General features: G+C 60.9%; 30 protein-coding genes and 2 pseudogenes. 20 read left to right on the plus strand and 12 right to left on the minus strand.

The genetic code is table 11. The features are described from left to right. From ACMLHZ_RS10275 to ACMLHZ_RS10305, 7 genes and pseudogenes are all read left to right on the plus strand, one after another. Nucleotides 1-259 (plus strand): dihydroxy-acid dehydratase (locus ACMLHZ_RS10275; RefSeq protein ID WP_418667633.1); only part of this gene is annotated, 259 nt, incomplete at its 5' end. Nucleotides 260-307: 48 nt separating this feature from the next. Then, nucleotides 308-1,351 carry a tripartite tricarboxylate transporter substrate binding protein gene (locus ACMLHZ_RS10280; protein WP_418667634.1) on the plus strand — a complete coding sequence of 348 codons (1,044 nt, stop codon included), beginning with the start codon at nt 308-310 and terminating at the stop codon, nt 1,349-1,351. 78 nt (nt 1,352-1,429) lie between these two features. Beyond that, the gene (locus ACMLHZ_RS10285) at nt 1,430-1,873 is read left to right on the plus strand and encodes a tripartite tricarboxylate transporter TctB family protein (RefSeq protein ID WP_177562775.1); all 444 of its coding nucleotides are present in this window, start codon (nt 1,430-1,432) and stop codon (nt 1,871-1,873) included. Nucleotides 1,874-1,886: 13 nt separating this feature from the next. Further along, nucleotides 1,887-2,948, plus strand: a pseudogene (locus ACMLHZ_RS10290) (tripartite tricarboxylate transporter permease); the annotation flags it as partial. Nucleotides 2,949-3,003: 55 nt separating this feature from the next. Further along, complete coding sequence (locus tag ACMLHZ_RS10295) at nt 3,004-3,396, plus strand: tripartite tricarboxylate transporter permease (protein WP_418667635.1); 393 nt, start codon at nt 3,004-3,006, stop codon at nt 3,394-3,396. A gap of 83 nt (nt 3,397-3,479) precedes the next feature. Next, nucleotides 3,480-4,268: an HpcH/HpaI aldolase family protein gene (locus ACMLHZ_RS10300; protein WP_418667636.1), complete on the plus strand. Its 789-nt coding sequence runs from the start codon at nt 3,480-3,482 to the stop codon at nt 4,266-4,268. A gap of 175 nt (nt 4,269-4,443) precedes the next feature. Continuing rightward, nucleotides 4,444-5,202 (plus strand): FadR/GntR family transcriptional regulator, encoded by a 759-nt coding sequence (locus tag ACMLHZ_RS10305; RefSeq protein WP_418667637.1) that lies wholly within the window; start codon nt 4,444-4,446, stop codon nt 5,200-5,202. A 210-nt stretch (nt 5,203-5,412) separates the two neighbouring features. Here the strand turns inward: ACMLHZ_RS10305 and ACMLHZ_RS10310 are convergent, their stop codons facing one another. The 8 genes from ACMLHZ_RS10310 to ACMLHZ_RS10345 all read right to left on the minus strand — a co-directional run bounded on the left by ACMLHZ_RS10310 (nt 5,413) and on the right by ACMLHZ_RS10345 (nt 19,322). Continuing rightward, entirely contained in the window at nt 5,413-6,486 is a 1,074-nt protein-coding gene (locus ACMLHZ_RS10310; RefSeq protein ID WP_418667638.1) for a hypothetical protein, read from the minus strand. A 126-nt stretch (nt 6,487-6,612) separates the two neighbouring features. Continuing rightward, nucleotides 6,613-9,510 (minus strand): exo-alpha-sialidase, encoded by a 2,898-nt coding sequence (locus ACMLHZ_RS10315; RefSeq protein ID WP_418667639.1) that lies wholly within the window; start codon nt 9,508-9,510, stop codon nt 6,613-6,615. Nucleotides 9,511-9,603: 93 nt separating this feature from the next. Then, a complete protein-coding gene (locus ACMLHZ_RS10320; protein ID WP_418667640.1) occupies nt 9,604-11,283 on the minus strand; it encodes a hypothetical protein in 1,680 nt (559 codons plus the stop codon). Nucleotides 11,284-11,336: 53 nt separating this feature from the next. After that, entirely contained in the window at nt 11,337-13,865 is a 2,529-nt protein-coding gene (locus ACMLHZ_RS10325; RefSeq protein ID WP_418667641.1) for a hypothetical protein, read from the minus strand. Between the two features lie 5 nt (nt 13,866-13,870). Beyond that, on the minus strand, nt 13,871-15,715 hold the full coding sequence (locus ACMLHZ_RS10330) for a DUF5696 domain-containing protein (protein WP_418667642.1): 1,845 nt from the start codon (nt 15,713-15,715) through the stop codon (nt 13,871-13,873). A gap of 96 nt (nt 15,716-15,811) precedes the next feature. Then, nucleotides 15,812-17,389 (minus strand): ABC transporter substrate-binding protein, encoded by a 1,578-nt coding sequence (locus ACMLHZ_RS10335; RefSeq protein ID WP_418667643.1) that lies wholly within the window; start codon nt 17,387-17,389, stop codon nt 15,812-15,814. A gap of 58 nt (nt 17,390-17,447) precedes the next feature. Continuing rightward, entirely contained in the window at nt 17,448-18,362 is a 915-nt protein-coding gene (locus ACMLHZ_RS10340) for a carbohydrate ABC transporter permease (protein ID WP_177562763.1), read from the minus strand. A gap of 33 nt (nt 18,363-18,395) precedes the next feature. Continuing rightward, nucleotides 18,396-19,322 carry an ABC transporter permease gene (locus ACMLHZ_RS10345; protein WP_418667644.1) on the minus strand — a complete coding sequence of 309 codons (927 nt, stop codon included), beginning with the start codon at nt 19,320-19,322 and terminating at the stop codon, nt 18,396-18,398. Nucleotides 19,323-19,529: 207 nt separating this feature from the next. Here ACMLHZ_RS10345 and ACMLHZ_RS10350 point away from each other — a divergent pair, with 207 nt between their 5' ends. From ACMLHZ_RS10350 to ACMLHZ_RS10375, 6 genes and pseudogenes are all read left to right on the plus strand, one after another. Beyond that, on the plus strand, nt 19,530-20,633 hold the full coding sequence (locus tag ACMLHZ_RS10350) for a response regulator transcription factor (protein WP_418667645.1): 1,104 nt from the start codon (nt 19,530-19,532) through the stop codon (nt 20,631-20,633). Continuing rightward, nucleotides 20,623-22,440 (plus strand): cache domain-containing sensor histidine kinase, encoded by a 1,818-nt coding sequence (locus tag ACMLHZ_RS10355; protein ID WP_418667646.1) that lies wholly within the window; start codon nt 20,623-20,625, stop codon nt 22,438-22,440. Before ACMLHZ_RS10350 ends, ACMLHZ_RS10355 begins: the two co-directional genes overlap by 11 nt. Next, nucleotides 22,437-24,011, plus strand: coding sequence for a DUF4091 domain-containing protein (locus tag ACMLHZ_RS10360; RefSeq protein ID WP_418667647.1), 1,575 nt, complete (start codon nt 22,437-22,439; stop codon nt 24,009-24,011). The genes ACMLHZ_RS10355 and ACMLHZ_RS10360 overlap by 4 nt, the downstream gene beginning before the upstream one ends. Then, complete coding sequence (locus ACMLHZ_RS10365) at nt 24,004-25,299, plus strand: alpha-L-fucosidase (RefSeq protein WP_418667648.1); 1,296 nt, start codon at nt 24,004-24,006, stop codon at nt 25,297-25,299. Before ACMLHZ_RS10360 ends, ACMLHZ_RS10365 begins: the two co-directional genes overlap by 8 nt. Next, a pseudogene (locus ACMLHZ_RS10370) lies at nt 25,296-25,433 on the plus strand (helix-turn-helix domain-containing protein); the annotation flags it as partial. The gene ACMLHZ_RS10365 and the pseudogene ACMLHZ_RS10370, both read left to right, overlap by 4 nt. A 9-nt stretch (nt 25,434-25,442) precedes the next feature. Beyond that, nucleotides 25,443-25,922 carry an AAA family ATPase gene (locus ACMLHZ_RS10375; RefSeq protein WP_418667660.1) on the plus strand — a complete coding sequence of 160 codons (480 nt, stop codon included), beginning with the start codon at nt 25,443-25,445 and terminating at the stop codon, nt 25,920-25,922. Nucleotides 25,923-26,193: 271 nt separating this feature from the next. Here the strand turns inward: ACMLHZ_RS10375 and ACMLHZ_RS10380 are convergent, their stop codons facing one another. From ACMLHZ_RS10380 to ACMLHZ_RS10395, 4 genes are all read right to left on the minus strand, one after another. Next, nucleotides 26,194-27,456: a Gfo/Idh/MocA family protein gene (locus ACMLHZ_RS10380; RefSeq protein WP_418667649.1), complete on the minus strand. Its 1,263-nt coding sequence runs from the start codon at nt 27,454-27,456 to the stop codon at nt 26,194-26,196. Nucleotides 27,457-27,576: 120 nt separating this feature from the next. Beyond that, nucleotides 27,577-29,475 (minus strand): beta-N-acetylhexosaminidase, encoded by a 1,899-nt coding sequence (locus tag ACMLHZ_RS10385; protein WP_418667650.1) that lies wholly within the window; start codon nt 29,473-29,475, stop codon nt 27,577-27,579. Next, nucleotides 29,472-30,902: a response regulator transcription factor gene (locus ACMLHZ_RS10390; protein ID WP_418667651.1), complete on the minus strand. Its 1,431-nt coding sequence runs from the start codon at nt 30,900-30,902 to the stop codon at nt 29,472-29,474. Before ACMLHZ_RS10390 ends, ACMLHZ_RS10385 begins: the two co-directional genes overlap by 4 nt. After that, nucleotides 30,890-32,620, minus strand: a complete 1,731-nt coding sequence (locus ACMLHZ_RS10395) for a sensor histidine kinase (protein ID WP_418667652.1) — start codon at nt 32,618-32,620, stop codon at nt 30,890-30,892. The genes ACMLHZ_RS10390 and ACMLHZ_RS10395 overlap by 13 nt, the downstream gene beginning before the upstream one ends. Before the next feature lie 187 nt (nt 32,621-32,807). Here ACMLHZ_RS10395 and ACMLHZ_RS10400 point away from each other — a divergent pair, with 187 nt between their 5' ends. The 7 genes from ACMLHZ_RS10400 to ACMLHZ_RS10430 form a co-directional block, all read left to right on the plus strand. After that, complete coding sequence (locus ACMLHZ_RS10400) at nt 32,808-34,388, plus strand: extracellular solute-binding protein (protein WP_418667653.1); 1,581 nt, start codon at nt 32,808-32,810, stop codon at nt 34,386-34,388. 3 nt (nt 34,389-34,391) lie between these two features. Next, the gene (locus tag ACMLHZ_RS10405; protein WP_418667654.1) at nt 34,392-36,089 is read left to right on the plus strand and encodes a hypothetical protein; all 1,698 of its coding nucleotides are present in this window, start codon (nt 34,392-34,394) and stop codon (nt 36,087-36,089) included. 263 nt (nt 36,090-36,352) lie between these two features. Then, a complete protein-coding gene (locus ACMLHZ_RS10410) occupies nt 36,353-37,669 on the plus strand; it encodes an ABC transporter substrate-binding protein (protein WP_418667655.1) in 1,317 nt (438 codons plus the stop codon). A gap of 90 nt (nt 37,670-37,759) precedes the next feature. Continuing rightward, nucleotides 37,760-38,680, plus strand: a complete 921-nt coding sequence (locus ACMLHZ_RS10415; RefSeq protein ID WP_418667656.1) for a carbohydrate ABC transporter permease — start codon at nt 37,760-37,762, stop codon at nt 38,678-38,680. A 14-nt stretch (nt 38,681-38,694) separates the two neighbouring features. Continuing rightward, nucleotides 38,695-39,546: a carbohydrate ABC transporter permease gene (locus tag ACMLHZ_RS10420; protein WP_418667657.1), complete on the plus strand. Its 852-nt coding sequence runs from the start codon at nt 38,695-38,697 to the stop codon at nt 39,544-39,546. A gap of 31 nt (nt 39,547-39,577) precedes the next feature. Continuing rightward, nucleotides 39,578-41,908 carry a glycosyl hydrolase family 95 catalytic domain-containing protein gene (locus tag ACMLHZ_RS10425; protein ID WP_418667658.1) on the plus strand — a complete coding sequence of 777 codons (2,331 nt, stop codon included), beginning with the start codon at nt 39,578-39,580 and terminating at the stop codon, nt 41,906-41,908. Between the two features lie 48 nt (nt 41,909-41,956). Further along, a partial coding sequence (locus ACMLHZ_RS10430; protein WP_418667659.1) for a 1,3-beta-galactosyl-N-acetylhexosamine phosphorylase N-terminal domain-containing protein occupies nt 41,957-42,203 on the plus strand: 247 nt, incomplete at its 3' end.

Raw genomic sequence — 42,203 nt, forward strand, 5'->3', positions numbered from 1 at the left:
CTTTTCGGGGTATTCCAGCGGAGCGGTGTTCGGGCATGTGTCGCCCGAGGCGCAGGAGGGCGGACCGATCGCGGTGATCCGGGACGGGGACATGATCCGCTACAGCATCCCGGAGCGCAGCATTGAGCTGGAGGTGAGCGAGGAGGAGATCCGGGAGCGGCTCAAGGCCTGGAGGCCCAAGGAGATCCAGTTTAAGGGTTATTTGCGCCGCTACGCAAACCTTGTGAGCTCCGGCTGCGATGGCGCAGTGATGAAGTGACGGTTCGAGGTCTGCTCGATTGAACCATAAATGAAAAGGAGAATCAACATGAAAAAGTTTACAGCACTGGCCCTGGCACTGGTCATGGCACTGGGACTGCTGGCGGGCTGCGGCTCGCCGGCGCCCGCAGGCAGCACCCCCGCCGCAGGCGGCTCTGCACCCGCCTCGGCCCCTGAAGCACAGGGGACCGCGTTCCCGGAGAAGGGCAAGAACATCAACATGATCGTGGGCTACAGCGCCGGCGGCTCCACCGATATCTTTGCGCGGCTGGTCGCGAAATATGTGGAGCAGAAATGGGGCTGCACTGTGGTGGTGCAGAACGTGACCGGCGGCTCCGGCGCGGTGGGCTTCCAGCAGTGCCTGGACTCGGCCGCCGACGGCTACACCGTGACCATCAGCAACGGCGCTTCGCTCACCCTGAGCGAGTCCGGCAACTACGACTGGACCTACAAGGACTTTGACAATCTGGCCAAGATCATCGACGAAGACGAGCTGCTGTGCGTAAAGGCGGACGCCCCGTACAACGACCTGAACGAGTTTGTGGAATACGCCAAAGCCAACCCCGGCAAAATGACGGTGGGCTTTGCGGGCCTGGGCGGCTTTACCCACCTGGCGGCCGCCAAGTTCATCCACGACATGGGCGTGGAGGTGAACAACATCGGATATGACAGCGGCTCTGAAGCGGTGACCGCGGTGCTGGGAGGCTTTGTGGACTTTTGCCAGCAGCAGCCCGCTGAGACCGCATCCACCCTGGAGAGCGGCGATCTGAAGGCGTTGGCCATCATGTCCACCGAGCGGCACCCCAGCGAGCTGCTGGCGAACGTGCCCACCGCCAAGGAACAGGGCGTGGACTTTTTGGTGGCCCAGTGGCGCGGAATCTCCGCCCCCAAGGGCCTGCCCGCCGAGGCGCGCACCGCGTGGGAAACCTGCCTTGCCGAGATCGCGGCCGACCCCACCTTCCAGGCGGAGGTGGAGAGCACCCTGCTCTCGCGTGTGAACTGCGTGACCGGCCAGGAATTTGAGGACTGGATGGACAGCGAGGCTGCCTGGATCGGACCCCTGATGGACGAACTGGGACTGAAAGCGAGCTGACCGGACGCATGACAGCACCCCGGCGCCAAAGCCGGCGCCGGGGTGCTTTTTACCGGCATTTGAGAGGAGGGGTTCTTTTTGCGCAAAGCCAATATCATTGGTTCCTCGGCGCTGATCCTGCTTTGCTGCCTGCTTTTCACCCAGGTGGCTCAGATCAAGCAGACCGGCCGGGAGGCCGTGGGTCCCCGGGTGGTGCCTTACGTGTGCCTGGCCGGAATCATCGTGTTCTCGGTGGTGGTGCTGGTGCAGTCGCTGCGCTCGCGCGAGGGGGAAGGAACGGAGTTTACCACCCGCGCCAAGGCGTTCCGCAGCTTTATCACGCTGGCGATGTACGTGCTGTACATCATTGGGCTGAACACGCTGGGCTTTATCGTTTCCACCCTGCTGTTTTTGTTTTTGCTGTCGGCGTTTTATTACGCCAAACTGGACAAGGGGCTGATCCGGATTGCGGTGATGTCCGTGTGCGTGACGGGCCTGGTGTGGGCCCTGTTTACCTTCGTTTTTAAAATTGTTTTGCCATGAGGAGGGATGAACCTTGGCTGATCTGATTACAGGCGTTCAATCGGCGCTGGCGCCCAGCGCGCTGCTGTTCACCCTGCTGGGTACCATTTTGGGCATTGTGTTCGGCGCGCTGCCGGGCCTTACCTCGACTATGGCCATTGCGCTGATGATCCCGCTGACCTACGGGATGGACGCGGTCACCGGCATGGGCATGCTGGTGGGAGCGTTCTGCGGCGGCACGGCGGGCGGCTCGGTGTCCGCCACGCTGCTGGCCATTCCAGGCACGCCGTCCTCGATCTGCACCACCTTCGACGCCCACCCCATGGCCAAAAAGGGCAAGGCGGGGCTGGCGCTGGGGACCTCGGTGATCTGCTCGTTCATCGGCGGCGTGTTCAGCATGGTGATGCTGAGCATTCTGGCGCCCCAGCTGGCCAGCGTTGCGCTGCAGTTCGGGCCGCTGGAATATATGACCCTGGCGCTGCTGGGGCTTACCATCATTGCAAGTATTTCCGGCAAGTCGCTGGCAAAGGGGCTGATCGGCGGGCTGATCGGAATTTTTGCCTCCTGCGTGGGGGTGGATGTGGTCACGGGCATGCCCCGGCTGACCTTTGGCAACAGCCAGATGCTGGGCGGCCTGTCGCTTTTGCCGGTGCTGATCGGCCTGTTTGCCGTTTCCCAGGCGCTGCTGGAGGCGGAAAACCAGGTGCGCCGCGCCGCCGACGCCCAGCCGGAGATCGCAAACGGGGGCAAGATCCGGGCGGAATTTCCAAAGCTGCGCCTGCTGCTCAGCAAGTGGAAGATCCTGCTCTCGTCGTCCATTCTGGGGACCATCATCGGGATCCTGCCCGGCACGGGCGGCAGCATTGCCAGCTTTGTAGCGTATGACACCGCAAAGCATCTGTCCAAAACGCCGGAGGAGTTCGGCAAGGGCAACATTGAGGGCGTGATCGCCAGTGAGACCAGCAACAACGCCATGACCGGCGGCGCCATGGTGCCCATGATGGCGCTGGGCATCCCGGGGGACACCGCGACCGCCATTATGATGGGCGGGCTGCTGATCCACGGGCTGCGGTGCGGGCCCATGCTGTTTGTGAACAACATGCCCACCGTTGTACGGCATTTTTGCGGCGCTGCTGATCGCAAACTGCGCCATGGTGGTGTTCCAGACCTTCGGCATCCGGCTGTTCGTGCAGATCCTGCGCATCCCCCGCTATGTGCTGACCCCCATCGTGATCGTGCTGTGCACCATCGGCGCGTTCGGCGCCAGCAACAACATGTTTGACGTGTGGGTCATGCTGGCGTTCGGTGTGATCGGCTATTTTGCAAACAAGCTGGGCTACGGCGTGGCGCCCATTGTGCTGGGCTTCATCCTGGGCAGCGTGTTTGAGCAGAACCTGCGCCGCGGCGCGGAGATGTTCCACACGGTTGGCTCCTGGCTCAACAGGCCCATCGCGGACGGGCTGTTCATTGCCAGCATGGTCGCGCTGCTGCTGCCGATCATCCAGGCGCAGCTTGCAAAGCGCAAGGCGAACAAAAAGGGCTGAAACCGGCGGCGGATCCTAGAGGGCCCGCCGCCCTTTACAAACCTGTTGGACTGTGGCATGATAAACAAAAGGGGGGCCTTTGTGTGAAACAGCATCTTTTGAACGATTCTTTGGCCCGGCGGCTGCGGGCGGGCAAGCCTGTTTCGGCCGCGTGGGCGCAGCTGGGCAGCAACGTGAGCGCTGAGATCTTTGCCGAGGCGGGCTTTGACGCCCTGATCATCGACATGGAACATGGCCCCTGGGACATGCAGAACACCCTGGCCGCCATGCAGGCCTGCAAGGGTACCGGCTGCGTGCCCTTTGTGCGGGTGCCCTGGAACGACATGGTGTGGTGCAAGCGCGCGCTGGACTTGGGCGCGGGCGGTGTGCACGTGCCCTATATATCCACCCGCGAGGAGGCGGAATACGCGGTGCGCTGCTGCAAATACCCCACCGCCGGGGGCGTGCGGGGCATTGCGGGCAGCCAGCGGGCGGTGTGTTACGGCCTAGACAAGGCGGATTATTATGCCCGGGCCGACCGGGACATTGTGGTGATGCTGGCCATCGAGAGCCCGGAGGGGGTGGCGAACATCGACGCCATCGCCGCAGTGGAGGGAGTGGACGGGATCTTTATCGGGCCGTCGGATCTTTCGACCACCATGGGGCATCTGGCCGACCCCTCGCAGCCGGACGTGCAGGCGGCCATCCGTACCATCGAGGCCGCGGCAAAGGCCCACGGCCGGTTTTTGGGCACCATCGCCCCAGACTTTGAGGGGGCGAAAAAGCTTTATGACCGGGGGTATTCCCTGGTGTACTTTATGTCGGACACCACTTCCCTTTCCGTCCTGGCGCGGGGGGCGGTGCAAGCCTTTAAGGACAGCTACCCGGAATAAGGAACCCCTGCCCGCGCGGGCGGGAGGGCAGACGGGACCCCCCGTCTGCCCTTTTGCGCGTTTTAAAACAACGCCGCGGGCCCGGATGTGGCTTGAAAAGCGGCAAAACAATCCCTATAATAGAGGTGAGGGACAGGGCTCGGCAAAACCCGACCGGGCCGGAAAGGAACAAACGATGGCAAAGCCGAGAACCGTGCGCAAGACCAGCCGCAGCGAGGAGGTGGCCCAGCTTTTGATGGACGCCATTGCCGCGGGCGAATTTGAGGCGGGCGGCCGCCTGCCCTCGGAGAACGCCCTGGCCGAGGAATACGGCGTGAGCCGCAGCACCCTGCGGGAGGCGTTCAAAAAGCTGGAGCAGATGGGGGCCATTTACACCATGCACGGCAGCGGCTCGTACGTGCGGGCACGCAGCGGCGGCACGGCCGCCGCCGAGCCCCGGCTAGAGCGGGCGGGCCGGGTGGTGAGCGAGACCTTCAGCCTGGACCGCTTTTCGGTGACCGAGTACCTGGACGCGCGGCTTGCGATCGAGCGCACCGCCATCAGCCTTGCCATTGACCGGATGGACGACGCGGATTTTATCGCCCTGAAGCGGATCCTGGACCAGTCCGAGCGGGAGGGGTGCAGCGTGGACGAGTACATCGAGCTGGACTGCGAGTTCCACCGGGAGCTGGTGCGGGCCTCCAAAAACGAGTTTTTGTGCCTGTTTTGGTCGCACCTGGAGCCCTGCCTGCGGGAGCAGCAGCGGCGGGTGGTGGTGATCCCGGGACTGGTGGAGGGATCGAAAAACAAGCATCACCAGCTGTACGACGCGCTGCTGCAGCGCAACAAAAAAGAGGCGCTGGCGGCTTATGAGGCGCATACCAGCACCATTTTAGGGCGCTTTTTCACCCTGGCCAGCGAGTCATATTCCAGCGAGGGGCAGAAAACGGGATGAGCCCCGCGCAGAGTGGGCAGAAAAACAAAGCCACAAAAACCGTCCTGGAAGCCGGCTTCCAGGGCGGTTTTTGTGTGATTTTTACGGGGGGAATCCTGGGTTTGCGAGTGAAGGGCCCCGAAGCGACGCAAAGCGCCGGTTTGGGCACGAGCAATGCTGCTGCCCAAGAATGGGGCAGCAGCAACCGGGCGGGGTCGCCGGGATACGGGGTCACGCCCCGGCGGCCAGCTGGCGGTCGTAGGCGAGGATCGACTCCATCAGGCGGGCGTGGGCGTCGCCCGCGGTGCTGAGGGAATGGTCGGTCATGACAATGGGCATGGCGGCCAGCCAGGTGCTGTTCTGGCGGTCCGCCAGCTTTGCATTGAAGCCCTGGGCCCGGCGCGGCAGCGACCAGCTGCCCAGAGCGTTCAGGATGCCCGAAGGGCTGGCCTGCATGGTCAGCACCGCCTGCTGGACCCGGAATACGTCGCGGCTCACCTGCCCGCTTTGCACCTGGAGGGCCACGCCGTCCAGCCCGGCAAACACGGCCTCGGGAGAATCGGTGTTAAACCAGGGGCTGTGGATGCTGGAGGTGTAATTCAAAAGCTCTTTGCAACCGCCGGTGTATTTCATCAGAACAAGGCAGGCGGCGCGGGAACCGCCTGCGGTGACCTGGCCATAGGTGGCGGCGGCCAGATCGGGGGTCTGGGCGTAGCCCAACACGCCGCTTTGCTGCAGCAGCGCGTACAGCTCGCCGAAATGAGCCGGGCCCAACAGGGCATCCGGGGAGGTGGAGTCGTAGCAGTGCTGGAAATCCAGCACCAGAACCTCGCCGGGGTGCGCGGCCAAAAAGGCGGCGAAGGAGGCCAGTTCGTCAGCCAGCGGCGCGCTGTAATAATTGTGCACCGCGTAAAATACGCCGGTAGCGGCGTCCCGGGTGGCGCGGATGTCGAAATACCGCACGCCCCCGGCGAGCAGGGTGGGCAGATCGGCTATCTGCGCTTTGCTTTGGCGGTAGCCCAGGCCTTTGCAGATCCCCAGCTGGAAGGGCGAAGCCACCGAGGCTGCGTCTACGGGGCTGAAAAGCAGCATGCCGGAGGTAAGGGCATCGTGGGCGCCGGGCATGGCGATATCCACCAGGCGCTCGGGACCGGAGAGGGTTTCGCGCATCCAGGCGGAATAATCAGCGCCGCCGGTTGCTTTGCCTGCCGCTAAAAAGGGCAACCCCAAAAAGGCCGCGGCCAACAGCAGCAGCGCTAAAAAAAGCAGCAAGAGGAATTTTAAGGTGCGCTTGAAGATGTGCATAAAAATCGCCTCCTGCACCCATTATAGCAGGCCGGGGGCGAAAACAAAACCTCGGTGTGCGTTTTGGCGCGGCAGCGGGTTTGGAGAAGCTGCAAGCGGCGCTTTGCGGCAGGCAGCGCCGTTGGCTCAGCCCAGCAGGGTCTGCCGGTCGAGCTCGCGGTAATAGGTCATGCGCAGGCCGTCGTCCCACGAGCTGCTTGGGGATGATTCGTACAGCAGCGCGACCCTGCCGTCGCTGAGTTCCGCGAGACAGCTGTAGGCAAACAGGGTCCCCTGGGGGGTGACGTCGTACTGATACTCCCAGTCGACCGTGTACTTTTTCGCGCCGCCGGAGTAGGCACCGTTTTCCTTGAGAAGGCCCACAAAGATGCGGCCGTGGGTGCGGTCCTTCAGGTTCGCGCTGGAGAGCAGCATGGCAGGGTATTCCTGCCCGTCCTTTTGGGAGCGCACCGTTCCGCTGAGGCGGATCGCCGACAGCTGGCAATTGATGCCCGCGCTGTTGTTGCCGAAGGTGCATTTTACATCGCGCCAGCTCTGCCCGCCGTCGGTGCTGGTGGCCTCGACCACCGTGCCGCCCAGGATGGAGGTATTGCGCAAAAACAGCTTGAGGCTGCCGTCCGGCATTTCCACCGGCGCCGCTTCGCTCAGGCCGTAGATCGAGGATACGCTCTCGCCGTGGGCCCAGGTGCGGCCGTTGTCGTCGCTGTAGATCACCTCGGCTTTTGGGGAGCTTTGGTAGTACACCGGCACGATGAGCCGCCCCGCGTACTGCCCCTGCTGGAGCTGCAGCCCGCGGCCCGGGCCCAGGATGTAGTGCTGCGAGTTTTCGCGCTTGACCATGCCGGAGATGATTTTGTCGGTATGCCAGGTGCGGCCCGCGTCGTCGCTGTAAAACTGCATGATGTAGCTGGTATTGTACAGCTGGAGCTCGGAGTCCTCGTAAAAGAGCTTCATGGGCACCGAAACGGCGGGATGGGCTGGGTCGGCGGAGCGCTGGCGAACGGTCAGCGGCTGCCCGTTTTTGTACAGCTCATAGTCCTGGCTGACCCCGTATTCCGAGAGCGCGCCCAGGGAGAGGTTGCCGTCGTCCACCGGGCGGTTTGCCAGGGAGGAGTAGGCGCGGGGCGTGCCGTTGAGATGGTAGACCGGGTACAGCCCGGATGCGTCGGGCTGGCCGTAGACATCGGCTGCATAGTCGAAGCGGCTGCGGTCGGTGTTGTTGTTGATGTTGCCGGTCTGCCCATTGGCGCTGCCCTTCAGATTCTGGCTCGAGAGCAGAAGATACTTTTTTCCGCCGATGGTGCAGAAGCCGTCGCCCCGGGCCACGGTGCGCATTTTGGTGCCGCCGGATTCGTCCGCCAGGTGTTCAAACAGACCCCCGTTCCAGGCCCAGGCATCGGCCAGAAGGAAAACGCGGCCGGTGTTCAGCGTGTCCTGGAGGATCACGGCGTCGATGAAGGAGGCGGAGCCCTGCTTATAGCCGTTTTCGTCGGCATAATCCTGCATGTGCATGGCCGCGGGCACGCTGGGCTCCAGCCAGCCCTCCATTGCGGCGTGCTGCGCGGCGGCTGGCTTTACCCGCACCGCGATGTCGATGTTCTCGGCCGAGTCGCCCCCGCTTCCGAAATTGGCGTCCACACCTGCGATCAGGTCGCCCTGGGGCGTATTCCACAAAAAGGGGATGCGGAAATGCTGCGAGCCGGTGGCATCGCCGGCAAAGAAAACGAAATCGCCGGTGCGCCGGGTGCCGGCCGTGCGCAGCAGCAGCTCCTCGTCGCTCAGGGCGCCGGAATAGATCTGGATGCTTTCGATCAGGCCGGTGAAGGGATAGCTGTCCGGGTCGTTGGAGCGGGAGGTCTTGCCCAAAAAGCCCTGGGTCCAGGTGATGGTATCGCTGAGAAAGCGGTAGTCGCTGCCTGTTTTTTCCAGCGCCGCCCCCGGCGCCCCGTTGGCGAACAGCTTATACCCGGCCTGCCGGCTGGCCGAAAAGGCCACCGTGTTCCACTCCCGCGGGTAGACCGTGCAGGAGGCGGCATAAAAGGGGGCGTCGCGGTCGCGGTATTCGAACCCCAGCAGGTTCCCGTTTTGGTAGAGATGGAAGTGGGAATTCTCGCTGCCGGGGTCGCTCACGCTGAGGAGGGACCCCACCCCGGAATGGGTGTTTTTGAACTTTACGATCACCGACAGCTCCTCCAGCGCACCCAGCTGCCCCACCAGCCCGGGGCTGAGCGCCGGCGCGGCCTGGGGCGAAGCGATGGAGATGTTTTCGGCCGAGTAGAGGAGCTGCCCCGTGGTGGGCGCCCATTGCTCTGCGCTGAGGGCGGCCGCCTCGGCCTGGGAGAGCGCGCGCGGCACAAAGGCGGCCAGCGCAATGCGCCCCACAAAGCCCCCGGCGTTGCCCGAGCCGGTGAACCCCTCCGGCACGCCGCCGATGGTCAGGTACTGGATGTCGTTGATGGCGGCGTTCTGGTTGAACCAGGAGGCATAATCGGGATACTGGGTGGAGGTGCTGCCGTCAAAGCTGGTTACGGTTTTTGCGGTTTTGTCGGCGGGATCGGAGGCGTTTACACTGTAAACAAAGGTGTGCCAGCCGCCGGTGGCCTGCGTTCCGGCGAGGTTCGCTTTCATCCCATCCGGGAACTCGACCCGCTGCTGGTCCACCCCGGACACGGCATTCGCCAGGATTGCGCCGTAGCTTTCGGCGGAGGCGTTGCTGCCGGCGGCGAAGAGCACCTGGTTGCCGCCGCCCAGGGCCCTGTAGCGCACCAGGATCGTGCCCTGCACGCTTTGCCGCAGGCGGGTGACCTCCTGCGGGCTGCCCTGCACCGTGCGGCTGCCGTCAAAAATCTGTTCGGAACCGGAGAACACATAGGAAAAGCCGGTGTCCTGGGCTTCGCTCAAAAATGCGGCCAGACTGGCCGGCGCGGCAAGCGCAGCCTCCGCGGCGTGCGCACAGGGGGGAACGAACAGGGCTGCGCCCAGGAACAAAAGCGCGCAGCAAAGGGACAAAAGGCGGGTCTTCATTTTTTTCACTCCTTTATAATTTTTATGATTCAGCGATACAAAACCTGTTTGAGCGCGCCCTTGGCGGCCCTGCAGGGGTGGAAAAGGGCGGCGTTAAAGATGGTAGTCCTGGTAAAAAGCGCCGCAGCCGGCCACGTCGTACTGCTCGCCCGAGCGCGCCGGGTATGCCCGGGTGCGGGTGCAGCGGTTGTTGCAGAACCGCGTTTCGCCCACCTGCCGCAGCGACAAAACCCGCTGATCAAAACAAAAAAACTCGTTGTCGCGGATGGTGAGCTTTGCGTGGAAAAACCAGCCGCCGGAGGAGCGGACCTTGGGGCACGCGGTGATGGGGGCCGCCCCCCACGCGGGGATATACGCGCAGTTCACAAAGCGGTTGTTTTGCAGGCAGAGCGACCGGGTGGCCCCCGATTCGTACCAATAGCACGCCTCGCCCTCCAGATAGACGGCGGCGCCCGCCGTTTCGAACAGGCAGTTTTCCACCAGCGCCTCCCGGCAGGTGAGCAGAACGCCGCGCGCGCGGTTTTTGCGGAAGGTGCAGCCGCGGATCACAACCCGGGGCGAGAGCGAAAGATTTTCCAGCACCGGGCGCTCGGGCAGAAAATCGGGCAGAGGGGCATCGAACTCGGCCAGGATGCCCTCCCTGTGCGGGCAGAGGCGTTTCAGGCGGGCGGTCCAAACCGGGCGGAGCTGTGCCCCGCCCATGAGGGCGAACTCGTCCCCCGGGCGGCCCGGCAGCGTTCCCTGCTGGCCGGGGTGGCCCCAGCCCAGCAGCAGGCTTTGGCCAGCCGGCCTGCCGCGCACGGGCGCGTAGAAGCCGTGCACGTTCACACCGTCGTCCAGCTGGCTTTCAAACCGGCATTCCTCCAGGCGGAGCTCCCCGGCGCAGTTTACAAAATGCGTGGCGTCGGCCGCGGCTGTAAAGCAGCGGGGCGAGGCGGGGTCCGGCGCGAGATCGAACCGGGTGAGCGCGACCCCCGTGCATCGCTCGGCCAAAAAGGCCATGCCCGCGGCGTGGCGGACCGCGATGTTTTCCAGCGCCAGGTCGCTGCAGTCGGCAGCGTAAAACCCGGGATAGGTGCGGGGATGGTGACGGAAAACCAGCCGGTTGCCCGGGCGGCTCGCCGCAAAAAAGCGCTCAGGGCCGCTCAGGGTGAGGCGCACCAGGTCGGGGGCTATGGCCTCGGCGCAAAGATCCAGCCCCCGGGTTTGCCGCGCCGTGCGGAAGTAGAGGTCGTCGGTGCCCCAGGCGGGAGCTCCGGTCTCGGCGTCCAGCTCCAGCCAGAGGTGCAGCGGGTGGCAAAAATTTTCGCCCCAAAAGACCAGCCGACCCTGCCGCACCTGCCACGGGTATTTTGCGGGGTCGATGCGCACCATCATTTCCTGCGGCTGCACGCTCAGGATCTCGCCCTCGGAATAGGCGGGGCGCGCATAATCCAGCGAAAAGTTTTCAAGGCGCACGCCGCGGCTGGAGGCGATGTAAAACGGCAGGATCTCGGTGTGAAAGACAAAGCGGCTGCCGCCGCCGTTGACGCAGAGGCCGTGGAACCCTTCCAGCAAAAAGGCGATCGGCCGCCGGGGCTCCGGGTCGTGGTTTGAGATGCACAGCTCCCGGCAGGGGGCGTGCCGGGGATAAAAATGATATTCCCCCGGCTCAAGGCAGAGGGTCACGCCCCGCTTTGCCCGCAGGGCTTCCAGGGCGCTTTGCAGGGCTTCCACAAGAAGGGGGCTGTTGCCCGGCACAAGGCCGAGCGCCGCGCCGCAGATCCGTTCCATTGTTGATGGGCTCCTTTCCGGGGCGGCCCGCGCCGGGGCCGCCCCGCCTTGCTTTATTGCCAGACAACCCGGTCGAGCTCGATCCATTTCCCGCTGGACTGGGCGGATTTGCTGGCCGTGACAGTGAGACGCACGGTGTGCGCGCCCGGTTCCAGAGTGCCGGTGTCGTACAGCACCTGGCCCAGCTGCATTTCCGGCGCGTAGGCGTCCACGGTGGCCGCCCTGGCCCCGTCCACCGTGATGTCGGCCTTGCCGCACCAGGGGCCTTTGAGCCCGTACAGCACGGCGTTTGTGCCGGTAAAGCTGAACTCCACATGCGCTTTCCAGGTGTTGCTGGAGCTGTCGTCGCCGTGGTAGCTGCCCTCCACAGACTGGTGGTTCCACACCGAAAACTTTTTCAGATTGGGGTTGTCGTCGTTCCAGACCACCTTGTTTGCGAGCGGCTGGCCGTTCTGGCTGTCGAACAGCTCCACCTTGTCGTACTCGATCCAAACGCCGGTGGAGGCAGGATTCTTCTCCCCTGCCACCGTGAGGGTGACGGTGTGCTCGCCGTAGGGCAGCTCGCCCGTGTCGAACAGAAGCGCCTGAGCCTCGGGCGCGGGGGCGTAAGCGTCCACCCGCACGGGCGCGCCGAAATCGACCTGCACGTCGGCCAGGCCGCACCAGTCGCCCTTGATGCCGTACAGCTTTGCGCCGGTGCCGGTGAAGGTGAATTCTGCGTAGCCGCCCGCCTCGCTGCAGGACATGTCGTCGTTGCGGTAGCTGCCGCCCGAGGCCTGTTGGTTCCAGCCCGCGCTGCAGGAGATGTAAATGGAATCGTTGTTCAGGGTGAGAACGCCGCTTTCTTTGGCCTGGGTGGTAAAGCCGGACACGGCGCTGGAAGCGGCGCCCGCCCCGTTGCCGGCGGTTACCGCCCAGTAATAGGCTGTGCCGGGCAAAAGCTCTTCGGAGGACTGGTAGCGGACCGCCCGGCCCGTATAGGTGTCGATCACGGGGTCGGAGAGATCCGGATGCAGGGATACCACAAGCCGGTAATTCCGGGCGCCGGGCACCGGCTGCCAGGCAAACGCCTGCGCGGTGCTGGCCCGCGCTTCGCCGGCGGCGGGAAGGCTCAGCTCCGGGGCGGCCGGGGCGGCGGAATCCTGCCCGGCGGAGAAGGTGTAAACCACCACCGCTTCGCCCGGGATGTCGTTCACGAAAACGCCGCCGTTCACCGGCTGGTTCCCCGGGATGTGGTTTATGTATTGGGGAGCTGTATCCCACACGCTTTCGCCCCGCAGCACCATGGCGCTGACCGAACTGTATTGCTGGGGGACCTGAAGCGTGAGCTGGGTGGCGTCCCACTTGTTGAGCACGATTACCCGCAGGTCGGTCTGCTGCGCGTTTTCATAGGCAAAGACCCGGACCTTCTCGCCGGTGCTGGCGGCGTCCAGCTTGTTTTCCAGCACGTTTTGGTTGATGATGCGGTGGGCCAGCGCGGGACCGGTAAGCCGGACCGTATCCCCGTCCAGATACCAGCGGTCCAGATCGAACCAGCCGAAGGATTTGTTGGGGCAGCCGCTGATGGAAGCTTTGCTGGGATAATGGGAGGGCCAGCTTACAATGTAGCCGTACTGCCCGCCGTCAATGAGATCCAGCATGGCGTTGAGCAGGGCCATGCTGCCCCCCAGATCCCGCACATGGCCCTCGTCCCAATTGTCCTGCACCGGGGTCCAGCCGATGTTGCACTCGCCCAAAATGGCCTCTTTGCCCTCAATGGGAGAACCCGGCGACAGCAGGTCGTCGCCGTTTTTGTCGAAATATTTGTTCCAGCCGTAGAAGGAATAGCGATGGTCGTCGTAGGCGTCGAACGCGCCCTGTGCCGCGCTTACCAGCGTGTTGTTCCAGCCGTTCCACAGAACGTTCTGCGGCGCCCGCTGCAAAACCAGGCGGTAGTTGGGGTTGGCGCTTTTTACGATCTGCTGAAATTCGGGAAACAGGCTGCCCAGATACTGGGCGTTACCGCTGCCGCCCGCGCCGTTGTTCCAGGGCTCGTTGCCCATGTCGAAATAGCACAGCTCCACCCCCTGCGAGGCGATATACTGCGCCATGGAGGCTGTGAGCGCTTTTACCTTTTCCAGGGGGGCCTCGCCGCCGAAGGCGTCCAGCGATTCGATGGGGATCATGACGAAGGGCACGATCCCATTTTTTTTGCAGAAGGCGATAAACTCTTCCAGCCCGAACGTGCCGGCGGCATCGCGGCTGTTCAGCCCGCCCCAATAGCGGTTTTCAGACAGGGGGCGGCCGGTTTCCCAATCAAAGGCCCAGGCATCGTAGCCCCACCGCATCATGCTGAGCTCGCCGGCAAAAAAGCTTTGCTCCATCCAGTTTCCGTTGGCCTGCCACATCTCGTCGCTCACCATGGACATCTCGATGTTGGCGCCCACGCTGCGCGCACCGGCAAGCGGTGCGGCGCTTTGGCCGTTCACCGAAACCGTTACCTGCGCCGGGCCCGCCGCCCGGGCGGGAAGAGCCGGGACAGCGGCCGCAAGGGTTAGAAAACAGGCGGCAAGGGCAACGGCCTTTCGAAGGGTTCGATCCATACTTGTTACCTCACTTTCACATCATTTGTTTGTTCGATCCGCCAGGTGTCGTGCCGGAAATCCACCTCCACGGAAATTCCGTTTGCAAACAGGGTGCGCTGGCGCTCCGGGTCGCCGCCGATAAATTCATGCAGGGTCATTTCGCTCAGCGCCACCTTTTCGTGCAGGGCCGCCACGGCCGCTGCTTTTTCCAGCTCGCGGCCGGTGGGTTCGATGGGCAGGTACCCCATGCCGCCGTTCAGCAGCGCGTACAAAAAGCCGCTGCGGCCGTTTGGCATGACCGAGGCGGCCCCCTCGCCCAGATCCCAGGGAATGAAGATACAGTCGTGGTATACCAGGTTGAACAGCGGCACGGGTACCCCGCGCTCTGCGCCACCGTTCAGCCTGGGGGCTGTGGGGTAGGGCGCGTGATGGCACAGGGCAAGGTGATCCACCGTGCTGGCCAGCGGCTCCTCGGAGGAGGCGATGCCGTACCGCTGGGCGATAAAATCGAAGCAGCCGCAGCGGTAGGCGCTGCACTCCCTGCGTGTCATGGGGTGGCGCGGGTCCAGGCATTCGTCCAGCTCCACCACGCTGAATACATCCAGATAAGCCCCGTCCAGGGGGATGCCCAGGGCGTCGAGCCGGCGGTAGTTGCGCTCCACATAATCCCGCGCGAGGCTGGCGCATAAAAAGGTCTGGCGCCCCCCGTTCCAGATGCAGCCGGCCGGGCGCGAGCCGTGCCGGTCCAGTACCGTATTGGCCTCGTTATAGCTTGTGGCGTCGAGATAATAATCGCGGTATTGGTCGTGCAGCGCGAAGAGATAGCCCTGCGCCCGGCAGGCGGCGGCCAGCGCCCGCAGGCCGCCTGCCCCGCCTGCCCTGCCGTTGACCGGCAGAACGTCCGGGTGGCGCTGGTCGTAGCCCGCCGCGCCCCAGCCGTCCAGATGGACATACGCCTTTTGGACGCCGCGCGCCTTGAGCCGCTGCAGTTGCGCCTGCCGTTGGGCAAAGGTCACCAGGCGGTCGTTTTGCTGCGGGTTTTGCGGGTCGTACAGGGCGGACTCCGGCTTTACAGCGAACCGGCTCCAGGTGTGAATCACCGGGCAGCCGATCAGCCGGGCGAGCTTTGGCTGGCGCGCGAGTTTTTGCGCCAGCGGTACCGCGCCGCCCTGTGCCCGCACCGTTTGCCGATAGGCCTTGCAGAGCTCCACATACCCGCCGGCCAGCAGCTTCAGGCTGAACCGGCGCGGGTAGCCGACCCGGCCCATGCACTCGCGCCAGACAAGATGCAGCCGGGTGGGCCCCCCGGGGGGATGCAGCAGTTCGTAGCCCGCATCCCAGGCCTGCTCCACAATGGCCAGCCAGGCCGCGCCGCGCCGCACCTGGCCGATCCAGGGCATGTAGCCGCTGCGCTCGAAAAAGTAGGGGGGCTGCACCGCTTTGATTTCCCCGGGCCAGTTGCCGGGCACCAGGCACCCCTGCATCATGGGAAGCACCGTGCAGCTTTGGGACGTTTTTTCTTCCCAAACAAACGGCGCGGGCCAGTGCACCGCCTCCACCGGCGCGTCCCGGAGGGGGATCAGCTCAAAGCGCACCTCACCGGTGTGCGCCACCCATACGCGGGTTTCCAGGCACAGGCCGTTTGCAAAGCCGCTCCAGAGCCAGCAAAAGCCGGCCCCCACCCCTGTTTTGAGGGGGCTCATTTCCACCCGGGCCTGGCTGAAGAAGATCGGTTTTCCGTTTGGCAGCGCGATCCACGGCACAAAGGCTTCGCTCTGCACCCAGGCTTCGCCCCCGCGCTCCACCGCGACCCGGCCCTCCGGCCAGGCGCAGAGCCTTGTTCCGCCCAGTTGTATCTGCTGCATCATTGTTTGGCCCCCTTACAGATTAAAAGCCACGGCGGATACGGCAAAGGGGGCGGGGCCTGTCGCCCCGCCCCCTTTGCCGCTATGAAAAGGTGTGTGTCAGCTGTTCTGTATAAATTCCAGCGCCTGCTTTTGGAGCTCGGCGTAGACTTTGTCCGCGCCGGCGGCCTGCAGCTTGGTCTGGAGCTTTGCGATGTCCGCCGCCGGGTCGTCGGTAAAGCCCAGGCCCAGCAGCTTGTAATCGGTGTTGAAGATCTCGCCCATGGCGGCGATCTCGTTCTTCACATTGGCGTCGTTAAACACGAAAGTCTGGTAGCGGCCGCTGCGGGCGCTGGCCTGCCAGGCCTTGTTCATCTCGGTCAAATTGGGGATGCCGCCCTCCACCACGCGCCAGGTGGCGTCGTTGCGCACGCCCCAGTTGCAGTTGCCGTCGTAGGGGTAATTGGAGCTGTCGGCAAGGGAGACCAGGGCGCCGTCGCCGGAGGCCTGCCAATGCTTGCCCTCGATGCCGTAGCAGAACAGGCTGTTGATCTCGGGGTCGTTGCGCAGATAATCCAGAGCCATGAGCGCGCGCTCGGGGTGCTTGGACTTGGAGAAGATGCTCATGCCGTTGGCCAAAAAGGAGTTAAGCACGGGGGGAACATCCTCCTGCGCGTCGAACACCCGCACATCCCATTCGGGGTGCTCGGCGGTGATCTGAGCATAAACGCTTTTTGCAGTGTTCACGTTCATCAGCGCCAGCGCGGATTTGCCGGCCTGGAAGCTCTCGGTGTTGTTCTGGGTATTGACCACCGCATTTTTGCTCCAGAAGCCGCGGTCGCGCCAGTCCTTCAGGCGGGTGACCACATTCAGGAATTCGGGCTGGTCCGCGTTGCCCTTGACGGGGGCAGCGTCGTCGAGCTCGCTCACGCTGGACATGGCCTGCCAGGGGCCGATGCCCACCACCTTTTCAGGGCTCTCCCAGTTGGCCTTGTTCCACATGCGGTCGAAGATGAACAGCTTGTCGTAGTCGGAGCCCACATCCAGGGGGATCAGGGTGGGCTCGTTCTTTGCGATGGCGTCCATATACGCCTCGGCCTCGTCCAGGGAGGCCACGGACTGGATGCCGTATTTGTCCATCAGATCGCCCCGTGCCATGTAAACATAGGCGGTGATCTCCTTGTAGTTCATGGGCAGCATGTAGACCTTGCCGTCCACCTTGGCCTGCTCCCAGGCCTCGGGGTAGATGGTCTGCGCGGTCATGGGCGCATAGGTGTCGAGCGCCTGCTGGGTGATCTCCCAGAAGCCCTGCTTGGTGGCCTGGGCGTTGTAGAAGCACCAGTCGGCGGTGTAGATGATGTCCCAATCCTCGCCGGAGGCGAAGATCAGGGGGTACTTCTGCTCGTATTCGCCCCAGCTCATGAACTTCAGGTCGATGGTGGCGTTGATCTCGGCCTTGAGCTTTTCATTGATTTTGGCAAAGACCTCGTCGTTGTCCACAGGGCGGTCGCCGATCAGGTACATGGTCAGGGTTACCGGCTCCGAGGTGTCGGGTTTTTCCGGCCCCGCCGCGGTGGAGCCGGCGGAAGCCGGCACGCTGGCAGGGGCGCTGGAGGCGGGCTGGCCGCAGGCGCCCAGGGCGCCCAGCAGCAGAGCCAGGACCAGCAGCAGGGATAGCTTTTTGAAGTGTTTACGCATTGTTTTTCCTCCTTCGTATGTATATCAAACGGATCCGCAATGGATCTTGCCGCGTGGGTCAGCCCTTTACCGCGCCGATGGTAACGCCCTTTACAAAATACTTTTGCAGGAAGGGGTACAGCAGCACGATGGGCCCGGTGGCCACCACCGTCATGGCCAGTTTCATGGGCTCGGTGGGAACGTCGCTGGCGGGAATGCCGCTTCGGGCCGCCGCCGCGTTGATGGCCTGCGCTTTGGTGAGGATGTTGTTCAGGAAGTATTGCAGGGGGTAGAGATCGCGGCGGCCTTCGTCCAGAAACAGCATGGCGTTGTACCAGTCGTTCCAATAGTTCAGGGCGATGAACAGCCCCACCGTGGCGAGCCCGGCCTTGCACAGGGGCAGCGCGATGCGCAGATAAACGGTAAAGTCGCCCGCGCCGTCCAGCCGGGCCGACTCATACAGCGCCTCGGGAATGCTCATCATGTAGCTTTTCAGGATGAGCAGGTAGGTGACGTTGATGAGGATGGGCAGGATCATGGAGATGATGTTGTTGTGAAAATGCAGGTACTTTGTGTTGAAGATGTACCAGGGCACCAGGCCGCCCCCGAAGATCGAGGTGAAATAAAAGAAGAAGGACACCTGGTAGCGGTAGCGGAAGGTATGGCTTGCCAGCACATAGGCGGCCATGCTGGTGAACAGAAGCCCGAAAAAGGTGCCCATAAATGTGACCAGGATCGTGACCCCGTACGCGCGCAGCAGCTCTTCCGGAATGCGGAACAGCATTTTATATGCGTCCAGCGAGACGTTTTTGGGCAGCAGGCTGTAGCCGTTCAGCTGGATGGACTGCTGGTCTGAAAAAGAGCCGCTGAGCACCAGCAGAAAGGGCAGCAGGCAGGCCGCGGAGAGCAGGGTCAGAACCAGGTAGGAAATGAGGTTGAACACCACCCGGTCGCGGCCGATGCGCCTGCGGGAGCGCTGTTTTGCAATAATCATAAAGCCCGCCCCCTTTCCCGGCGTTTGTTTTGGTCAGAACAGCGCATAGTCAGGTTCCACCTTTTTCACGATCTTATTTGCAAGGACCACCAGCACAAAGGAGATGGAGGACTGGTACAGCCCCGCGGCGCTGGTCATGCCGAATTCCTGCAGGGTGAGCAGCGAGCGGGTCACGTAGGTGTCGATCACGTCGGTCACTTCCAGCACCATGGGGTTGTTGCCCGTGACCTGCCAGAACATTTGGAAATCGCCCTTCATGATGGTTCCGATGGCCAGCAGGAACAGGATCACGATGGTGGGACGGATGCAGGGCAGCGTGATGTGCCAGATCTTCTGCCACATGGTGGCGCCGTCCAGATCGGCCGCCTCGAACAGCTGTTCGTCGATGTTCACGATGCTGGCCAGGTACATCACCGTGCCATACCCCACGTTTTTGAAGGCGCTTGCCGCCACCAGGATGAGCGGCCAGGCCCCCTTGTTGGAGTAGACGTCCACAGGCATCATGCCGAGGCTTTTCAGCAGGGAATTCACGGCGCCGAATTCATAATTGAACAGGTTGTAAACAAACGCGCCCACAACCACCCAGGAGATGAAGTAGGGCAAAAACATGACCGATTGGCTGAAACGCTTGAATTTTTTGCCTGCCAGCTCGCTGAGCAGCACCGCGCAGACGATCTGCAAAAACGTGTTCACGCACAAAAACGCGATGTTGTAGAGGATGGTGTTGCGGGTGGTGGTCCACGCCTTGCCCGACTGGAAAAAGTATTGAAAGTTTTTGAACCCGACCCAGGGGCTGCCAAAAATACCATCGTGGTAGTTGTACTCTTTGAACGCGAGCACAATGCCGCTCATGGGGATATAGCACATTAGGATCACCACGACGGCCGCGGGCAGCAGCATGAGCCACTTGACCCTGTTCTGGCGCAGATCCCGCAAAAGTGGATGCCCTTTTTCCTTCATCTGTGTTGCCCCTTTCCGGATGCCGGTCTGTTTCTGGTTTCCATCCTAACAGAGTTGCCGGGCAAAAACAACGGGACTGGATTTTGAAAGGGGGTTAAAATTATGCTGTTTTGGGAATTTTTAGTTTTTTGCACCAATTGAGATTGAAGTGTTTGCTGTTTTTGTATATGATTGATACAGACAGAAAGCATGGGAGGGAGCGCACAGATGGGCTTTACGGTGTTGATCGTGGACGACGAACTGATGCCCCGTACGGTTTTGTGCCGGCGGCTGCCCTGGGCCGGGCTTGGCGTGAGCCGGGTGGAGCAGGCCTCGGACGGGGAGGAGGGGCTGGAACAGGCGCGGCAGTGCCGGCCGGACATCGTGATCAGCGACATAAAAATGCCGCGGAAAAATGGATTGGAAATGGCGGCCGCCGTGCGTGAATTTTTGCCGGCCTGCCAGTTTGTGTTTTTGAGCGGCTACTCGGATAAGGAGTATCTCAAGGGCGCCATTCGGGTGAAGGCGGCCAGCTATGTGGAAAAGCCCATTGACCTGGAGGAGATCGAAGGGGTGCTGCGCGGGGTTTTGCAGGAGCTGCAGGCCCAGGCGGGGCCGGACCCGCGCAGAGTGTTTTTTCGGGGGACCGGCGAGGCCGGACCCCCGCTGAACGACCGGTCGTTCAGCGGGGGCAAAAGCCGGATCAGCGAGCTGGACCGGCTGATCAAGCACCAGAAAAGGCCCGAGGCCGAGGCCGCGCTGCGCCGCCTGGAGGAGGAGATGTTCCGCTGCGAGGGCACTGACCCGGAATACCTGCGGCATGTTTACTGCCAGATCGTGTTTTTGTTTCTGGCCGCGGCTGAGAGCCACAACATCACCACGGTGACCGAAAAAACGGATTTCCTTTTGTATACCGCGGCCAAGCAGGAAACGCTGGAGCAGCTGTGGGAGGCCCTGTGGCAGACCGAGCGGGAATACTTTGCCGTGGCCGAGCCGCAGGATATGGACGTGCCCGCGCGGGTGGAGCGCTATCTGGAGCAGCGCTACCCGGACAGCAGCCTTACCATTCAGCAGATGGCCGCCGACCTGGGCTTTGCCCACACCTACCTGTGCGCGGCGTATAAAAAGAGCTGCGGCAAGACCATCAACCAGCGGCTCACCGAGCTGCGCCTGCAGCACGCCAAGGAGCTGCTGGTGCGCTCACGGCAAAAGCTGTACGAGGTGGCGAACGCAGTCGGCTATGGGGACGGCAAGTATTTTGTAAAGCTGTTTACCCGTGAGACCGGGCTTTCGCCCAGGCAATACCGGGCGAGGCACTGCCATGAGGAATAGGCTGGTCCGGTGGCTTTCGCCCTCCCGCGGGCGGCTGCGCACCAAGCTTTTGTGGGTCTACTTTTTGCTGGTGGCGCTGCCGCTGGGCCTGTTTACCCTGTACGCTTACCTGCGGATGCGCGGCGCGGTGGAGCAGCAGACCTTTGCCGCCGCGCAGAACGCGTTTGACGACACCCGCCTGTCGCTGCAGCAGACCTTCAGCGAGCTGGACGGGGTGCTGGGAATCCTGTCCAGCGACCCGCTGGTGTATGCCATGGCCTCCAACGACCCGGGCGATTTTACATACATCCGGCGGCTGGAGGACTCGGATCAGCTCTCGCTGACCTTCCGGCACCTGTGCGATCTGTCCGGCGTGGGGCGCATCCGGCTGTACGTGAACAACGATTACCCCTACGCCGCCGGCCAGAGCGGCATCGTGCAGATCAGCGAGGTGGAAAACAGCGGCTGGTTCGGCCTGCTCTCGGAGCAGGGCGGGCGGCGGTGGTTTTCGCCGCCGGATTTTGCCGACCAGCCGGCCGGCGAGCGGGAATGGTATTCGTCGATGCAGGTGATCTATAACCCGCGGGAGGTGAACACCCCGCTGGCGGTGCTGCGGGCGGACGTGGACGCCGGGCGCATTGCCAGGCTGGCGGGAGATACCTCGATCACCGAGAACGGAACGCTTTTTTTGCTGCGCGGCAGCGAGGTGCTGTACAGCACCTCCCCCGCCCCTGCCGGAGCGGACCTGGCGGAGCTGGTGGAGAACCTGCCGGCCTGCGGCAGCGGCCGGTGGGACCGCATCCGGGTGGGAGGAAAAAGCTATTACGCCCAGTGCAGCGCCCTGAGCGACCCCACCTGGCACATGGTGAGCGTGCTGCCCACAGACGATGTGCTGCGGCTGAGCCGGCAGCTGCGCACCGGCATGCTGCTGGTGGTGATCGTGCTGGCCGTGGCGGCCTACGCCCTGGCCTATACCATCAGCCGGTCGTCCCTGGAGCGGATCTCGCTGCTCACCCGCACCATGCAGGCGGTGGAAAAGGGGGATGTGACGGCCCGGCTGGAGCCCATCGGCGACGACGAGATCGCACAGCTGATGGGGAGCTTCAGCCAGATGATGGAGCGGATCGACACCCTGATGGAGGAAAAGGTGGAGCAGGGCCGCCAGATCAAGAACCTGGAGCTCAAAGCCCTTCAGGCGCAGATCAACCCCCATTTTCTGTACAACTCGCTGGACCTGATCAATTGCACGGCCATTGCCAACGACGTGCCCCAGATCAGCCATATGGTGCACGAGCTGAGCCAGTTTTACCGGCTCTCGCTCAGCCGCGGGCGGGAGGTAATCCCGCTGGCGGACGAGCTGCGGCACGCGCAGCTGTATGTGGACATCCAGAACATGCGCTTTGAGGGCCGGGTGCGCGCGGAGTGGCAGCTGGACCCGGCCGCCGGCCGCTGCCAGGTCATCAAGATCATTTTGCAGCCCCTGATCGAAAACGCCATCATCCACGGCATTTTTGAGACCCCCGCCAAGACCGGCCGCCTGCTGGTGCGCACCTGCCGGGAAGAGGGGCGGGTGGTGATTGTGATTCAGGACGACGGCGCCGGGATGGACGAGGCCACCCGGCTTGCCAATTTTGCGCCCCCGCCCCCCGGCGGCATTGCGGAGACGGTGGGAGGGTACGGCGTGCGCAATATCTACGACAGGCTGCGCATCGCCTACGGCGCGCCTTACGGCCTGTTCTGCGAGAGCGGGCCGGGCAAAGGCACCACCGTGACGGTGATCATTCCGGCCATTGAGCCGGAAGAGCCAGAGGAGGAAGACGCTTTATGAAATATTCGGTTTTTACAGACGCAGACTGGCTTTACCCCGACTCGCCCCATGGCGGCGGGGATGAGGTCCGGCTTTCCGCGGCGCGGGGCGGGCACGCCGGCGCCCAGATCCTGGGGGAGGCGCCCGCCGCACCGGTGCGGCTTCGCTTTGCCTGGCGGCAGAGCGGCGGCCCGCGGGTGCAGCTTTACCAGCTGGCCCCGGTGGGCGTGAACGAGAACACCTCCCCCACCCTGATGACCACCACCGATTACGAGAGCTGCAGGGCGTTCGTCACCCGCCGCGCGCCGTTTGAGGTGTACGACGCACTGCGCCCGGTGGAGGAGGGCCTGGCGGCGGGGCGTTTGGCCCTGTATCTCTGCGCCGAGGCGGCGCCCGAACAGGCGCCCGGCGTTTACACCGGGGAACTGGTGATTGCCGAGGGCACGGCCGAGACCCGCGTTCCCGTGCGGTGCACGGTTCACAGCGCGCAGGTGCCCCCCCTTGCCGCGGCGCGGTTTTCCATGCTGAACTTTTTTAATTACGAGGGGCTGGCCGCCCAGCACGGGGTGGAGCCGGGCGGTGAGGCGTACTGGCAGCTGTTCCGGCAATATGTGCGCGCGCAGCTTGAGATGCGCTGCACCCACATCCTGCTGCCCCCGGGCGAGGCGGTGTTCCAAAATGGGGCGCTGGCCGGCTTTGACTTTTCGGCGGCCGAGCGGGCGGGCCGCATTGCGCTGGAGGAGGGCGCGGTGAAGCTGTGCGGCGGCCACGTTGCCCACTGGCACGAGTGGGACGACAGCGAGTATTATCCCAATTGGGACGACAGCACCGGCGTGAGCACCCCGGAGGGCTACCTTCAAATGCGCCTGTATTTTACCCGGTGGGCGCAGGTCGTACGCAGGAACGGCTGGCAGGGCTGCATGACCCAGGCCCTGGCGGACGAGCCGCAGACCCACAACGACGGCACCTACCGCATTCTGGCGGGGATGTTCCGCAAGTTTTTGCCCGGCGTGCCCATCATCGATGCGGTGGAAACGACCAATCTGGGGGGCGGCATTGACGTGTGGGTGCCCAAGCAGGACACCTATGAAAAATGGCGCGGCGCCTATGAAGCGCTGAAGGCTGCCGGGGAGGAAATGTGGTTTTACACCTGCGCGTTTCCCGCAGGGCCTATTATGAACCGCAGCATGGACCTGCCCCTCACGGCGAGCCGCGCGGTGCTGTGGATGGGGGCGCTCTACCGCCTCACCGGCTTTCTGCACTGGGGGTTCAACTACTACATCGGCGATGACCTGCGGCACAGCGCCTGCTGCCCCCACAAGGGCGCGCTGCTGCCCGCGGGCGACGCGCACATCGTTTACCCGGGCCCGGCGGGGCCCTGGCGCAGTATGCGGTTTGAGGCCCAGCGGGCGGGAGCCGAGGAATGTGAACTGCTGATGCAGGCCGCGGCGGCGGCCCCGGCCGAAGCCGACGGCATCATTCGGAAGGTCTGCACCAGCTTCCGGGAATATACCCGCCGGGGCGGCGAGCTGCTGAGTGCGCGGGAAGAACTGTTCAGCCTGCTGGAAAGCGGGGTGAGCCGCCATGGCTGATACGCAATGGTTCCAGGAGGCGCGCTTTGGCATGTTCCTCCATTGGGGGCTGTATGCGGTGCACGCCAGGGGCGAGTGGTACGCAAGCATGGAACGGGTGCCCCCGGAGGAATACGACCGGGCGTTCGGCGCGTTTGATGCGGCCGATTACGACCCCCGGGCCTGGGCCCGCATGGCAAGGCAGGCGGGGATGAAGTACGCCGTGCTCACCGCAAAGCACCACGAGGGGTTTTGCCTGTTCGACTCGGCCTATACCGATTACAAAGCGACCAATACCCCCGCGGGGCGAGACCTGGTGCGGGAATATCTGGAGGCCTTCCGCGCCGAGGGCCTGCGGGTCGGCCTTTATTACTCGCTGGTGGACTGGCATCACCCCGATTACCCGGCCTATGCCGACCCCTTCCACCCCTTGCGGGGCAGCGAAGCGCGCCGGTGTGGGCAATGCGATTTTGAGCGCTATCTGGCCTATCTGCACGCACAGGTGCGGGAGCTGTGCACCGGTTATGGAAAGCTTGACCTCCTCTGGTTCGATTTCTCCTATGAGGGCCATACCGGGGAGGACTGGCACGCCCGGGAATTGGTGGAGATGGTGCGGGCGCTGCAGCCCGGCATTTTGCTGAACAGCCGGCTGGAAGCCAGCGGCGGCTCGCTGGGAAGCCTTCTCTCCGAGCGGCCCACCCCCTGGGCCGGCGATTTTGCGACCCCGGAGCAAATCGTTCCGCCGGCGCCCCTTGCGGGCCCGGATGGAGCGCCGGTGTGCTGGGAGGCCTGCCAGACCATGAACAACAGCTTTGGCTACACCGAGGCCGACCACGCCTACAAGAGCGCCGCGGTGTGCATCCGGCAGCTGGCGGACTGTGTTTCCAAAGGGGGGAACTATCTGCTGAACGTGGGGCCCAATGCCCGGGGCGCCCTGCCCGCCCCGGCGCAGGAGATCCTGCGGGAGATCGGGGCCTGGATGCGCTGCAACGGCGAGAGCATTTACGGGTGCGGCGCTGCGGACCAGGCTGTCTCGGCCTTTGGCTGCCGGGCGACTGCAAAAGGGAAAACGGTGTATCTGCATGTGATGCAGCAGCCGGTGGGCCCGCTGGCCCTTCGGGGAATCGCCCCGCAGCAGATCCGCCGCGCCAGCCTGCTGTATTCCGGCAGCCAGGTGGAGGTGCTGCAAGAGGGCTGGGCCGCAGCGAATTACCCGGGGTACACTTTTTTGAGCCTGGCGGCCCGGGCGAACGAAACGCAGCCGCTGCCCGACGCTGCGGATACGGTGGTAAAGCTGGAGCTGCGCTGAGAAAAAAGCAAAAAACACGCACAAGCTATCAAGTCGAGCGAAAGGAGGCAAAACTATCGCAGGAAGAAGCTGCGGAAAAGCTGGATATCTCGGCGCGCACGATCCAGAATTTCGAGTCTGGCAAGCGGATACCAAAGCTGCCCATGCCGTTTGCGATGGCAGATCTGGGAAGAGGTCAAGTCCTACTGGCTGCACCTGCCGGCCGCGCCAGCCGCCGTATGGCGGAAATCTGTCACCATGCGGCAAGCACGCTCCACAGCGCTTTGAGGATCGTCGCTGACGATGACACCGAGTACATGACTTCGGCAGCCCCCTTAACAGCAGATTTTGTAATCGTGGATGAAACGTCCATGCTGGATCAAAATCTCTCCAGTTCTCTTTTCAGCAGGCGTTCATCTTCCTCCAGCATCCTGTTTGTGGGCGGCGTGGACCAGCTTCCACCTGTTGGCCCCGGCATGGTTTTGCGGGATCTGATTGAGAGCGGCGCCGTGCCTGTTACCCGCCTTACTGCAATTTTCGGACAGGCAAGCGGCAGTCATATCCCGATCAATTGCGTCAGCAACGGCACCCCGGTACTTAGACCGGATATCCCGGAAAGAAGCCTTTATTCTTTTTCTTCGTAAAGTAACCGCTGTGCAGGACGCGTATTACACCTTGGAAATTGAGCCTGACAGTACAATTCGGCAGAAAAGAACATTTGGGGATGGCCAATTGGAAGACATCAATGACGACTTGCCGTTTTTGGCAGGATGGCAAGAAGTGATCGCAAAAAGATTGTCTGCGGAGGATCGGGCGCTATCTAAAAGCAAATAGGAGCAAGTTCATTTCTTGAACTTGCCCCTATTTATATTACCTCTCAGCGATATATCCTTTAGCCGGGTATCATAAGTTTCATCAGAAAATAGAGGGCACAATAGAGCACCCTCTCTGCCGTGCCCGCTCTGCCGCAAAGGCGATAGCGTGGGATTTCAGGGTGATATCGATGGTGGTGAAATAATCGGGGTCTACCTTTTTGCCCTCTAGGATATCCACCAAGGTGCGCACGATGCCAACATCGCCGCCCAAATGCCCCTGGTCGGCATGATCGTCCACCGTGACCATTTCGGTTCGGTCACCGAGGAAGGTATTGACTGTGATTTCGTGTCCGCTGTCAGCGGCAAAAAGCTCGCCCTGTGTGCCGGAGATGCTGATGCGGCGGTAACAGTCCTTGGTAAAGGGGGTGATCGTAAGGGACGAAGTAGCCCCGTTTGCCCACTCCATATTCACTACCTGATGATCGCACACATCGTTATCGCAGCGATACACACAGCGCCCATACGGGCCGCTTTTCAGGGCTTCGCGCAACTCCTGCGCGGTGCAGCCGGGCTTGCCCACTACCTGCAGCCCGGCGTCGCCCAGTACCGGCGCGGCGCCTGTGGCGCGCGGCAGCAAATAGATCTTCTCAGCGTCAAAGGGGCAGCTGCCTTTTACCTCGCAGCCCTGCAGGCAGTAAGCGGCGGAGCCTTGGGGGGCTGCGCCAGCACAGAAAACCGTGGTGGCCCCGAAACTGGTCACCCGGGTGCAGTCACAGCCGATGAGCCAATAAAGCAGGTCGAGATCGTGGCAACACTTGGCGAGTACCAACGGGCAGCTCTCGGTCTCGTTGCGCCAGGGTCCCCGCACGAAGCTGTGTGCGAAATGCCAGTAGCCCACGTTTTCGGTGTGGTTGATGTTGATGATACGGCCCAGCCGGCCAGAGTGGACGATGCCGGCCACCGTTTTATAAAAGTCGGTATAGCGCAGCACATGGCACACCAAAACCAGCGCCCCCACCTCGCGTGCTTTCCGGCCAATGGCAAAGCACTCCTCCTCCGAGGGGGAGAGGGGTTTTTCCAACAAGAGCTGATAGCCTTGTTCCAGGGCGCGCATCGCGTGACGGTAGTGGTCACGATCCTGCGTGGCGATCACCAGCACATCCGCCCGGCGGCCTTCGGCAAAAAACTCTTCCTCGGCGGTGAAAATTTCCGCGCTACCGCCGCTCAGCAGGCGGGCCTGCCGGGCTTTTTCCTCCACCGTGTCGCAGACCGCCGTCACCGAGATCTGCGGATATTTGCCCAGCTCACGCGCGTAGATCATACCGCGCGTTCCGCAGCCCAGGATCGCCACTGTTTTCATCATCAAAAAATCCTCCCGTCGGTATGTTTACCCTGCAAAGCTTATCACTGCGAAAGGTGCAAAACAAGAGCCGGGATTTATATTTTTCGTGCTGCCGTTTAGCAGCATACGACCGGGAATTCCTCAGATGGCGGAGACAGGGTTTGCGGAAACGATGCGATCCCATAGGGCGCAGTCCGGCAGATGCCCAGGGGTATCATCCCCATCAAAGGGCATCCTCTCCGCCTCCAGCTCCTCAACGCGGTCGATCGCTCCGCTCAGATATGCGTGCAGTTTTTCCCGTGCGCAGCGCAGCCGCGCGCACAGCGCCCCGAGGCGCATGTCGATCACCTCGAAGCCGAACACTTTGTTGGTGTCCAGCCAAAGGGAACTCCAAGATCCCCGCAGCTCCTCGACGAGAGCCGGAAGTGTCTCCAGCTCCGTGAGGCAGCGCCGCAGCGATTCCCGGTCACCACTGCGGTAGGCCGCCGTTAGTTCAGCGCCCAGCAATGCCTTGCCTTGCAAAGCACGGGCCAGCAGAAGATAATGCCGGAAAAGATGTTCGTCCTCTGCCTTTGCTGGAGGCTCCAGACCTTCCAGCCGGGCGGTCAGATCCCCATACCATTGCCGCAGCGAGAGCCCCTGCACATGCCAATCGAACAAACCCAGCAACGGGTCCTGATAAAAGAGATATTTCGACGGATTGCTCCAATGCGGATTGCCCACCTGGACGCCCGGTGTCTCATCAAATTGATTCAGCAGCAGGTAGCTTTGCCAATTGCCGCCGCAGCAGGCGGCAAAACGCGCGGGAAGCGCGGCCTGCTCTACTATGGAGCGATAGGCATGCTCTGCAAAGAGCTGCAGTACAGGCATGGCCGCAAGAGGGCTGGTCTCAGCGCCGTTGTCGCCCCAGCAGGTACAGAATACCTCCTCCACGCCAAGCTCTTTGCAGGCGGTCAGAGCGCAATCTGTACCGCGAAATGCCAGGCCGTAATTGGGTGCCAACCCGTTCCACGTCCAGGCGCCGCCGGCAAATACCGGCATACGCCCAAGCAGCCGGTGGCGGCGGATCAGGGCAGCATAGTCCGCTTGCTTTGTGTGATAATAATCCCAGTAAACAAGGTCCATCCCGGCCGGCACGATAGCCGACGCCTGCGCGGCCAAAGCGGCGGGCACAGGAGCCGTGTCGTAGTAGTCGTGCAGCGCCGACAACTGGCACAGGCATACGTCGCTCCATACCATGGGGCGCAGTCCACGCGCTGCACACAAGGCTGCGGTACGGGCCAGATGCCCGCGCAGAATCTCCAGAGCGGGCACCTCGCCGTGCAGTTGACGGTAACGGCCCGTCCCAAGCCCCTGCGCCTCGTCCATACCCAGATGGATACGCCGGGTGCGCAGATTTTCAGCCAGGGCGTCTAACATGCTTTCTACAAATTCTGTGCTGCTGTCATCTGCCAAAAGCACGCTGGGCGTATCCTGCAGCGGCTTGAGCATAGGCCAGCGCAGTGCTTTTTCCAGATGGCCCAGTGCCTGGATGCAAGGAATCAGTTCCAGCCCCAGACAGGCGGCAAAATCGTCCATCTCACGCAGTTCGCCATGCGAATATCGGCCACGGAAATAGCCAAAATAGGGCTGACTTTCCACGGTATAGACATCCTCCATGTACAGCAGCACGGCGTTCATCCCCATCAGGGCCATGGAAGAGACCAGTTTTTTGAACCCCTCCACCGATAAAACGCCGTTGCGCGAGCAGTCGAACATGGCTCCGCACAGCTTGAACTGCGGCACTTCCCTGACCTCGAAGGGCATGCCCCTTGGGACATGCTGGAGTAAGTAACCAACCATGCGGAAAAAGCCCGCTGCGTCGGGGCAAACAATACGGATGCGACAGCCGTCAAACGAAACATGCAGGTCTGTGCCCTGCACCGTTTCTAGCGGGACACCACCGTCACCCAAATACAGCCTACCATATTTCTCCAACGCGCGCAGGCCGGGCAGATAAATGCAGTCCGGCACGGGCCGCAGGCAGATCATTTGTGTCATAAAACACCTTCCTTCCGCTTTTGCTCGCGGTATTCACGGGGGGTAAAGCCGGTCTCTTTTTTGAAGATCTTTGTAAAGTTGTAATCGAAGCCATAGCCCACTTTTTCCGTGATCTCGTTGATGCGCATGGGGGTGGTCTCCAGCAATTCCTTGGCATATTGGATGCGCAGGCCCGTCAGATAACTGGTAAAGGTGACGCCGATCTCCTTTTTGAAAAGCTGAGACAGATAACTGGCATTGATGCAATATTTTTCGCACAACCCCTGAAAAGAGACGTCCACAAAATTATGATTTACCTCATCCAGGATCTTGCGGAAGGTCTCGTTGTGTATATTATCCGGGTCAAAACTGCCGGCGACGGGCGCCAGCAGGCGCTCCAGGGCCAAGAGCAAGCGCGGCATATCGCCGTACTGTGAGGCCAGCTCGTAAATATAGCGGATCGTTGGTTCCCACATCGTGTTTTGCAGTCGGCTGGTAAGGCCGAGGCACAGATTGTACAGCGTTACTGCCTGCGAGGGAAGTACGGGCGGGCAATGCTTCTGCGCGCCCCGCACAAGCTCCAGCAACTCGATCGTCTGGCGCTTGTTTGCCAGTGAGGCGGCCGTTTTTAAAAAATCCTCAGGGCGGGCCTCCGGCTCCGGCGCGGCCTCCCCCAGAGTCACCGGAGCGCCGGTGAAATAAGAGTAGGCAGCGTCAAACAGGGGCACCAGCCCCTCGGCAAGAAATTTTACGGGCTGCGCGGCGCGCCGCCAGGCAAACGCTTTGATCTGCCGCTGCGCCGCGGCGTTCAGCAGGGCGGTGCGGAAGGGGACGGAGGAGAGATACTCCGCGTTGGAGGTGATGAGATACAAATAGGTATCCCCGGATACGCACAGGGAAAAGTAGCTCACATTCCCGGCCAGCAGGCGGTTGGCGCGCCCCACGCTGACTGCGGCCACAAGCGAATCCGGCGGCACTTCATTGGGGAAGAGCCGGGCGAGGAAATCGGCGCCCGCCTGTGGGCCGGGCGCCCGCATCAGTCGTCCGAAGGACGACTGAATGACCTCCTGCTGGGCATCCAGTTTGCGGGTCACGCTCGCCAGCGCGGCCTCGATCTCCTCGTCCTCCAGCGGTTTTAGGCAATAGGCCAGAGCGCCCAGGGAGACCGCTTCCCGGGCGTAGGTAAAATCGGCGTGGCCGCTGATAAAAACAAACTGTATCTGCGGCAGCTTTTCCCGCGTGCGGCGCATCAGCTCGATGCCGGTCACCACCGGCATTTTGATATCCGCAAAAACCACGTCGGGCCGGATGAACTGGATCATGCCCAGCGCCTCACTGCTGTTTGTTGTGGTTGCTACGATCTCGTAGCCGTGGGCGTTCCAGTCAAAGCCCATTGCCAGGCTGTTGATCACCATCTGCTCATCGTCCACGATCATCACCTGATACATTGTTCTTCACCTCCGTGTTCCAAGATCGGGATCCTAAGCTGAACCGTTGTGCCCCGGCCCGGCGTGCTGGCAAGGGTAACTCCATAGACCTGCCCATACATCAGGCGGATGCGGTCGTTCACGTTGCGCAGGCCGATATGCCGCGAATTCGTGGTACCCTGTGACGGAGGGCCCGTATCCAAATCACGCCGCAGTGCGGCCAACACATCTTTGGGTATGCCGCCTCCGTCGTCCGTGACGGTCAGCGTCAGGACATGGGCCTCCTCCCGTGCCTGCAGGCAGATATGGCAGAGCTTTTCCTGATGCTCCACGCCGTGCACGATGGCATTTTCGATCAGGGGCTGCAGCACCATTTTAGGGATCATGCGCTCCATGCATATGTCAGGGAGCTCATACGTTACCTCGAACCGCCCTTTAAAACGGTACTGCTGGATGGACAGGTAATTTTGCGCCACCTTTATCTCGTCGCGCAGGGGTACGCGGTCCTTGCCCTTGACACTGTATTTGAAGATCACGCTGAGCGCGCGCGCGATGCGTGCCAGCTCCGGCTGGTTTTCACTGTAGGCAATGCCCACCATCGTCTCCAGTGTATTATAAAGAAAATGGGGGTTGATTTCGCTGCGCAGGTGCATCAGCTCGGCCTGGCGCGCCAAGAGCTCGCTTTCATACAGCCGGGAGTTGGAGGTGATGAGCTCCTCGGTGAGGTCGTGGATCTCCTGCAGCATGTTGTTTACGGCGTTGCCGACCAGTTGCGCCTCACGTGAGCCGGTAAGCGAGATGCTGCGGCGCAGGGTCTCCAGGCCGTCCTGTTTGCTCTCGTCAAAAAAGCGGATCAGCGCTTTATACGGCCGCACGGTGTTGTGGGCGAACAAAAACCAGATGCCCAGCAGAATCCCCGTCAGCGCAAGCAGCAACAGCAGCACGGGCCACTGCTCGCCATAGATCTGGGAAATATAAGAGAGCCGGCTGTTGTGATAAGCCAATACACGGAAATTTGTGGAGGGAATGCGTTCATCGACCGCAGCTTTATCCCGCTGCGTACGCACTACCTCATCCGCCGCCGAATTCTGCCAAAGAATATTTTCCGCGGCGTCCAGCAGAAAAATATCACTGTCACCCGCAAAAGCCCCAAATTCCTCGCCGCTGGTAAAAGCGGCCGGCGCAAGCACCAGATAGACCGAGCCGATCTGCTGGCTGGTCTGATTATAGCTGTCGATAGAGTTGATGGTTTTGCAGGCCACAAGATACGCGCCGTGCCCGCCTCTCCTTTGCAGTGTGGAGAGGTGCAGCAGACTGTCTGCACAGTCGATCTGCGGCAATGAATAGGTGGTATCGGAAAGGTTGATGCGCTGGTTTTCGCTGTTTACGATCACGATATCTAAAATTTGGCTGTTCAGGGTGGAGATATCTGTAAGATTGCGCACAAGTGTGGTATAAAGCACATAACGCTCTTTGGGATTGGCGGCCAGAAGATAATTCTGCACGTCCTCATTATAGGCGACCAGCCGCGCGATCTGGGAGAGCGAGTTGTAATTGGACTGGACCGTCATCTCAAGCTGCGAGGTCAGGTCGCTGAGATAAGCCCGCTGAGAGGCCTCGTAATTTTTGGCCGCGCGGTATGTGAAGACATTGAGCGCGGCAAACAGGCAGAAAAGGCTTGTGACAATGATGATGACCAGCTGCGTGGAGAGCGTTTTCTTTTGAAACCAGCTGCGCATTGCACTACCTCCCGATACCCTTTACTATTAATATAAAGGAATTTTTTTTCGTTTTCAATGCAGCCTTTCACAAAACTAAACCCGAGACTGTTTTAGCTAAATGTGAACCAATTTTTTGCAATGCCCAAAAGGGAGACCACATGTTATAATAAAACCGGTTATACAAAGTAAGAAAGGGGATCCTCTGATGCGGAAAATGCTCTGTGGCATTCTAACTGGCGCGCTTGTTTTATGCGCGGCAGCGGGCTGTAGCCAGGCACCGCTTTCCTCGACGACTTCAGGGCAGGAAAACCCGCAGCCGCCCACGGAGATATCCGTGGGCTTCTGGAATGTGGAGGAGTGCCTGGTGGGCGATGCAGTGCAGCAGTACATCGAGGCAAAATTCAACGTGCGCTTTGTGCCGGTCTCTTTCAATTATGACAACTATCCGCAGCGTCTGCAACAGATGGCCGCCAACGACAATCTGCCCGATATATTCGCGCACGATATTTATGGCTCCTCGGCCTATGAGAGTTGGATCTCCCACAATAAGGTCCGCGCGCTGCCCAAAGATCTCACCGCGTACCCAAATTTGGCCGCCTATCTGGATCAGCCCTACTGTGAGCGGTTTATGCGCACGGACGGGCGCTACTATGCCATTCCGCGCCTCACCTATTCCGAAGAGGAGTCCTGGGTGGTCGACCGCTGCCTGGTGGCCCGCAAAGACTGGATGGAAAAACTGGGCCTCGGCCTCCCGGAGAGCTGGGAAGAATATGTGGAGTTGCTGCGGCAGTTTACTGAGGGCGATCCCGATGGAGACGGTCAGCACAACACCGTCGGCATGACGTGCACCCACCTGAACACGCTGGAGGCCGTGTACCTGAGCCTGTTCCCGGAGCTGTCGAATACGGAACGCGGCTGGATGTATGAAAATGATCGATGGATCCCCGTATACATGTCTGAAAAAACCGGGCCTGCGCTGGAAGCGATGCGCGATTTGTACCATCAAGGCCTGCTGGATCCAAATTTTGCGTATATTTCCACCAACGAGGCAATCGAATCTTTTATTGAAGGCCAGGTGGGTGTGATCGCGAGCCAGTACCACGGGATAATAAAGGAGATGCGCGCGCAGGGCTATTCCGACGATGAGATTCAGAGGCGGGTATGTATCCTTCCCCCTTGGCCTGCTGCGGACGGCCAAAGATATCGATTCACCACCAGTCTGCACTGGTCGGAATCGTATTTCGGCGCAAATGTGTCGGAGGAAAAGATGGCGAAGATTCTCAAAATCTACGACTGGCTGCTCACCGATGAATTTGAAGAAATACGAAACTACGGGCTGCCGGGAGAAGATTATTGCAAAGCAAAAGACGGCAGCGTCCAGGTGCTGGATGAAAAGCAATATGCTCTGGGCAAATATCCTTCCCTCACGGTCTTCGGTTCTCTGGCCGAGTGGAACCAGGATGGGCTCTATGCAAAAACGCCGGGCAATTTTTTGAATTACGGCCAACAAAACGTAGAGGCCGCACGCGCCTATCGAGAATGGAGCAGGAACAATACCGTGCGGGTGAATTACAATTTCAGCATCATTTTCCTCTCCACACCGGCCAAAAATAATCTTATTGCAAACCGCGATGTACAAAGCGAAATGGTGAAGGTGATCCTGGGAGAAGAGAACGCAGTGACTGCCTGGCCAAAGGCCTTGGAGCGGCTTAGGGGAATCACGCCGCTGGATGAGGCCGTGGCGGAGGTAACGGCCCTGGCAAAGGAAATGGGGGTCAAACCGTAAACGATGAAACGGTATTTTTCACCCGAACTGGGCTTGACAGCCCACATGCAGGGGGACTGCACAGCGGCGTTTGAAGCGGCGTTCGATCGGCTGCCGGACAATAGCGAGCTGGTACTGGAGCCAGGCGTGTATCGGTTTGATGCGGGCAGCGCACGACGTGCACAATACTCGCTTTCCAATTCGGATGCGGTGGGGTGCCATCGCGTTTCGATTTGGCTGCGCCGCCGGAAAGGTATTGTTCTGAACGGCTGTGGCGCCGAGATTCTGTTTCATGGGCAGACAATGCCTATTGCTCTGGACGGGTGCCGGGACATCACGCTGAAAAACCTGGTGATCGATTGGGACATCCCTCATACCTCCGAGGGAGAAATAATCGCGGTTCACGACGATTTCATTGACTTGAAAATAAACAAACAATTATATCCGTTTCATGTCGAAGATGGAAAACTGATTTTTGACGGAGGCGATTGGCAGGAGCCCCTGTGGAGGGGCTCACATACCGAGTTTGATGCGCGCACGGGAAAGGTGGCGTACGGCCGCGGCGATACGTTTCCAAACACAGTCCAACAGCAGGTTTCAGAGGAGGTGGTGCGCTTTTATGGAGACTTTGCCGCACACCGGCCGCAGCAAGGAAATATTGTGGTGCTGCGGCATGGAAGGCGCGAGCATCCAGGGATCCTAATCCAGGACAGCACGGATATTGCAGTTGAAAATCTTACGATGCACGCCAGCGGCGGCTTGGGAATTTTGGCGCAGTTTTCGGAGAATCTGCGGTTTTGGCGCGTTAAAATGCTGCCAAACCGGGCGAAGGGGCGCTGCTTTGCCTCGGGGCACGACGACGGTATCCACCTGAGTGCCGACAGCGGGACCGTAAGGGTGGAAGAATGCAGCTTTCTGGGGTTGATGGATGACCCTGTGAACCTGCACGGGATCGCGGCAAAGCTTGAAAGGCGGCTGGATGCGCACACGGTTATGGGGAGGTTTATGCATCCGCAGTCGAAAGGGTTTGCGCGGTGGGCGCTGCCGGGGCACACGGTCGCACTTCTGGATGCCCAAGAGATGAGCGAGGCGGCGCAAGGTACGGTAAAAAGATATGAGCTGTGTACCCCCGAGACCTTTCGCCTGGAGTTCGAAGCGCCACTGCCGCAAGCGGCCTTCACAGCCGGCTCGCTGGAAAACCTAACGCGCACGGCGGCGCTTATATGCCGCAACAACTGGTTCGGCAGCTGCCGCGCCCGCGGTCTCCTTTTCTGTACGCCAAAACCGGCGCTGGTGGAAAACAATATTTTTGAATCCGCAGGGGCGGCAATTCTGATTGCAGGTGATGCCTGTACATGGTACGAATCCGGGCGCTGCCAGGACGTGAAGATCCGGGGAAATTACTTTGCCGATTGCTGCCTCACCTCGGCGTATGGCGGAGGCGAGGGAATCGTGAGCATCCACCCCGAGCTGCCGTGCCCGCATGTGGGGGCCGTCTGCCACCGGGGGATCAGGATCGAGCATAATACCTTTGAAACCTCAGATGCACGGGTTCTGTATGCGCTGTGTACTGCGGGCCTTCGCTTTTATGGAAATCGGATCGTTCGCAGCTATACCTATCCGGGACGGTGGCCGAAAAAAAAGCTGGTTACACTGGAGCACTGTTCCGACACGGAGATCGATGACAACCTGTTGATAGGGGATGTGGTCGGTACAGGATAAAACAGAACAAAAGAAGAGCGCCCGCTATGTAAAGGAGGGCGCAGCTTCGCCCGCAGACCGCTTTTTCCGATCAGGGAAAAGCGGTCTTTGTTTAGCAAAAATCTGTTTTTATTTAGCGGCCGAAGAAAAACCGCCTGTACTTGGGGAAAAGCGGAAAAAAGTTATAACACACTCCACTTCCCTTGACCTTCCTGAAAAAGTATGCTGAAGATAAGCGAAAGGCGAAGCCCAAATTACAGCATAAAAAAGGAGGAAACAACAAAATGAAAAAGTTTCTCGCGCTTACTCTGGCCGCGGTAATGGCCCTGAGCCTGGCCGCCTGCGGCGGGGCGCCCGCCCCGTCCACGCCCGTCGTCTCTGCGCCGGAATCCGGCACCACCCCCGCCAGTTTGTCGGGCAGCGTAGTGTATTGGTCCATGTGGCAGGAGACAGAGCCTCAGGCCGATATCCTGAAAGCGGCCGTCGCACGTTTTGAAAAGGCCAACCCCGATGTGACGGTAGAGGTGGAATGGAGCGGCCGCGACGTAAAGAACCTGGTGTCCGCCGCCGTTCAGGCCGGCGAACAGGTGGATCTGTTCGACTCCGACCCCACAAGCTTTTATCAAACCGACCCCACCATCATGATGGACCTGACCGACTTTTATGATTCCCTTTCGCTGGACGGCACCACCAAGCTTTCCGATGCCATCCTGACTGGCCTGATCGACTGGGACAAGGGCTTGTCGAAAGATTATGCCGACGGGAAAAGCCACTCGGTCCCCTATAACCCGTACTGCATCGACTTCTTCTACAACACCGAGCATTTCAAGGCCGCCGGTATTGAAAAGGTGCCGGAGACCTGGGAAGAGCTGGACGCGGTATGCGCCAAACTGAAACAGGCCGGCTTTGAGCCCATCGTCACCGACGATGCCTACTTCTCCATGATGTTCAAGTACTATGTGGCCCGCTACAGCGGCGAGGACGCCATCAAGGAGATGGTGAAGACCAACAATTTTGATGATCCCGGCATGCTGGCCGCCCTGAAAGCCCTGGAGGATTTTGCGAGCAAGGGCTATTTTGCCGCCAGCTGCAAAACCAATAAATATCCCGCCGGCCAGCAGCAGTTTGCCCGGCAGGAAGCCAGCATGTACTTTAACGCCTCCTTCATGGCCGCCGAAAATGCGGAGACTGCCGGAGACGACTTCCCGTACGGCCACTTTGCCTATCCTGTCGTGCCTGATGGCAGCGGCAAGATCACGGAGAACAGCATCGGCGGCCAGGCGTTCGTGGTGAATGCCAATACCGAAAACAAGGACGCCGCCTACGAACTGCTTCGCTACTTTGTGGGCGAGGACTGCCAGAAAGACTTTTTGGATCACGGCCTGACCCCGAACCTCAGCTCCCTCGATTGGCCGGCTTCCATGGCGGGGCAAAAGCCTATCGTGGCAGCCGTCACCAAAAACATCAACTGGGGCGCCAGCATGGGCGGCGAGATTGCTGATTCCGTCATCGATCCGGCGGTGAAAGCCGTGATGCTGGGCGAGCAGAGTGCCGACGCCGCGTATGCCGCCATTGTTAAAGCGGGCAAAAACGCGGGCTGATTAAAATTGCAAGACATACGGCCCAGCCCTGCTGGGCCGTATTGTTTATTGAAAGAACGCCGCGCATGTGCTTTTTAAGGAGCTGATATTGTGAAACACAGTGAACGCAGGATGATCGGCGGCTTTGTGGCGCCCATCGTGCTGGTATACCTGCTGATTTTTCTATATCCCACGGTGCGCACCGTGTACATGTCGTTTTTTAAGCTGAAAAACCTGGCGGCCCCTGTTTCCGACTGGGAATTCGTAGGGCTCGACAATTACATCAAGCTGTTCAGCAGCCCGCTGGTGATGCAGGCATTTTCGAATATCATCAAGATCGCGTTTGTAGGCGGCGTGGGCACCTTTATCGTGGCGCTATTTTTTGCGGTGGTGCTCTCCAGCAAGGTGCGGGGCAAAAAGCTGCTGCGCGCCATTGTGTACCTGCCGAACCTGATCACGCCCGTGGCCATGGTCACCATGTGGACGCAGTATATTTACAACAACGAATATGGGCTTTTGCATAACCTTTTCAAGGCGTTGCACCTAAACTGGCTGGCCGATATTCCCTGGACCAGCACCGAATGGGCGTTCCGCTCCATGCTGATCGCGTTCTGCTTTGGCTCGGTGGGGTACTATATGGTCATTTTTATGTCTGCGATGGAAAAGATCCCCCAGGATCTTTACGATTACGCCGGCATGGAAGGCGCCGGCAAGCTGCAGATGTTCTGGCGCATCACCATGCCGCTGCTGAAAGATACCACAAAAACGGCGGTGACCTTCTGGGGCATCGGCGCGGTCAACTTCTTCCTGTGGAGCCGCGTGTTCTCCACGAATCCCCTGGAGCCTTCCACCATCGTGCCGGCTAACTACATGTTCGGCATGGTGTTTGGGGGCAGCAGCTCGGGGGCCAGCAACGCCTCCATGCTGAACGTAGGCGGCGGCTGCGCCATGGGCGTGCTGCTGACGCTGTGCGTGGTGCTGATCTTCTTTGTGGTAAACTTGATCTGCGGCAATGAAAAATATGAGTATTGAGGAGGTGCTGCAAGATGGAAAAGAACAAATTTTACAAGACGCACCGCACTTCTTCAAATTGGTTCGGTGTGACTGTCATGGTGCTGTGGTGCGCGTTCACGGTGGCCGCCATCGGGTGGATCATTCTGGCCTCGTTCAGCACCACCAAGGATATCTTTGCCGGCAGCTTGTTCGGCAGCGGGATCCATCTTGAAAACTACCTGACCGTGATTGAAAAGCACAACATCCTGCGCTATTTCGCCAACAGCCTGTTCTATACGATGTTTGCCTGTTTCGGCGTGATCTTTCTCGTGGCGCCGGCCGCCTACGCCATTTCTAAATACAATTTTCTGGGGAAACGCCTGCTCAGCACGCTGTATTCTTCGGCGATGGGCATCCCGGCGGTGATGCTGATGGTTCCCCTTTACATGATTGTTGTGCAGATGAAACTGACCAAAAACCCGATCGTGCTGATCCTCATTTACATCTTCACGGCAGTGCCTTTCACGCTCTTCTACCTGCTCAGCTTTTTCGCTACCATTCCCAACGAAATCCAGGAATCGGCGCTGGTGGACGGCTGCACGCACACGAGAGCGTTTTGGAAGGTGATCTTTCCGCTGGCACAGCCCGGTATCGTGTCGGTGACCATTTTCAATTTCGTGAGCATCTGGAACGAGTACACCTGGGCCCTGGTATTCGCCAATTCCTCCAAGCGCAGGACCTTGGCGCTGGGGCTGCAGGCCATTGTGGACGGCATGCGCTATTCCGGCGACTGGGCGGCGCTGTTCGCGGCGGTGGTCATGGTATTCCTGCCCACTTTCATCCTGTTCATTTTCCTGTCGGAAAAGATTATGGGCGGCATCACTGCCGGCGCCGTGAAAGGGTAAGCACGAGATATTTTCATCAGGGAGGAACGGCATGGGAGAACGATTGCTTTGGTATTCAAGGCCCGCCGCCAATTGGAACGAGGCGCTACCGCTGGGCAACGGCGAGCTGGGTGCCATGCAGTTTGGCGGCGTAATGCAGGAGCGTTTTTGTTTGAACCACGACACGTTGTGGAGCGGCCGGCCGCTGCAGCCTGGCAAACAGGACAAAACGGAGTTCTTTTTGCGCGGCCGCGCGCTGGTGGAGCAGGGCGATGCCGCCGCGGCGCAAAGGCTTTTGGAAAAAGGCCTGTGCGGCCCGTTCGGCGAAAGCTATCTGCCCATGGGAGAGCTTCTTTTGGAGTTTTCACACGGAGCGGGCCCTGTGGCATACCGCCGTGAGCTGGATCTGCAAAAAGCCTGCACCTGCGTTGAGTATACAATGCCGGGCGGCGCGCGCTTTGTAAGGCGTGCGTTTATCAGCAGGCCGGCGCGCTGCATGGTGATGCGCCTTACGGCCCATGGAGGCAAATCGCTCTCCTTTGCGCTCAGGCTGCGCAGTGAATTGCACGGCCGGCTGGAGCATGAAAAAAATACACTGCTGTACCTGGGAGAATGCCCAAGCCACGTGGCGCCGCCCTATGTGGAGGCGGCGCGGCCGGTGGTGTACGATCCCGCCAGACCCGGCATCGGCTTTTGCTTTGCCGCCAGTGTCGCCACCGACGGGGAGCTTAAATGCCGGGGCAAAACCCTGTATGTGGAACACGCCGGATATGCCAATCTCTATCTGTGTGCCGAGACCAGCTTTCGCGGATACGATGCCGAGCCCAGTAACCCGCAAAAGGGATATCGCGCCCTCTGTTTAGCCGGCGTGAAAAAGGCCGCGCTTCTGGGCTGGCGCGGGCTGTACCACGGGCATATCCGTGAGTATGGCGGCTATGCCGGGCGCTGTTCGCTGACGCTAAAAACCCAAAGCCAGAACCGTTTTTTGCCCACAGATGAGCGTTTGAAACGCTTTGGAGAAAACAATACCGACGTGGGCCTGGCTGAGCTTTTGTTCCACTATGGCCGCTACTTGCTGATCTCCTCCTCGCGCCCCGACACGCAGCCCGCCAACCTGCAAGGGATCTGGAACGAAGAGATGCGCGCACCCTGGTGCTCGAATTTTACGTTGAACATCAACACTGAAATGAATTACTGGCCCGCTTTTTCCACCAACCTGACTGAATGCGCATGGCCACTGATCCAGATGGTTGAGGAGCTGCAGGCGGCGGGCGCCCGGGCGGCGACCGATTACTACGGTGCACGGCGGGGATTTGTGGCGCACCACAATACCGACTTATGGCGCTTCGCGGCGCCTGTGGGCGAAGGGCAGCCTGGCAGCGCCTGCTATGGCCTATGGCCGTTGGGGGCCGTGTGGCTGTGCCGCACCGTGTACGAGTATTATGAGTATACGCTGGACGCCGCCTATTTGGAAAGCACCGGATTTCCGCTGATGGAAAACGCCGCTGCGGCTTTCGACGGCCTTTTAAAGCCGGATACGGACGGCAGGTTGTATTTTTGCCCGGCGACCTCGCCGGAAAACAGCTATGGGACTGCGCAGGGGCCTGTGTCAGTTGCGCGCTGGAGTGCCATGACGCAGGAGCTGCTGTACGATTTGTTCTCAAACTGCGCGGCTGCGGCAAGGGCTCTGGAAAACCCCAAAAAAGCAGACCGATACGCCGGGCTGGCCGCACGGCTGAAACTTCCCCTTGTGGGCCCAGACGGCCGGCTGCTGGAATGGGAACGCCCGGTGGAGGAGACCGAGCCGCATCACCGGCACATCTCGCATTTGTATGGGTTGTATCCCGGCTGCCGCATCTCACCGGAAAAGACGCCGCAGCTTGCCGAGGCCTGCAAAAAGAGCTTGGAGGCGCGGGGCGACGAGGGCACGGGGTGGAGCCTGGCTTGGAAGCTAAACCAATGGGCGCGGCTGGGCGACGGAGAACATGCATGGAGGCTGCTGTGTGCGCAGCTGCGTTTTGTGGAAGGAACGGTGACCGAACATTTCGCGGGGGGCGGCAGTTATCCCAACCTGTTCTGCGCGCATCCCCCTTTCCAGATTGATGGCAATTTTGGCGCGGCGGCGGGCATGGTGGAGATGATTATCCAGGCGCGCAGCGAAGAAGTTCTGCTGCTGCCCGCGCTGCCGCGAGCCTGGCCCGACGGCGCCCTGCTGGGCGTATGCACGCCGGGGGGCCTTATGTGGGATGTTGTGTGGAAAGCGGGTAGAGTGAAAACGTTGCGTCTGTTTCCTCAACGCGAAGGAACGATAAAAATAGTGGTGAATGGCAGAAGCTCTTTCGTCTGTTACACTCCCGCTGGAAAAAACGAATGGCATTTTTAAGAAAAATTGATAGCGAACAACAGCAAGCACAGAAAGGAGCCGCAAAAGATGGATAAAAAGCTGACGGGCCGCGTCACCATCCCCACAAACCTGGACGTGGTGCCCGAGACCATCGACATCCTGCGCCGGTGGGGGGCGGACGCCATCCGCGACTGCGACGGCACCGAGTTCCCCGGGGAGCTGACCAAGGTGGGGGCCAAGATTTACTCGACCTATTACACCACCCGCAAGGACAACGCCTGGGCAAAGCAGAACCCGGACGAGGTGCAGCAGTGCTATATCATGACCGGGTTTC

Source organism: Allofournierella sp. (assembly GCF_048388525.1).
Taxonomy (GTDB): domain Bacteria; phylum Bacillota; class Clostridia; order Oscillospirales; family Ruminococcaceae; genus BQOK01.

What these genes read in the sequence shown, in the direction of transcription:
- ACMLHZ_RS10420 (WP_418667657.1), top strand. Translation starts at nt 38,695, where the DNA reads ATGGAAAAGAACAAATTTTACAAGACGCACCGCACTTCTTCAAATTGG.
- ACMLHZ_RS10320 (WP_418667640.1), bottom strand. Translation starts at nt 11,283, where the DNA reads ATGGAACGGATCTGCGGCGCGGCGCTCGGCCTTGTGCCGGGCAACAGC.
- ACMLHZ_RS10310 (WP_418667638.1), bottom strand. Translation starts at nt 6,486, where the DNA reads ATGCACATCTTCAAGCGCACCTTAAAATTCCTCTTGCTGCTTTTTTTA.
- ACMLHZ_RS10315 (WP_418667639.1), bottom strand. Translation starts at nt 9,510, where the DNA reads ATGAAGACCCGCCTTTTGTCCCTTTGCTGCGCGCTTTTGTTCCTGGGC.
- ACMLHZ_RS10405 (WP_418667654.1), top strand. Translation starts at nt 34,392, where the DNA reads ATGAAACGGTATTTTTCACCCGAACTGGGCTTGACAGCCCACATGCAG.
- ACMLHZ_RS10400 (WP_418667653.1), top strand. Translation starts at nt 32,808, where the DNA reads ATGCGGAAAATGCTCTGTGGCATTCTAACTGGCGCGCTTGTTTTATGC.
- ACMLHZ_RS10410 (WP_418667655.1), top strand. Translation starts at nt 36,353, where the DNA reads ATGAAAAAGTTTCTCGCGCTTACTCTGGCCGCGGTAATGGCCCTGAGC.
- ACMLHZ_RS10350 (WP_418667645.1), top strand. Translation starts at nt 19,530, where the DNA reads ATGGGCTTTACGGTGTTGATCGTGGACGACGAACTGATGCCCCGTACG.
- ACMLHZ_RS10425 (WP_418667658.1), top strand. Translation starts at nt 39,578, where the DNA reads ATGGGAGAACGATTGCTTTGGTATTCAAGGCCCGCCGCCAATTGGAAC.
- ACMLHZ_RS10360 (WP_418667647.1), top strand. Translation starts at nt 22,437, where the DNA reads ATGAAATATTCGGTTTTTACAGACGCAGACTGGCTTTACCCCGACTCG.
- ACMLHZ_RS10395 (WP_418667652.1), bottom strand. Translation starts at nt 32,620, where the DNA reads ATGCGCAGCTGGTTTCAAAAGAAAACGCTCTCCACGCAGCTGGTCATC.
- ACMLHZ_RS10280 (WP_418667634.1), top strand. Translation starts at nt 308, where the DNA reads ATGAAAAAGTTTACAGCACTGGCCCTGGCACTGGTCATGGCACTGGGA.
- ACMLHZ_RS10345 (WP_418667644.1), bottom strand. Translation starts at nt 19,322, where the DNA reads ATGAAGGAAAAAGGGCATCCACTTTTGCGGGATCTGCGCCAGAACAGG.
- ACMLHZ_RS10375 (WP_418667660.1), top strand. Translation starts at nt 25,443, where the DNA reads ATGCCGTTTGCGATGGCAGATCTGGGAAGAGGTCAAGTCCTACTGGCT.
- ACMLHZ_RS10325 (WP_418667641.1), bottom strand. Translation starts at nt 13,865, where the DNA reads ATGGATCGAACCCTTCGAAAGGCCGTTGCCCTTGCCGCCTGTTTTCTA.
- ACMLHZ_RS10385 (WP_418667650.1), bottom strand. Translation starts at nt 29,475, where the DNA reads ATGACACAAATGATCTGCCTGCGGCCCGTGCCGGACTGCATTTATCTG.
- ACMLHZ_RS10295 (WP_418667635.1), top strand. Translation starts at nt 3,004, where the DNA reads ATGGTGGTGTTCCAGACCTTCGGCATCCGGCTGTTCGTGCAGATCCTG.
- ACMLHZ_RS10365 (WP_418667648.1), top strand. Translation starts at nt 24,004, where the DNA reads ATGGCTGATACGCAATGGTTCCAGGAGGCGCGCTTTGGCATGTTCCTC.
- ACMLHZ_RS10305 (WP_418667637.1), top strand. Translation starts at nt 4,444, where the DNA reads ATGGCAAAGCCGAGAACCGTGCGCAAGACCAGCCGCAGCGAGGAGGTG.
- ACMLHZ_RS10340 (WP_177562763.1), bottom strand. Translation starts at nt 18,362, where the DNA reads ATGATTATTGCAAAACAGCGCTCCCGCAGGCGCATCGGCCGCGACCGG.
- ACMLHZ_RS10330 (WP_418667642.1), bottom strand. Translation starts at nt 15,715, where the DNA reads ATGATGCAGCAGATACAACTGGGCGGAACAAGGCTCTGCGCCTGGCCG.
- ACMLHZ_RS10355 (WP_418667646.1), top strand. Translation starts at nt 20,623, where the DNA reads ATGAGGAATAGGCTGGTCCGGTGGCTTTCGCCCTCCCGCGGGCGGCTG.
- ACMLHZ_RS10380 (WP_418667649.1), bottom strand. Translation starts at nt 27,456, where the DNA reads ATGATGAAAACAGTGGCGATCCTGGGCTGCGGAACGCGCGGTATGATC.
- ACMLHZ_RS10390 (WP_418667651.1), bottom strand. Translation starts at nt 30,902, where the DNA reads ATGTATCAGGTGATGATCGTGGACGATGAGCAGATGGTGATCAACAGC.
- ACMLHZ_RS10335 (WP_418667643.1), bottom strand. Translation starts at nt 17,389, where the DNA reads ATGCGTAAACACTTCAAAAAGCTATCCCTGCTGCTGGTCCTGGCTCTG.